Source organism: Brumimicrobium aurantiacum (genome assembly GCF_003402975.1).
GTDB lineage: Bacteria > Bacteroidota > Bacteroidia > Flavobacteriales_D > Crocinitomicaceae > Brumimicrobium > Brumimicrobium aurantiacum.
Genome location: NZ_QURB01000007.1, coordinates 57672 through 115342 on the forward strand (window position 1 = coordinate 57672; position 57671 = coordinate 115342).

The 57671-nt window shown below is 33.9% G+C and carries 50 protein-coding genes and 2 tRNA genes (1 of these 52 only partly in view); 24 read left to right on the forward strand and 28 right to left on the reverse strand.

Annotation, left to right across the window (positions count from 1 at the left end; all coding sequences use genetic code 11):
• The 4 genes in view from DXU93_RS11220 to DXU93_RS11235 are tightly spaced (at most 17 nt apart) and all read right to left on the reverse strand, a layout consistent with a single transcriptional unit that may run on beyond the window.
• On the reverse strand, positions 1–350 hold the 5' portion of the coding sequence (locus tag DXU93_RS11220) for a hypothetical protein (protein ID WP_123776116.1). 319 nt of this gene lie to the left of the window's left edge; only the first 350 of its 669 coding nucleotides appear in the window; the start codon lies at positions 348–350; its stop codon lies beyond the left edge, outside the window.
• Positions 351–367: 17 nt separating this feature from the next.
• The gene (locus tag DXU93_RS11225; protein ID WP_116881387.1) at positions 368–2485 is read right to left on the reverse strand and encodes a type IA DNA topoisomerase; all 2118 of its coding nucleotides are present in this window, start codon (positions 2483–2485) and stop codon (positions 368–370) included.
• Positions 2486–2488: 3 nt separating this feature from the next.
• On the reverse strand, positions 2489–2992 hold the full coding sequence (locus DXU93_RS11230) for a dihydrofolate reductase (protein WP_116881388.1): 504 nt from the start codon (positions 2990–2992) through the stop codon (positions 2489–2491).
• An 11-nt stretch (positions 2993–3003) separates the two neighbouring features.
• On the reverse strand, positions 3004–3798 hold the full coding sequence (locus DXU93_RS11235; protein WP_116881389.1) for a thymidylate synthase: 795 nt from the start codon (positions 3796–3798) through the stop codon (positions 3004–3006).
• A 223-nt stretch (positions 3799–4021) separates the two neighbouring features.
• Between DXU93_RS11235 and DXU93_RS11240 the strand changes: the two genes are divergently transcribed.
• The 4 genes from DXU93_RS11240 to DXU93_RS11255 all read left to right on the forward strand — a co-directional run bounded on the left by DXU93_RS11240 (position 4022) and on the right by DXU93_RS11255 (position 7131).
• On the forward strand, positions 4022–4402 hold the full coding sequence (locus DXU93_RS11240; RefSeq protein WP_116881390.1) for a hypothetical protein: 381 nt from the start codon (positions 4022–4024) through the stop codon (positions 4400–4402).
• 261 nt (positions 4403–4663) lie between these two features.
• Positions 4664–5302 (forward strand): DUF4290 domain-containing protein, encoded by a 639-nt coding sequence (locus DXU93_RS11245; protein ID WP_123776117.1) that lies wholly within the window; start codon positions 4664–4666, stop codon positions 5300–5302.
• A 6-nt stretch (positions 5303–5308) separates the two neighbouring features.
• On the forward strand, positions 5309–6613 hold the full coding sequence (murA, locus tag DXU93_RS11250) for a UDP-N-acetylglucosamine 1-carboxyvinyltransferase (RefSeq protein ID WP_116881392.1): 1305 nt from the start codon (positions 5309–5311) through the stop codon (positions 6611–6613).
• Between the two features lie 23 nt (positions 6614–6636).
• Positions 6637–7131 (forward strand): peroxiredoxin family protein, encoded by a 495-nt coding sequence (locus DXU93_RS11255; RefSeq protein ID WP_116881393.1) that lies wholly within the window; start codon positions 6637–6639, stop codon positions 7129–7131.
• A gap of 102 nt (positions 7132–7233) precedes the next feature.
• Here the strand turns inward: DXU93_RS11255 and DXU93_RS11260 are convergent, their stop codons facing one another.
• Both DXU93_RS11260 and DXU93_RS11265 read right to left on the reverse strand, forming a co-directional pair.
• Positions 7234–8085, reverse strand: coding sequence for a CDP-alcohol phosphatidyltransferase family protein (locus tag DXU93_RS11260; RefSeq protein WP_116881394.1), 852 nt, complete (start codon positions 8083–8085; stop codon positions 7234–7236).
• Between the two features lie 132 nt (positions 8086–8217).
• Positions 8218–8898, reverse strand: coding sequence for a hypothetical protein (locus DXU93_RS11265; RefSeq protein ID WP_116881395.1), 681 nt, complete (start codon positions 8896–8898; stop codon positions 8218–8220).
• 250 nt (positions 8899–9148) lie between these two features.
• Here DXU93_RS11265 and DXU93_RS11270 point away from each other — a divergent pair, with 250 nt between their 5' ends.
• Both DXU93_RS11270 and porU2 read left to right on the forward strand, forming a co-directional pair.
• Positions 9149–10234, forward strand: coding sequence for a putative type IX sorting system protein PorV2 (locus tag DXU93_RS11270; protein ID WP_116881396.1), 1086 nt, complete (start codon positions 9149–9151; stop codon positions 10232–10234).
• A 25-nt stretch (positions 10235–10259) separates the two neighbouring features.
• Complete coding sequence (gene porU2 / locus DXU93_RS11275; RefSeq protein WP_116881397.1) at positions 10260–15401, forward strand: putative type IX secretion system sortase PorU2; 5142 nt, start codon at positions 10260–10262, stop codon at positions 15399–15401.
• Between the two features lie 39 nt (positions 15402–15440).
• Here porU2 and dnaE read toward each other — a convergent pair whose 3' ends face one another.
• Both dnaE and DXU93_RS11285 read right to left on the reverse strand, forming a co-directional pair.
• Positions 15441–19805, reverse strand: a complete 4365-nt coding sequence (dnaE, locus tag DXU93_RS11280) for a DNA polymerase III subunit alpha (protein ID WP_116881398.1) — start codon at positions 19803–19805, stop codon at positions 15441–15443.
• A 187-nt stretch (positions 19806–19992) separates the two neighbouring features.
• Complete coding sequence (locus DXU93_RS11285) at positions 19993–20691, reverse strand: hypothetical protein (RefSeq protein WP_123776118.1); 699 nt, start codon at positions 20689–20691, stop codon at positions 19993–19995.
• A 160-nt stretch (positions 20692–20851) separates the two neighbouring features.
• Between DXU93_RS11285 and DXU93_RS11290 the strand changes: the two genes are divergently transcribed.
• On the forward strand, positions 20852–21427 hold the full coding sequence (locus tag DXU93_RS11290; protein ID WP_116881400.1) for an anthranilate synthase component II: 576 nt from the start codon (positions 20852–20854) through the stop codon (positions 21425–21427).
• Between the two features lie 10 nt (positions 21428–21437).
• Here DXU93_RS11290 and DXU93_RS11295 read toward each other — a convergent pair whose 3' ends face one another.
• A complete protein-coding gene (locus tag DXU93_RS11295; RefSeq protein ID WP_165851395.1) occupies positions 21438–22604 on the reverse strand; it encodes a T9SS type A sorting domain-containing protein in 1167 nt (388 codons plus the stop codon).
• 191 nt (positions 22605–22795) lie between these two features.
• On the opposite strand from DXU93_RS11295, the gene DXU93_RS11300 reads away from it, so the two are divergent.
• The 5 genes from DXU93_RS11300 (at position 22796) to DXU93_RS11320 (ending at position 28353) form a co-directional block, all read left to right on the forward strand.
• Positions 22796–25348 (forward strand): hybrid sensor histidine kinase/response regulator, encoded by a 2553-nt coding sequence (locus tag DXU93_RS11300; protein ID WP_116881402.1) that lies wholly within the window; start codon positions 22796–22798, stop codon positions 25346–25348.
• Positions 25349–25537: 189 nt separating this feature from the next.
• On the forward strand, positions 25538–25861 hold the full coding sequence (locus DXU93_RS11305) for a hypothetical protein (RefSeq protein ID WP_123776119.1): 324 nt from the start codon (positions 25538–25540) through the stop codon (positions 25859–25861).
• A gap of 43 nt (positions 25862–25904) precedes the next feature.
• Positions 25905–26228, forward strand: coding sequence for a PepSY-like domain-containing protein (locus tag DXU93_RS11310; protein ID WP_116881404.1), 324 nt, complete (start codon positions 25905–25907; stop codon positions 26226–26228).
• 168 nt (positions 26229–26396) lie between these two features.
• Complete coding sequence (locus DXU93_RS11315) at positions 26397–27776, forward strand: sigma-54-dependent transcriptional regulator (RefSeq protein WP_116881405.1); 1380 nt, start codon at positions 26397–26399, stop codon at positions 27774–27776.
• Between the two features lie 112 nt (positions 27777–27888).
• A complete protein-coding gene (locus DXU93_RS11320; RefSeq protein WP_116881406.1) occupies positions 27889–28353 on the forward strand; it encodes a hypothetical protein in 465 nt (154 codons plus the stop codon).
• 461 nt (positions 28354–28814) lie between these two features.
• Here the strand turns inward: DXU93_RS11320 and DXU93_RS11330 are convergent.
• The 11 genes from DXU93_RS11330 to DXU93_RS11380 form a co-directional block, all read right to left on the reverse strand.
• Positions 28815–28888, reverse strand: a tRNA-Arg gene (locus tag DXU93_RS11330).
• A 146-nt stretch (positions 28889–29034) separates the two neighbouring features.
• Positions 29035–29304, reverse strand: coding sequence for an ATP-dependent Clp protease adaptor ClpS (locus DXU93_RS11335; protein ID WP_205679263.1), 270 nt, complete (start codon positions 29302–29304; stop codon positions 29035–29037).
• Positions 29305–29365: 61 nt separating this feature from the next.
• Positions 29366–30175, reverse strand: coding sequence for an EamA/RhaT family transporter (locus DXU93_RS11340; RefSeq protein ID WP_116881409.1), 810 nt, complete (start codon positions 30173–30175; stop codon positions 29366–29368).
• Between the two features lie 53 nt (positions 30176–30228).
• Positions 30229–31281 carry a bifunctional diaminohydroxyphosphoribosylaminopyrimidine deaminase/5-amino-6-(5-phosphoribosylamino)uracil reductase RibD gene (gene ribD, locus DXU93_RS11345; protein WP_116881410.1) on the reverse strand — a complete coding sequence of 351 codons (1053 nt, stop codon included), beginning with the start codon at positions 31279–31281 and terminating at the stop codon, positions 30229–30231.
• 105 nt (positions 31282–31386) lie between these two features.
• Complete coding sequence (locus DXU93_RS15285; protein ID WP_116881411.1) at positions 31387–33090, reverse strand: M23 family metallopeptidase; 1704 nt, start codon at positions 33088–33090, stop codon at positions 31387–31389.
• A 292-nt stretch (positions 33091–33382) separates the two neighbouring features.
• Positions 33383–33466, reverse strand: a tRNA-Leu gene (locus tag DXU93_RS11355).
• Between the two features lie 125 nt (positions 33467–33591).
• The gene (rplT, locus tag DXU93_RS11360) at positions 33592–33939 is read right to left on the reverse strand and encodes a 50S ribosomal protein L20 (protein WP_116881412.1); all 348 of its coding nucleotides are present in this window, start codon (positions 33937–33939) and stop codon (positions 33592–33594) included.
• A 98-nt stretch (positions 33940–34037) separates the two neighbouring features.
• The gene (gene rpmI, locus DXU93_RS11365) at positions 34038–34235 is read right to left on the reverse strand and encodes a 50S ribosomal protein L35 (RefSeq protein ID WP_116881413.1); all 198 of its coding nucleotides are present in this window, start codon (positions 34233–34235) and stop codon (positions 34038–34040) included.
• A 36-nt stretch (positions 34236–34271) separates the two neighbouring features.
• A complete protein-coding gene (gene infC / locus DXU93_RS11370; protein WP_116881414.1) occupies positions 34272–34814 on the reverse strand; it encodes a translation initiation factor IF-3 in 543 nt (180 codons plus the stop codon).
• Positions 34815–34845: 31 nt separating this feature from the next.
• Positions 34846–36786, reverse strand: a complete 1941-nt coding sequence (gene thrS / locus DXU93_RS11375) for a threonine--tRNA ligase (RefSeq protein ID WP_116881415.1) — start codon at positions 36784–36786, stop codon at positions 34846–34848.
• A 358-nt stretch (positions 36787–37144) separates the two neighbouring features.
• Positions 37145–38146, reverse strand: a complete 1002-nt coding sequence (locus tag DXU93_RS11380) for an LLM class flavin-dependent oxidoreductase (RefSeq protein WP_116881416.1) — start codon at positions 38144–38146, stop codon at positions 37145–37147.
• 433 nt (positions 38147–38579) lie between these two features.
• Here DXU93_RS11380 and DXU93_RS15345 point away from each other — a divergent pair, with 433 nt between their 5' ends.
• Positions 38580–38819 (forward strand): T9SS type A sorting domain-containing protein, encoded by a 240-nt coding sequence (locus DXU93_RS15345; protein WP_394336297.1) that lies wholly within the window; start codon positions 38580–38582, stop codon positions 38817–38819.
• Between the two features lie 12 nt (positions 38820–38831).
• The gene (locus tag DXU93_RS11390; protein WP_116881417.1) at positions 38832–39854 is read left to right on the forward strand and encodes a TolB family protein; all 1023 of its coding nucleotides are present in this window, start codon (positions 38832–38834) and stop codon (positions 39852–39854) included.
• A gap of 368 nt (positions 39855–40222) precedes the next feature.
• On the opposite strand, the gene DXU93_RS11395 is transcribed toward DXU93_RS11390, so the two are convergent.
• Both DXU93_RS11395 and DXU93_RS11400 read right to left on the reverse strand, forming a co-directional pair.
• Positions 40223–40597: a DUF3127 domain-containing protein gene (locus tag DXU93_RS11395; protein WP_116881418.1), complete on the reverse strand. Its 375-nt coding sequence runs from the start codon at positions 40595–40597 to the stop codon at positions 40223–40225.
• Positions 40598–40614: 17 nt separating this feature from the next.
• The gene (locus DXU93_RS11400; RefSeq protein WP_116881419.1) at positions 40615–41511 is read right to left on the reverse strand and encodes a flavin reductase family protein; all 897 of its coding nucleotides are present in this window, start codon (positions 41509–41511) and stop codon (positions 40615–40617) included.
• A 180-nt stretch (positions 41512–41691) separates the two neighbouring features.
• Here DXU93_RS11400 and DXU93_RS11405 point away from each other — a divergent pair, with 180 nt between their 5' ends.
• Together DXU93_RS11405 and DXU93_RS11410 are read left to right on the forward strand one after the other, a co-directional pair.
• Entirely contained in the window at positions 41692–43026 is a 1335-nt protein-coding gene (locus tag DXU93_RS11405) for a DUF389 domain-containing protein (RefSeq protein WP_116881420.1), read from the forward strand.
• 28 nt (positions 43027–43054) lie between these two features.
• The gene (locus tag DXU93_RS11410; RefSeq protein WP_116881421.1) at positions 43055–43984 is read left to right on the forward strand and encodes an RluA family pseudouridine synthase; all 930 of its coding nucleotides are present in this window, start codon (positions 43055–43057) and stop codon (positions 43982–43984) included.
• Here DXU93_RS11410 and DXU93_RS11415 read toward each other — a convergent pair.
• The 4 genes from DXU93_RS11415 to DXU93_RS11430 are packed head-to-tail and all read right to left on the reverse strand — an operon-like array spanning position 43981 to position 45929.
• Positions 43981–44619 (reverse strand): hypothetical protein, encoded by a 639-nt coding sequence (locus DXU93_RS11415; RefSeq protein ID WP_116881422.1) that lies wholly within the window; start codon positions 44617–44619, stop codon positions 43981–43983. The two genes, DXU93_RS11410 and DXU93_RS11415, sit on opposite strands and share 4 nt — an antisense overlap.
• 59 nt (positions 44620–44678) lie before the next feature.
• The gene (locus DXU93_RS11420; protein ID WP_116881423.1) at positions 44679–45071 is read right to left on the reverse strand and encodes a T9SS type A sorting domain-containing protein; all 393 of its coding nucleotides are present in this window, start codon (positions 45069–45071) and stop codon (positions 44679–44681) included.
• Between the two features lies 1 nt (position 45072).
• A complete protein-coding gene (locus DXU93_RS11425) occupies positions 45073–45339 on the reverse strand; it encodes a DUF493 family protein (protein ID WP_116881424.1) in 267 nt (88 codons plus the stop codon).
• 2 nt (positions 45340–45341) lie between these two features.
• Positions 45342–45929, reverse strand: a complete 588-nt coding sequence (locus DXU93_RS11430; RefSeq protein ID WP_116881425.1) for a hypothetical protein — start codon at positions 45927–45929, stop codon at positions 45342–45344.
• Between the two features lie 218 nt (positions 45930–46147).
• Here DXU93_RS11430 and DXU93_RS11435 point away from each other — a divergent pair, with 218 nt between their 5' ends.
• The 5 genes from DXU93_RS11435 (at position 46148) to DXU93_RS11455 (ending at position 51259) form a co-directional block, all read left to right on the forward strand.
• On the forward strand, positions 46148–48547 hold the full coding sequence (locus DXU93_RS11435) for a M1 family aminopeptidase (RefSeq protein WP_116881426.1): 2400 nt from the start codon (positions 46148–46150) through the stop codon (positions 48545–48547).
• Positions 48548–48958 (forward strand): Holliday junction resolvase RuvX, encoded by a 411-nt coding sequence (gene ruvX, locus DXU93_RS11440; protein WP_116881427.1) that lies wholly within the window; start codon positions 48548–48550, stop codon positions 48956–48958.
• 470 nt (positions 48959–49428) lie between these two features.
• Complete coding sequence (upp, locus tag DXU93_RS11445) at positions 49429–50076, forward strand: uracil phosphoribosyltransferase (protein WP_116881428.1); 648 nt, start codon at positions 49429–49431, stop codon at positions 50074–50076.
• Between the two features lie 14 nt (positions 50077–50090).
• Complete coding sequence (locus DXU93_RS11450; RefSeq protein ID WP_116881429.1) at positions 50091–50558, forward strand: hypothetical protein; 468 nt, start codon at positions 50091–50093, stop codon at positions 50556–50558.
• A complete protein-coding gene (locus DXU93_RS11455; RefSeq protein WP_116881430.1) occupies positions 50555–51259 on the forward strand; it encodes a YjjG family noncanonical pyrimidine nucleotidase in 705 nt (234 codons plus the stop codon). Before DXU93_RS11450 ends, DXU93_RS11455 begins: the two co-directional genes overlap by 4 nt.
• Positions 51260–51265: 6 nt before the next feature.
• On the opposite strand, the gene rlmB is transcribed toward DXU93_RS11455, so the two are convergent.
• Entirely contained in the window at positions 51266–52021 is a 756-nt protein-coding gene (gene rlmB, locus DXU93_RS11460) for a 23S rRNA (guanosine(2251)-2'-O)-methyltransferase RlmB (RefSeq protein WP_116881431.1), read from the reverse strand.
• 199 nt (positions 52022–52220) lie between these two features.
• On the opposite strand from rlmB, the gene DXU93_RS11465 reads away from it, so the two are divergent.
• The 3 genes from DXU93_RS11465 to menD are packed head-to-tail and all read left to right on the forward strand — an operon-like array spanning position 52221 to position 56634.
• The gene (locus DXU93_RS11465; RefSeq protein ID WP_116881432.1) at positions 52221–53993 is read left to right on the forward strand and encodes an ABC transporter ATP-binding protein; all 1773 of its coding nucleotides are present in this window, start codon (positions 52221–52223) and stop codon (positions 53991–53993) included.
• Between the two features lies 1 nt (position 53994).
• Complete coding sequence (locus DXU93_RS11470) at positions 53995–54849, forward strand: type 2 periplasmic-binding domain-containing protein (RefSeq protein WP_123776120.1); 855 nt, start codon at positions 53995–53997, stop codon at positions 54847–54849.
• 51 nt (positions 54850–54900) lie between these two features.
• A complete protein-coding gene (gene menD / locus DXU93_RS11475) occupies positions 54901–56634 on the forward strand; it encodes a 2-succinyl-5-enolpyruvyl-6-hydroxy-3-cyclohexene-1-carboxylic-acid synthase (RefSeq protein ID WP_116881434.1) in 1734 nt (577 codons plus the stop codon).
• A 79-nt stretch (positions 56635–56713) separates the two neighbouring features.
• Here menD and DXU93_RS11480 read toward each other — a convergent pair whose 3' ends face one another.
• Positions 56714–57571: a rhomboid family intramembrane serine protease gene (locus DXU93_RS11480; protein WP_116881435.1), complete on the reverse strand. Its 858-nt coding sequence runs from the start codon at positions 57569–57571 to the stop codon at positions 56714–56716.
• Positions 57572–57671: the final 100 nt, after the last annotated feature.

Sequence of the window (57671 nt, forward strand, 5' to 3'; positions counted from 1 at the left end):
ACCATGGTAAGTCCTTGTTCAAATGTTTTTGCATTTTCACCTGTAAGAAAAACCTCTCTATACTGATGACTAAAATCGCCTTCATAGATTGGGTTTGCAGCAAATGCAGCTCCACATCCACCAAACAATATGAGCATGCTAACTAATCTTCTTATTGTCAATGAAACTCCGGTCAAATATTGACGATAAACATTGAATAATAGTAAGCATACTGCAAAAAACTCCAACATATATGGAAGAATTTTTGAAAAGGTAAATGATAATCCAAGGTTTAATCCCATTGAATTAATCGTATTATGAAAAATTATCAATACCGCTAAGGATATTATTGAAAGCAATACTCTGATCATGATTTATGTTTTATAATTTAATTACTATTTAATGTGACGTTGAAATCAGAAGTTAATTCGAGTTTACCATCAATTTTCTCCTCACTTCCCAACTTTTTGAATCCTTTTATTTTAGTTGTTTTACCTTTAGTTATAAGGTCGCTGAGTTGTTTGTTACTCAGTTTTTTACCCATAAACTCAAAAGGAATAACAAATTTACATCCTTCTTTATAATGCGCACATCCATACGCTTTTTTTCCTTCTAAGAAACCCTCTTTTTTACAACTTGGGCAAGTCAATTCAGTGATGTTGACTTTTACAGTTTTAGCTCTTTTCTTTTTAGGTTTTTTTTCTTTTTCTTTCTCTTCGTCACCTAAGATACGTATAGCTTTTTGCTCTGTATTGAATAATACTTCATTGGTTAAATTCACTACGAGTTCTATAAGTTCTTTTTTAAATTGAGCAGGTTGATATTCCCCTTTTTCAATGAGTCTTAATTTACGTTCCCAGTCCCCAGTTAATTCAGGAGATTTAAGGGTTTCATTGTCTATGACCTGGATTAAATCAACACCTGTGTGTGTAGCTACAATCGATTTTCCGGAACGATCAATATATCGGCGTCTAAATAATGTCTCAATTATATTGGCACGTGTAGATGGTCGACCAATTCCATTGTCTTTCATTAACTCACGTGCTTCTTCGTCCTCAACATGTTTACCAGCAGTTTCCATTGCTCGCAATAAAGTCGCTTCGGTATATGGTTTTGGAGGTGAAGTTTGTTTTTGGTCTAAACGGGCTTCATGTGGACCTTTTTCTCCTTTTTCAAAAACAGGCATTAAGTTCTCATCCTTGTTTTTTGATTTTGATTTGTCCTTTTGATAAACCACACGCCAACCTGGAGATAAAATTTGTTTCCCTGTGGCTTTAAACTCTAGCTTTAAAACCTCTCCTAAAACTGTTGTATTACTGACTTTACAGTCTGGGTAAAAGACCGCAATGAATCGTTTTGTAATCGTATCGTAAACTTTCTGCTCTTCAGGAGTGACACCACTTAATTTTACTCCTGTAGGAATAATTGCATGGTGATCAGTTACTTTTTTGTTGTTAAAAACTTGCTTGCTTTTGGGAAGTTTCGTGTTTAACAAAGGTGATGTAAGCTCCTTATAGTATTCCAAGTTTTTCAAGATGCCCGGAATTTTTGGATAGACATCATCAGGGAGATATGTAGTGTCAACACGCGGGTAAGTCACTAACTTCTTCTCATATAAACTTTGAATTAACTTTAATGTTTTATCTGCAGAATAGCCTTGCTTTTTATTCGTTTCTACCTGTAATGCTGTTAAGTCAAAAAGTCTTGGTGGTTTTTCTTTTCCTTCTTTTTGCTCAAATGAAGTGATTTCGAAAGGTTCATCCTTTATTTTACTTAAAGCATATTCAGCTTTTTCCTTCTTTTTTATTTTCCCTAATACACTATTGAATTCTGTATCCCGATAAACGGTTCTCAATTCCCAATAATCCTGTGGTTTAAAGTTTTCAATCTCCAATTGTCTATTGACAATCATTGCTAAGGTAGGAGTTTGAACACGTCCAATGGAAAGGACTTGGCGTTGAAGTGCAAATTTTTTAGTGAATAAACGCGTTGCATTGATTCCTAATAACCAATCACCAATTGCTCTAGCACTCCCGGCAGCATATAGATTGTTGAATTTTTCACCATCTTTTAAGTTTTCAAAACCTTCTTTAATGGCTTCTTCGGTGAGTGAACTAATCCATAAACGTTTGATAGGTGCTTTAGATCCTGATTTAAGAAATACCCATCGCTGGATTACTTCCCCTTCTTGGCCGGCATCACCACAGTTTATTATTTCTGTTGCATTAATGAGTAAACGTTTGACGATTTGAAATTGACGTTGAATTCCTTCATCATCAATTACTTTTACACCGAATTTTGAGGGCACCATTGGAAGGTGTCTTAAATTCCAATATTTCCACTCTTCTACATAGTCTCTTGGTTCCTTTAAAGTACAAAGGTGACCAAATGTCCATGTAACTTGATATCCATTGCCTTCATAATATCCGTCTTTTCTCTGGTTTGCTCCCAAAGAATTAGCAATATCTTTAGCCACACTTGGCTTCTCGGCGATGCAAACTTTCATTGTTTAGCGGGTATATTTTTTTACAGTGAATGAATAAGGGTTTTTTTCATCTTTTTCGAAGTCCAAAATATCCTCTTCTTCCCAATTTTCCCAATTAACAAAAGGGAAATACGTATCTGCTTCAAATGTACTTTTTACGTATGTTATGTACATTTCATCAATAAGGTTCGCTTCTAATGCTAGTTTGTATATTTCAGCTCCACCGATGATGAAACACTTCTTATTAGAGTTGGAATAATAGTGCTCTTCAATTTCGTCTAAACTAGAAACTACTATTGCTCCATTGGCAACATAGTCTTTGTTTCTAGAAAGTACAATGTTTTTTCTATTGGGTAAAGGTCTAAATTTTTCAGGAATAGATTCCCAATTCTTTCTTCCCATTACTACTGTGTGACCTTGAGTCGTTTCTTTGAAAAACTTCATATCTCTAGGTAATCTCCACAATAAATCATTGTCTTTACCGATTTCTCGGTGTTCTCCCATTGCAACTATTAAAGTACATTTCATCGGTCCTTAATTTAAACAGCTACTTTAGCCTTAATGTGTGGGTGAGGATCATATCCTTCTAATGTAAAGTCCTCAAACTTGAAATCGAAAATATCTTTTATTTCCGGATTAATTTTCATTGTTGGAAGTGGTCTAATCACTCTTGAAAGTTGCAATTTTGCTTGTTCAAAATGATTTGAGTATAAGTGAGCATCTCCAAAAGTATGAATAAATTCACCTGCTTCAAGTCCACAAACTTGCGCCAACATCATTGTAAATAAGGCGTAACTTGCAATATTAAAAGGAACACCTAAAAAAGTGTCTGCAGATCTTTGGTAAAGCTGACAGCTTAATTTACCATCAGCAACATAAAATTGAAAGAGGCAGTGACAAGGAGGAAGCGCCATTTTTTCAACATCAGCAACATTCCAAGCACTTACAATATGCCTTCTCGAATTTGGATTGTTTTTTAATTGGTTAACCAAGTTTTTAATTTGATCAATTGTTCCGCCATTTCCATCTGGCCAAGAGCGCCATTGATGTCCATAAACTGGACCTAAATCTCCATTTTCATCAGCCCATTCGTCCCAAATTGAAACTTTGTTTTCTTTTAAATACTTTATGTTTGTATCTCCAGCGATGAACCATAATAATTCATGAATGATAGATCTTAAATGAAGTTTTTTAGTTGTAATTACAGGGAAGCCTTCAGATAAATCAAAGCGCATTTGATGTCCAAAAACTGATCTCGTTCCGGTTCCTGTTCTGTCTCCACGGTCACTACCGTTGTCTAAAATATGTTTTAAAAGATGATGATATTGCTCCATGAGATGTATTATTAAAAAGGTAAAAATAATTTATTTTTTGATTGAATTCAACGATGTGGATGACAATGTTGCTTGGTAAAATAATTGGGGTGTCTAACATCCTAGTTGAAAAGCTAAAGAGCGGAAAAAAAAATGACTTATATTTTTTTTAGTTTAAAAGTACAAGTTCTAAATCTCAGGTTCATTTTATTTTCTTAACTTTCGAATGTATAAATCGTCAAGAATGAAAAATATCATTATCACTGGAGCTTTATTGTTGATATTAGTTTCATGCGGAACCTCTGGTAATTTATTTCCAAAGAAGTATCTTGGAGAGTATCAAGGTGTTCAAGAGTCATATGAGCTAAGTATGAATGGAGAGCCTGTAACTGTGCCAGAAACCCAATATGAATTATTGTTGGATTACCATACTTTATGGATGACTACCCCGCGTCAAAAGATTGAAGCTAGCTATGAATTAAAAGCTGAAACAGATATGTATTATGCGTTGTTGGTGGAAATAGAGTCGGGAGTAATTGAGGAATGGCAGCTTTGGAAAAAAGGTGAAAAACTCATTCGTAAAAGCATTGCACCGCAGCCAGACGTTATTTTTGTTGCTGAATAAATTGAAGATTTGAAAGTAGTTGAAAAACATTTTCAAAAAATTTGAAACATGTAGAGATTTCATCAATTGGTTTTGAATAAGAATTATTATTTTTACAGCTAAAACAAATATATTATGTCTAAGAGAAATTATTTTGACGATTCAACAGTAGCATTAGGAACACTTTATACAGTATTTTTGATAGGTGTTATTATGACGATTGTCTTTTTTGGATAGTCACCATATAATTAATGGTTAATCCATCACAAAAACAAACTTATTTTGGAAGAATATTCAATGAACGCCCTTTCGTACAATACCGAACGGGCGCAATTACACATCCCTGAATACGGAAGGAATGTTCAAAACATGATCAATTATGCAAAGCAGATTGAGGACCGTGATGAACGCAATTTGGCTGCAAGAGCTATAATTGACGTTATGGGACAATTGAATCCGCATTTGCGAGACGTGGAAGATTACACGCATAAATTATGGACGCATTTGTACATCATGAGTAATTTTGAAATAGATGTTGACTCTCCATACGATATTCCAGAACCTGAAACTTTACGTGAACGTCCTCAATCTATGAATTATCCACGTAATACGAGTCGTTATGGTCACTTTGGTCACTATGCTGAGAAAATGATTAAAGAAGCAGCTACGATTAAGGATGAAGAGGAGAAGACCTATATGACGGAATTGCTAGCCAACTTGTTGAAGAAGAACTATTTGGTATTCCATACAAAAAATGTCGAAAATAGTGCGATTACTTCTCATTTGAGAGAGCTGTCGAAAGGGGAATTACAACTAGATGATGTGAATCAACTGAAATCAACCAATACGATTTTAAAATCTGTTGGAGTAGTACCAAAGAAAACATTTAAGAAACACAAATCTAAGAAACGAAGAAAATAAAAGAATATGGCATCATTCGAGATACACGGAGGTAAAAAGTTAAAAGGAGAAGTTGTTCCTCAAGGAGCTAAAAACGAGGCATTACAGATTTTGTGTGGTGTATTGTTAACGCCCGAAAAGGTTACAATATCCAACCTTCCCGATATAATTGATGTCAATAAATTAATTAGTTTGCTCCAAGCAATGGGAGTGAAGATTGAAAAAGTTGAAAAAGGAACTTATATTTTCCAAGCAAAAGATTTAGATTTAGATTATCTGAAATCAGAAGATTTTAAAGATCGCGCAAGTGGTTTAAGAGGATCTGTAATGATAATTGGACCTTTGTTGGCCCGTTTTGGAAAAGCTTTTATGCCGAAACCAGGTGGTGACAAAATTGGACGTAGAAGATTAGATACGCATTTTGATGGTTTAATTAAATTAGGTGCTAATTTCAACTTTGATTCAAAAGAACATTTTTATACTGTAGAGGCTTCTAAGTTAGAAGGACTTTACATTCACATGGATGAGGCTTCTGTAACGGGTACAGCAAACATTGTGATGGCCGCAGCTTTGGCGAAAGGTAAAACAACAATTTATAACGCTGCTTGTGAACCCTATTTACAGCAATTGTGTAAAATGCTGAACAATATGGGAGCAAAAATCACAGGGGTAGGAAGTAACTTATTGCACATCGAAGGTGTAAAAGAACTGAAAGGATGTTATCATCGAGTTTTACCTGATATGATTGAAATAGGTAGTTTTATTGGTTTGGCAGCGATGACACAATCAGAAATTACAATTAAAGATGTAGGGTTTGAACATTTAGGTATAATTCCAACAATTTTTAAAAGATTAGGAATTAAGCTTGAACTAAGAGGTGACGATATTTTTGTTCCAGCACAAGAATCTTACGAAATCGATACCTTTATTGATGGATCTATCTTAACTGTTTCTGATGCACCTTGGCCTGGATTTACACCAGATTTATTGAGTATTATTCTTGTTGTGGCTACACAAGCCAAAGGAAGTGTGCTTGTTCATCAACGTATGTTTGAATCACGTTTGTTCTTTGTTGATAAATTGATTGATATGGGAGCGCAAATTATTCTTTGTGATCCACACCGCGCGACAGTAATTGGAATGGATAGAAAAACCAATCTGCGTGGAATTCAAATGACTTCTCCAGATATACGTGCAGGTGTTTCATTGTTAATTGCCGCTCTTTCTGCTGAAGGGAAAAGTGTTATTCATAATATTGAACAAATTGATAGAGGTTATCAAGATATAGATATTCGTTTGAATAATCTAGGTGCTGATATTCGTAGAATTTAATAGAAAACAAAATAATCATCCACATGAAAACCTTTGCTTTACTCTTTTTAGGCTTTTTACCATTTGCAATTTTCGCCCAACCTAAAGATGGAATGCGTGCCATCGGATTTACTTTGTTGAATCCCGATGAAGAAATGGTTTCTTTATCAGATTATGAAGGTAAAGTTGTTTTGATTGATTTTTGGGCTTCTTGGTGTAAGCCTTGTAGAAAAGAAAACCCGAATATTGTTGAAGCATACGAAAAGTATAGGAAATCTAATTTTATCAATGGTAAAGGCTTTGTAATTTTAAGTGTTTCTTTAGATAGAGATAAAGAAGCTTGGGTCAAAGCAATCGAGAAAGATAATTTGAAATGGGATGGTCATGTTTGGGATAAATCTAAAGATGTTACTAGAAAGTATAATGTCCGCTCAATTCCTCATTCTTTTCTTATCGATGGAAACGGTAAAATCGTAGCCCAAGGTGATGATTTACGTGGTATCGGTTTACATGTTGAAATAGAAAAACTGATTAAGTAGTATTACTTAATTTTCTTATCAAGAATCATCTTGATATCTCTAAATAAGATTTTTCTAAATAAATTACTAATCCTCTGATTTCTTATCCTGACTTTTCTCTTTTTATTTATTCGTTTGATTATTGATAATAGAGAGTATCAAATATGTGAGGATAATAACGGGAATTGACCAAACCCATAGAGTTATAATTAAGATTAGTGCAATTCCAAGAAATATAAATCTGATTTCGTTTCCTTTCCATTTGAAGCTTTTAAACTTTAAAGCAAATAAAGGAAGTTCTGAAACCAATAAGACAGAAAATACAATAACCAATGTCAATAATACTTGATCTTTAATAAGTGTCATTGAAAAAGCTGTTTCCCAATTATCCTTGCCAAATCCACTCCATAAGAATAATGCAAAAGAAGCAAAGAATAGACTGTTTGCTGGAGTGGGAAGTCCGATAAATCCTGTGGCTTGTCTTTCGTCTAAATTAAATTTTGCTAATCTGAACATACTCATAAATGGTATGAATAAAGCAAAAAAGGGCATTACTTTATACCATCCATAAAAATGAGTAGGGAGAAGTGGTGAATTATTTCCAACTAAATCATTAAAGAAAACGGAAATCCATAGTTGAACACTGAAGCCCATTGTGCCTTCCAACCAAAGTTCATTAAGATTTCCTCCGTTGGCAAGAATAATGTCCCAAGCCCCAGAAAGGATAAGCAATACGAAAACGATTAATCCTGGAGCAACTCCAAATGTAACCAAATCAGCCAAAGAATCTAGTTGTTTACCTAATTCACTCGGTTGTTTTAATAATCGAGCAACGAAGCCGTCTAAGAAATCACATAAAGCACCAGCAATTATTGCTAGTACTGCAAGGTCCAATCTTCCTGAAAATGTAAAAATGATACTGGAAACACCAAATATAAGATTGAAACCAGTGATGATATTTGCTATTGTAAACATGACAACAAAGAAACAAATAAAGTTTTAATGATATCTGACTTTCGCAGAAATAAAATGTTTTTGACTAAATAGAAAAGCCTAAAGAGAAGCTCTCTTTAGGCTTTAGTTTTTATTATAAACACTTAACCAGGATTAAAGGAAACGTGCATTTATTCCAAATGATAAAGCAGGTCCGCCTATTCCAGTTTCGAAACTAAACCCAAAAATATCATTTAAGTAATAACGAGTTCCGAAGCAAAAACGTCCTGCATAAGGAAACGGTGTTTCCATGATTGGAAAATCACCATAATAGTCATTATAGTAATCATCTGTTTTTTCTCCATCTACTCTTACTTCTTTATCGATGTAGTTTATTCCAATTCCACCTGAAATGTATAAATCCCAACTAGGATCATTAACATTAAAATGAATGTAAACTTTAGGAATAAAACGGAATTTATTTTCGGTAACCACAGTCTCACTGTTCTGCATTACTGATGTACCTGTTTCAGGGTCATAATAGTAGTCAGACTGTATTGTTCTTTCAAACGGACTGTAAATAGCATCAAAACCAATACCTATTGTTCTTGAAACCCTAATTTCTCCAGAAAGTCCATAATGAAACGATCCTCTGGTTTCTTGATTGTTATAATTATTAGCATCATAGGACCATTTTTTCATGTTTGGACCACCAATAGATGCTTGCAACAATATTTTTCCGGTTATTAATTCCGAAGAGTTCTCTGTGCCTTCATCTTCTTGTGCATTTGCTTTTATAGGTGCTGTCAAAAGCAAAAGAGCAACAATTATTGAAAAAGTATTAATTAGTTTCATTTATTATAACTTTAATTTAAGTACGAATCTATGTGTTTTTTTTTAGTTTATAAAATCTATTAAAAAATAAATGAGAAAATTAATCCATCTAAGTTTATAACTCTCAGTTAAATAAATTGAGTGATTTTAAATTTTATATGTCATTTCATGCGTTTAAAATTAAAAACTAAGGGAGTGAATACGTGATTTTGTTAATAAAAGTTATTAAGTTACACAATATTTTATGCAATTTTGCGCTATTGAATTGACTATGAAAAATACTTTTTGGCTTTTATTGATTTTTGTGGCATTCCAATTTTCCATTTTTGGACAAGAAGAAACAGTTGCACCTAAATATTCAAATGAATTCCTTCAAATTGGTGTAGGTGCCCGATCATTAGGAATGGGGAACGCACTTGTGGCAGGAGTTGACGATGTAACTTCGGTTTATTGGAACCCCGCTGGGTTGACAAAAGTTAAGACCAAATTTGATGTTGGATTAATGCACTCAGAGTATTTTGCTGGAATTGCAAAGTATGATTATGTTGGATTAGCACATAAAATTGATGATAAAAGTGCAGTTGGTTTTGCAGCTATTCGTTTTGGAGTTGATGATATTCCAAATACCACTCAATTGATTAATAACGAAGGTAATATAGATTATGATAGAATAACATTTTTTACCGCGGCAGATTATGGATTTCTGTTTTCATATGGAAGAGAATTAGGTGTTGAGGGATTAAGTGCAGGTGGAACTATAAAAGTTGTACATCGTAGAGCTGGTGATTTTGCACGTAGTTGGGGTTTTGGAATTGATGCTGGTTTACAATACAACGTCAATGATAAATGGTTCTTCGGGGCAATGGCAAGAGATGTTACTTCTACATTTAATGCTTGGATATTTAACCTTGATTCAGATATGCAGGAAGTGTTTCTAGAAACAGGGAATGAGATTCCAGAGAACGGACTAGAGTTAACTTTACCAAGATTAATATTGGCTGCTAAAAGAACTTTTGATATTGGTTGGCAGAATATATCGATTTCGCCTGAAATCAATGCTGCATTTACAACAGATGGTCAACGAAATACTTTAGTCAAATCTGGTGTTTTGAGTATTGATCCAATGATGGGACTTGAAATTGGGTGGAATAATATGGTGGCCATTAGGACCGGAGTAAATAACTTTCAGTATGTTAAAGATTTTGATGATACTGAAACATTGGTTTTTCAACCTAATATCGGTTTAGGTGTTACCTTTAAAGGAATTACCCTAGATTATGCATTTACAAATATAGGAAATCAATCCGAAGCCTTGTTTTCTCACGTAATTTCTCTTAAATTCGGTTTCGATAAGTAATTGATTAACTTTGTTTTATTTTCTAATGCACAAACTTATAGCCTATATTTTTGTTTTTGTAAGTCTCTCTTCCTTATTGGCTCAGCCTTTTGGAAATGAATGGATTAATTATAATCAACAATATTATAAGTTTGGAGTAGCTGAAAACGGTGTTTATCGTTTAAACTACCAGGCACTGGTAAATGCAGGTGTTCCTGTTAATACCGTAGCCGCGAATAAATTTCAAATTTTTGGAAAGGAGAAAGAAATCGCCCTGAGTATTCACGATAATGGAGATAACCTTATAAACGTAGGTGATTACATTGAGTTTTATGCTGAAGGAAATGATGGATGGTTAGATTCTACTTTATATGATAATCCAACAGATATAGGGAATCCTGCTTATTCACTTTATAGCGATACACTTTATTATTTTTTAACCTGGACAACTGGAAATGCTAAACGTTTTATCGAAGAAACAGATGCTAATTTTTCTGTTTATTCACCGGCAAACTATGTTTTAGACAAATCAATTGTAAGCTATGACGCTTTTTATTATGGTGGATATTCAGCTTATTCCTCTTATAGTTCTTTTTATTCCCCAGGTGAAGGATGGGGTGGACCAAATTACAATGGTGCTTCAAACTATAGTTTGACAATTCCGATAGAAACTTCGGATGTTTACGCTGGGGGAGGTGCTCCAAACGCTTTATTTCATGCCAAATCTAATGCTAATTCGAACGCTTCTTATACTGGGTCAGGAAATCATCATTTAAGATGGGAGATAGGAGCTTCTAATGATTTGGTTTATGATGAGGTTTTTAATGGTTATCGACAAACAGTGGTCAACCAAGAAGTTTCTACTTCAATACTCTCGAATGGAACAACCAATGTATATTTTAAGATTATCGGTGACCAAGGGGCGGCAACAGATTATCAATCGGTGAGTTATTTGTCATTGAAATATCCTAGACAAATCACCAGTTCATCCTCATCATTTGAATGGGAAATCGTGAATAATGCTACTCAAGCAAAGGTTAGATTAGACATTAGTGCAAACAATATCACTAATCCTGTGGCTTATGTTATGGATAACATAATTTCTAGAAGAGTTCCCTTAGTAAATAATGGAGGTGTTTGGCAAACTTTAATTCCAAACTCAATTAATGGAGGGAATCAAAAATTAGTGATTACTTCAGAGACGGATATCAAACAAATCAATATACTTTCACCTGTTAATTCGAATGGTTTTTTTACGAATTATAGTCAGATTAATCCGGAAGAGGCCTATATAATTTTATACAATAAACAGTTGCAAGCTTCAGTGAACGAATACGCTTCATATCGTTCTTCAGCAGCTGGAGGGAGTTATAATGTTGTTTTGTGTGAAGTCAATGATGCCTGGATGCAATACGGTGGAGGAATTCCAAAACACATTCAAGGAAGTAGAAGAGCATTGAATCATATTTACAATTTAGCTACGGTAAAACCTGTTGCATTATTTATTGCGGGAAAAGGAATTACAGAAGCTAGTGAGCCCAATTCAGGTTCAAGTGGTGTGCCAAGAAAAAATGCCAACTCGAATAACTTAAATTTAGTACCAAGTTATGGTTCTCCGTCTAGTGATCAATGTATAACCGCTGGTTGGAATAATTCTTCTAGTATAGAACCAATGATTCCGACAGGAAGGATAGCCGCCAAAAATAATGATGAACTCGATTTATATTTGGAGAAAGTTAAAATATATGAGACTGCACAAAATCAAAATTCGGTTTATAATAAAAGCGAAAAAGAATGGCAAAAACAAATCATTCATTTTGGAGGAGGTTCTACAGCTTCAGAGCAAAGTTTATTGCAATCCTACTTGAATTCAATGAAAACAACCATTGAGGGGCCAGATTATGGAGGGAATGTGATTTCTTATTTTAAAGAAACTTCAAACCCATTTAATCCCGTTCAAAATACAGAGGTGAATGCTTTATTGGAAAATGGAGTTTCGATGATGACCTTTTTCGGTCATGCCTCCGCCGATGGATTTGATCAAAATATTGATGACCCAGAAAATTGGAACAACACAGGGAAATATCCTATGGTAATCGGAAATGGATGTTATACGGGTAATATTTTTACCACTTCGAACAATTCAACTTCGGAACATTTTGTATTTGTAGAGAATTTAGGGGCGATAGGTTTTTTATCTTCTACAAAACTAGGATATGCTTCTTATTTGAACTTGTATTCTAACGAATTATATGCACAAATGAGTCCACAGAATTATGGCGCTAATATAGGAGAACAAGTTAAGTTAACCATTGGAAATCTTGAAAATAATAATCCAAGTTTTTTAACAGAAGTAACTACAATGCAAATGACCCTGCATGCTGATCCTGCTATAAAGTTGAATTGGCATGCTAAACCAGAAATTGATCTTACAATCCAAGATGTTTACTTTACGCCTTCAGTGGTCGATTTATCAACAGACTCCATTGCGATTAATATCGTTTTAACGAACCTTGGAAGAAGTATTGTCGACACCTTTGGGTTGGATATCACACGTAGTTTTCCTAATTCAAGTGTAGATTCAATCTATAAATTGTCTATTCCAAATCTGGATTATAGAGATACGATTGTTTTCAATATGCCTTTGCAAGCGGATATTGGTTCGGGAATTAACCAGTTTAGTGTGTCAGCAGATATTCCTTCATTTATTCCAGAGCAATATGATGAATCGTCCAATAATGCTGTTGTTATTGATTATTTTGTAAATATCGATGGAATAATGCCCGTTTTACCATATGATTATGCAGTAGTTCCAAATGATTCTGTTGTGTTGAAAGCATCGACAATAAATCCTCTTGCTAGTTTTAATAGTTATCGTTTTGAGGTAGATACTACTGATTTATTCAATAGTCCTTTTAGAAAATATGCTTTAAAACATGGCTTAGGAGGAGTGAAAGAGGTGTTCCCTAATGAATGGAAAAATGTAAATTCAAATGCTAATGATGCCTTAGTTTTAGAAGATAGTATTGTCTACTTCTGGCGTGTTTCAATTGATTCTACAGTTATGAATTGGACAGAACATTCCTTTCAGTACATTGAAGGTAAATCTGGTTGGGGACAAGATCATTTCTTCCAATTTAAAAATGGAGATTTCAACGGAGTATCTTATGAAAGAAACGATTTCAAAAGAGAATTTTCACCTCAATATATTGAGTTATTTGCAAATGTTCACGATAACTCAAGTTCAACCTACACTTATAATTCTACTTTATGGGGTGTAAATGGGCAAAATGCAGAGTATGGATTGTGTTTTACCACACCTTCAATTCATGTTGGGGTGATAGATCCAGCGACACAAGCACCTTGGGGGACTTTTTATAATGGTACAAACACTGATCATCAATATGGTAATGTTAACAATAATGGTGGTTGTAGAAATAGGGTGGAGAATTATTTTATATTTAGACAAAATTCAACTTCACAGCTTCAAGCACTAGAGAATATGATTACTAATGAAATTCCTGACGGACATTTCGTAGCTGTGTACACCACCATGAGAGCTCTGTATAGTCAATGGCAGAGTTTACACCCAAGTCTTTTTACTACATTTCAAAATATTGGTGCAACTGGAATGAATGCAGGTGCGCCAGAAAGAGCATTTATCTTGTTATTTGAAAAAGGTGATCCTAGTACGGCAGTTGTGGTACATGCGCAAAATTCGGGTGAATATATTTCCCTAGCACAAACTTTTGCGGGTTCTGTTGGTAGTGGAATTGAATCGTCAACCTTAATAGGTCCGGCCGCAGAATGGGAAACTGTATACTGGAAACAAGATGCAGAAGAAACGGCTACAAATGATACTACTCGATTAGTCATTAGAGCATTTGATCATAATAAGCAATTTCAAACGGAGTTAGATACAGTTTTTAATGCCAATGATTCAATTTTAAACTTTAATACAATTTTTCCAGCCAATGATTACCCTTATTTGCAATTGCAAGCGCAATATAAAGATGAAATAACCTTAACTCCAGCGCAAGTTGATCGATGGCATGTGTTGTATCAACCATTACCTGAGGCAGCTTTAGATGGTTCGAATGGCTATGTGTTTTTACCTAATCAAGATTCCTTACAAGAAGGAATTGATATGGCTTTTGCCATTGATGTGAAAAATATTAGTGCTTTTTCAATGGACTCTTTGTTGATCAACTATTGGGTGACAGATGAAAATCAAGTCAAACATGAGATTGATTATAATCGTCAAGATTCCCTTCGTGTGGGAGATATTTTAAGAGATACTGTAAGGTTCTCAACACAAGGTTTGGCAGGGAACAATACACTTTGGATGGAAGTTAATCCATATAATAAAGGTTTAAATAATGAGATTAAAGATCAACCAGAGTTGGCGCATTTCAATAATTTATTGCAAATACCATTTACCTTGAAGGGTGATGATATTAATCCTATTTTGGATGTGACATTCGATGGCGAACATATTTTGAATGGAGACATTGTGAATCCTAAATCGGAAATTGTAATCAGTTTAAAAGATGAAAATCCATTTTTAATTATGGATGAAGATGCTGATACGACTAATTTTGGAATCTTTTTAACAAATCCAAAAGGAGAACAAAAACGTATTCCTTTTATGGATGGAGAAGGAAATCAAGTTTTAAATTGGATTCCTGCAGATGGAGGTGATTTACGTTTTCAAATTATTTACAATGCTGAATTCGAAGAAAGTGGAACTTATGAATTGATGGTTCAAGGTTCAGACAATTCTGGAAATTTATCTGGTGATTCAGAATACCGCATATCATTTGAAGTTATTTTAGAATCTACGATTACACACATGATGAATTATCCAAATCCTTTCTCAACGAGTACACGATTTGTCTTTACTTTAACAGGAACTGAAGTGCCAGAGGAAATAATCATTCAAATTATGACTGTAACTGGTAGAATTGTAAGAGAAATAACAGAGGAGGAGCTAGGTTACATTCGAATCGGAAGAAATATCTCTGAGTATGCCTGGGATGGAAGAGATGAATTTGGAGATCCTTTAGCTAATGGTGTTTATCTTTACAGATTAAAGGCCAAGATAAATGGTGAAGATATTAAACATCGTGCTTCAGGTGCCGATCAGCATTTTACAAAAGATTGGGGGAAAATGTATTTAATGAGGTAATTCACCTACGACCAAATACACTTTCCCATTATGGTTTCCTTAAATTAACTTATAATCAATATTTTTTGATTGCAATGTCTTTAATACTTGATCGTTGATGTCAACTTTTAATGCACGTGATGGCATTTCAACCTCTAGTTTATTTACCGTATCATATACTTTAAACTTCACTTGAAATTTACCTTCATTTTCTTTAAAAATACTGTCAATATCTTCAATGAAAGTGTGGTTCACTTCGCTTAAAGGAACAGATAATTCTAAGGCACTTGCTTTTTGATCTCTTAAACTAGAAAGGAAATCAATCTTCTGAATCTTAAATTCAAATTCATTTTGATTCCATCTCTTTGACATTACTTTACCAGTCATAAAAATAAAGGAACCTTCTACCATATAGTCTCTAAACTTTCCATAATCCTCTCTAAACAAGAACAGTTTAGTTGAATCATTGTAGTCTTCAATCAAAATGGTTCCGAATGGATCTCCTTTTCTGGTATGGCGATGTTCAACTTCAGTAATAATAGCTGCAACCGTAAACTCGAGGTTTTTATACTCTTCAAGATTGTTAATAAATTCAACACTTCCATTACAGAAAGAGTCTATGTCTATTTTATAATCATCAAGTGGATGACCAGAAATATAAATACCAACAACTTCTTTTTCCTTGTTTAATTTTTGTAGAGAAGACCATTCCTGAACTTGTGGGATTTTTGGCGCTGGTGTTTCAACTCCTGTACCTTCACCGAACAAACTTACTTGATTTGAATTTGCACTTTCCTGGTGATTACTTCCAAATTTAATTGCATTTGCTAAGAATGTACGATTGTTTTCTTCAACAAAATATTGTGCTCTATGTATGTTTGAAAATGAATCCAAAGCTCCTGATAAAGCTAAACCTTCAAAAGCTTTTTTATTACATTTCCTAAGGTTTACGCGTTTAGTGATGTCAAAAATATCCTTAAACATACCGTTTTCCTTACGCTCTTCTACAATTGCATCAACAGGACCTGCACCAACACCTTTTATTGCTCCTAAACCAAAGCGAATTGCGCCTTCTTTATTTACCGTAAACTTAAAGTTAGATTCATTTACATCTGGACCAAGAACCTCAAGTCCCATTCGTTTACATTCTTCCATAAAGAATGTAACCTGCTTGATGTCATTCATGTTGTTACTTAGTACAGACGCCATATATTCAGCAGGATAATTTGCTTTCAAATATGCGGTTTGATAAGCAATCCAAGCATAACAAGTCGAGTGAGATTTGTTAAAGGCATAAGATGCAAAGGCTTCCCAGTCATGCCAGATCTTTTCTAACTTGGCTTTGTTATGTCCTCTTTCAGCACCTTGGTTAAGGAACTTTGGCTTTAATTGTTCAAGAAGGTCAAACTTTTTCTTACCCATTGCTTTACGCAATGTATCGGCTTCACCTTTCGTAAATCCACCAAGTTTTTGTGATAAAAGCATTACCTGCTCTTGGTAGACTGTAATTCCATAGGTTTCTTCAAGGTATTCTTTGGAAGCTTCAATATCATAGATGATTTCTTGCTCTCCATTTTTACGCTTAATAAAATCTGGAATATATTCAAGTGGTCCCGGACGATACAAGGCATTCATCGCAATTAAGTCGGCAAATGCTGTAGGTTTCAATTCCCTCATGTATTTCTGCATCCCAGGAGATTCATATTGGAAAACTCCAATTGTTTCACCACGCTGGAAAAGCTCGTAGGTTGGACCATCATCCAAAGGGAAATCATCTGGTACTAAGTCAATACCATGTATTTCTTTAACAAAAGCCACTGCATCCTTAATTAAGGTCAATGTTTTTAGTCCAAGAAAGTCCATTTTCAATAGTCCGGCTTCCTCAACTACAGAGTTATCGTACTGTGTACAATACATGTCTGAGTCTTTCGCTAAGGCAACAGGAACATATTCTGTAATATCACTTGGAGTGATAATTACCCCACAGGCGTGAATACCTGTATTTCTAACATTTCCTTCTAGTCTTCTTGCATTACTCAATACTTTGGCTGGTAAATCATTTCCTTGTGAAATCTCAATCAATTGATTGGCCATGGTGATGCTTTCCTGATTACCTTTTAATTTTTCAGATAAATCAGCAGCATCTAACCCAAATAATTTGGCAAGTGAAATATCAGGAATTAACTTCGCCAATCGATCTGCCTCAAAAAGTGGTAGGTTCAATACACGAGAAGTATCTCTCACTGAAGATTTCGCTGCCATTGTACCATAGGTAATGATTTGAGCAACTTGATTAGCTCCATATTTGTCGATTACCCACTGTATAATTCTACCACGACCTTCGTCATCAAAGTCAATATCAATATCGGGCATCGATACACGATCTGGATTTAAGAAACGCTCGAAAAGTAGATCATAAGCAATAGGATCAACATTTGTAATTCCGTTACAATATGCTACTGCAGACCCAGCAGCGGAACCCCTCCCAGGACCAACAATAACCCCCATTTCTCTTGCCGCATGACAGAAATCTTGAACAATAAGAAAGTAACCTGGATAACCTGTTTTAGCAATAATTTCTAACTCGAAATCTAATCGTTCACGTATTTCATCGGTAATTTCGGGATATCGTTCCTTAGCCCCTTCGTATGTTAAATGACGTAAATAGTTGTTTTCTCCTCGCTTTCCACCATCTTCCAAATCCTTTGGATCTGTAAACTTTTCTGGAATGTCGAAAGCAGGTAATAATATATCACTCGCTAAGGTGTATGGCTCACATTTATTTGCAATTTCAATCGTGTTTTCAATCGCTTGTGGAAGATCCGCAAACAATTCTTTCATCTCATCAGGAGATTTGAAATAGTAATTATCGTTTGGTAAACCATATCTAAATCCTCGTCCACGACCTTTTGGTGTCTCCACCATTTCACCGTCTTTAATACATAATAGAATATCATGTACAGAGGCATCATCCTTATTTATATAATATGTATTGTTTGAAGCTACAATTTTAATATCATGGGTTTTCGAAAATCGCAATAACACTTCATTTACACGACGCTCATCTTCTTGGTCGTGACGCATAATTTCAAGATAAAAGTCATCGCCAAATTGTTCTTTCCACCAAATTGTTGCCTCTTCAGCTTGTTTTTCACCGACATTAAGAATTTTCGATGGAATTTCTCCATACATATTACCAGACAATACAATAATATCTTCCTTGTATTTTTCTACAACTTTTTTATCGATTCGTGGAACATAGTATTTACCTTCCGTAAAAGCAATGGAAGACATTTTTGCTAAATTGTGGTATCCTTTTTTGTTTTTAGCTAATAAAACAACTTGATACCCATTATCTTTGACCGTTTTATTGGTGTGATCTTCACAAATGTTGAATTCACAACCAATAATTGGGGTGATTTCCTTTTTATGATAAGGTTTTCCTTCCTTTTCAGCTTGTTCTCTTTCTTTTCGAATGTTACTGTTATGAGCACCTAAATACTTTTCAAAATGAAAGGCAGCCATCATATTCCCTGTATCTGTTAAAGCAACCGCTGGCATATTGAATTCAGCCGCTTTATTAATCAAGTCTTTAATGTTACTTGTAGACTGAAGTACAGAAAATTGGGAGTGATTGTGAAGGTGTACGAATGACGTTTCGGCTAATTTTTCAAGTCCTTCATTTATTGCTTCTTGAGAAACTTTCTCTTGAGTCTCATGTTGAGCTTTTAAAGCCTCACTTTTTTGCTTTAAATTGTCATGAGTAAGTCCAACAGGTTGAATAACATCATCATTGACCTCTAAAAAGTCTTCGAAATAACTTTCTTCAGTTTGTAATTCTTCGGCAGTAAAAATTCTTCTTCTAACCAATTCGAAAAATGAACGGGCAGTTGCTTCAACATCGGCAGTAGCGTTATGAGCTTCACCAAAAGGAACATTGAATAAATGCTCGTGTAACTCCGTTAAGGTAGGCAGTTTAAATTTACCACCTCTTCCACCGGGAATTCTACACAGTTGTGCCGTTGTTTCTGTACATGTATCCAAAATTGACATGTCGTGCATTGGCGTTTCCATGTTTAAACGCACAAATTCAGATCCCATGACGTTGATGTCAAACCCAACATTTTGTCCAACAATAAATTGAGCTCGGTTTAAATCTTGATTAAATTCCTCAAGCATTTCCTGTAAAGGAACACCTTCTGTTTCAGCTAAAAGAGTTGAAATACCATGAATACGCTCCGAATCATAAGGTATATCAAAACCATCGGGACGAATCAAATAGTCTTTGGCTTCAATTAACTGACCTTTGTCGTCGTGTAATTGCCAAGCAATTTGAATACACCTTGGCCAGTTATCTGTGTCAGTGTATGGAAGGTTCCAATTCTTTGGTAGACCTGTTGTTTCAGTATCAAAAACTATATACATGGAGTGGAATTTTTACACTTCAAAGTTACAAATAAGATGGGGTTTTCCCTTTCGTTTTTCATTTTGAAAAATGAATAGTTTTAAACATATTGTAAAAGCACTGGTAATCATCTCTAAATGGATAACAAACTGCTAGAATGGGATATGGGTTTAATATAATTAGTCTATGTTGTTGGTTTGTATTCTTTTAGAAATTAAGGAATGCAATAAAGACCAATAACCAAAAAGAAAAAATAACACCACTGACAATTACAGCCCAAATACCATAACCTAAACCTTTATATTTTTCGGGGTACTTATTTACCTTTATGATACCAATTATACCCAGAATTAATCCAATAATTGAAACTGCAACTGAGGTGATTAATAATCCGGCAAGATTCACACTGCCTAAAATTAATAGTGGATAGAAAATTACTATTTGCCCCATTGACAATAAAAATCCTATCAGTGCAGCCTTATTAACTTTTCTCTTCTGCAAGAGGTCTTCATTTTTGTCATTGATTTGAATATTGGGTTTCGGTGCTTTTATTTTAAAATCTTCCTTGATACGTGCGGAGTTCTTTACCTCTAAAATAATAGGTTTATTTGTTTTAATCTTAGTGGAGATTCTCCCATTGATACTTTGTGTTGTTAAAACAGTTTTTTCCTCAATGTAGGTATTTTTTGATGTTAATTTATGTTTGATATCAGTTGAAACCTTTGATTGTATTTTATTTACCTTTGAAATACTATCATCTCTTTTTTTGATCGATGTATTCGAATGATATCCATTAAATGTCATGTTGGTTGAACGACATGCAGTAAATAAAATAACAGCCATCAATGGTGCAAGAATATTTTTAAATATCCTTCTAGATTTTAACTTATCGTGGTATAAGTTCATTTATTATAATTAAGTAAATCAAGTATTTTAGTCTAAAATAGCATTTTTTTTATGATAATTAGGGGAGATTCAGTGATACTGGAATTAGATATTATTTTATCACTACATGTGAATAGATGTTTTCAAAAGTAGATTAGTTTTGTCTAAAATTAATTTTAAAATGAATAAGATACTTGTTCTAGATAATTATGATTCTTTTACCTATAATTTGGTTCATTATATAGAATCAAGTGGTAAATATGATGTTGATGTCTTCAGAAATGATGAAATATCACTTCAGGAAGTAGATCAATATGAAACGATTATCTTGTCTCCTGGTCCTGGATTGCCTGAAAACGCTGGGATTTTAAAATTAGTGATTGAAAAGTATGCAGCTACGAAAAATATTCTTGGTGTTTGTTTGGGAATGCAAGCCATCGGTGAGGTGTTTGGTGGTGAATTGATAAATTTAAACCAAGTTTATCATGGGGTAGCTACAAAAGTTAATGTTTTGAAAGCTGATGATTTATTGTTTCAAAATATTCCATCAAAATTTCAAATAGGTCGCTATCACAGTTGGGTTATCAAGAATGAAAATTTTCCTAAGGATTTGGAAATTACTTCTGTAGATGAAAATAAACAGATTATGTCTTTAAAACATCGATCGTTAAATTTGTATGGAGTTCAGTTTCACCCAGAATCTATTTTATCTGAATTCGGAAAAGAAATGATCAATAATTTCTTAAAAATCATTTAATAGATAAAATTTAAGATCTAATTATAAGCTTTTCCTTAATGCCATTTCCATAAATAAAATACATTCCAGGTTGAAGATTTAATTGGTTTTTTCCTGAATCTAACGTTTGGATAAGTTTTCCTTGAGAAGAAAATAATTTGAATTTAGTATTTTCATTTTTTGACTCTATGAAGAGTGTAGTTCCAGTTTTAAGAGGATTTGGATAAAAATTAACGCCTGAATTCCGCTCAATACTTCGAATTTCCGAATAACTATTTTTCCCATCAAAATCTGTTTGTTTTAATCGATAATATGAAATTCCGTTTAATGGATGAACATCTGTAAACTGGTAGGTAATTTCTGAATTACTATTTCCTGCTCCATCACGTTTATGAATAAGCTCCCAATTTTTGCCATTTTGACTACGTTCAATTTCGAAATAGTCATTATTGGTTTCAGTTTTGGTACTCCATTCAATAATAGTGTTTTCATTTATATCACTATACTTCGCAGTAAAACTTATAAGCTCTATAGGTAAAGTCGAAGTAGAGATTTCCTTAAGAATATATTCATCATAAAAAGGTTTATTTCTACCTGTTCCATCCATATTCCTTCCTATTATTATATCAGAAGCTCCTGTCCAATTCATTACTTGACCTGAAGTTCCTTGGTAACTCCACTGCTCAACACCATCCACAAATAGTTGTGCTTTGCCAATATTATGATCGTAGATAAAGCGGTAGTTTCTAAAAACATCGTCATCAGGAATGTTATAAACATTTCCAGAGTTTACAATAATGTATCCAGAACTTGAGGAAGGGTCAGTTAATCGAAAAGTTACATTCAATTGGTTTGCCGATAAAAATGAAAACCCTCCTCTTGTAAAGAATGTACCGACAGATTCATCCCTTTGATATTCAACCGATAAGACCATTCCATCAATGTCGAAAATTGCATTGTTATCGATAATCATTTCAAGGTTGGCTTTCGGATTACCCGCATTTAGTCCCGAAGTTGAATTGTGACCATTGGGACTAATTGTTGCACTGGCAGAAATACTTGATGCATTAGGTCCAACGTCAGATATTATTGGGTCTAGAGTATCATTGTCCCATGAGAATTTAGAAATGATGGTGGAATTTTGAGCACTTAAAAACATGCTAAAAAACAAGAGTTTTGTTAAAAATAATACTTTCATTATCATGTTCATCATTTTCAATTTCAGGTCAAAATTAAACTTTGAAATTTAACTGAAGTTGGTAATAGAGATTTTAACATTTATCCTCTATTTATGTTTACCATTAAAAGCTAAAAAAGTAGAAAAAGTTCATTTTGGTTGTGAGATTTAAATTTTAAGTGTTTTATTTATCATTCACTATAAACTATTTTATGTTTGGTCTGAAAGGGAAAACGCTCTTATATTTTGTGATTACCACAGTCTTACTCTCAGCAATTGGTACATATTTTATTGTGAGTTTTCATGGACTGATTGAGAAAGTTGAAGAACGTTTTGAACCACAAAAACAAACCAGTTTACTTAAAAGTCTAACTGTAGATGTCAATAACCTTAATAATCAGTATTTAAACGATAGTCTTCAATTGACCAGTCAATATATCGACTCTATTATTAAGAGGGTTGAGGTAAATATTGAGAATATAAAACTAGAAAGTAGGAAAATTAATTTTGAAGAAAGTAATAACTTGGATACCATTCCAAAGATGTTATATGCTTTAAAAGAACGTAATTTTAAGCTAAAAGAGTTACGTGAAAATGGAGAGAATAATTTCATCTATTCTCTAGAAAACGTAATTCAAGATGAGATTAAGGATAAATTATTGACGGAAAAAGACTCAATTGTCGTCACTCATCAAATTACTTCCTATATCAAGGAGAACAAAATCATCACTAAAAAAATTGAAAGGACACCTGAAGTAGATGAACGGAATTTTTTTCAAAAACTTTTTAAACCTAAAGAATTAGATTCTACTACAAGTGCCGAAGAGATTATTCAGAAAGGACCCGTAGAAATTGATACTACTACTCAAAAATTAATAGATACGCTCAATCAAGGAGATAGTTTAAAATCACCTGTCGATTTAGTGAGCTTATTTGATGAAATTCAAAATAGAAGATTGAGATATGTCAATAATGTTCAGTCTGTAGAAAAGGATATTTACGAGTTGAATTATAGAATCAATAAGAAAATTGAAAATATTATCAATGCATTTATTTTACAGCAATATGTTACTTATGAGCGATATTTAGCTGAATTAAATGAGGACACGCAAAAGCAATCTAATATTCTGTTTTTCGCGATAATTGGATTTACTCTTTTCTCTATCATACTGGTTTATCGATTTTTTAAGGATATAAATCGTGGACTAGATTATCAAAATACTCTAAAGAAAAAAGAGGAGGAGGCCATTCGTGCGACAGAAGAAAAACAAAGGTTCTTAAATATGATGAGCCATGAATTACGAACACCATTGACTTCTATTGTTGGATATGCAGATTTACTCGAGAATCAAGATGAGAATAGTCGTGCAATTAAATCTTCTGCAAATTATTTGTTTCAAATGACCAATGAAATTTTAGATATTGCTAAAATTGATTTGGGTGTGATTGAAGTGAACGAAACGCCAATTGATTTGACGAATCTGCTTCAAGAAGTTAAAGATAATTTCATTCCACAACTCAAAAGTAAAGGGTTAAACTTTGAATTTGATATTCCACAAAGATCATTTTTTATTCAAACAGATGGACAACGCATCCAACAGATTTTATATAATCTATTGCACAATGCGATTAAGTTTACAAATGAAGGAGAAGTAAAATTGAAATTGGAAATCAAGGAGTTTGACCATCATATTCATATCGTTTTTAGGGTGATAGATACTGGAATAGGAATGGATGAAGAGGAGCAAAGTCATGTGTTTAAAGACTTCCATCAAGCGGGTACGCACAAAAGTAAACTGAAAGGCACTGGTTTAGGTCTAGGAATTGTCGAAAAACTGGTGCATATACTGAATGGAGATATTCAGTTAAATAGCGAGAAGAATAAAGGAACTTCATTTGTTTTAGCCTTTGATTTTAAAAAATTGGGATCTGATGAAATTGAAAGTTTAAAAGAATCTAAAGAAGAGGATGTGAGTTTTAATGCACATTTCGAAGGGAAAAATATTTTAATTGTAGATGATGATCTTTTAATTACAGCACTTTTTGAAAAGATACTTCGGCCAACTAAGGCGAATCTCACTGTTTTTAATAATCCGGAAATTGCCTTGGAAAAAGCCTTATGCACAGATTACGATTTGATTATTATAGATTATAAAATGCCTGAAATGACAGGTTTCGAGTTTTTGAAACAGTTGAAAAGCAATAAAACTAAACTTCCTATTGTTTTAGTGGCAACGGCAAATACGATGTTGAAAGACGAAGAGCGTTCAAAGCTGAATAGCTTTGATGCAATTATTTTTAAACCTTTAAGAAGAATACCTTTTCTTCAGTTAATTGCTAAACATTTTGAGCTTGATCAAGATGGAAATTCAGAGTTTCAAGTTTCGCCATCTAAAACAGATTCCTTTGATGACGCTGAAGAAACACAGTTAAACTTTGATGTGATTAAAAATTTTGTTGGAGACGAGAAGGATGAATTAATTTCAATTTTAGAAGTTATCGTTGAAGAAAATGAACAATCGTTAACTGAATTTAAAATGGCTATAGATTCCTCCGATTTTGAAAGCATCACATTTGTAATTCACCAATTATCTTCTCGTTTTGGTCAAACAGATCAGTCATTGATTGTAGACACTCGTGCACTTGAGCATCAACTTAAAAATGATGCGTCAAAAGTGAATATGCGAGAAGTTGAAGAACTCTATGAATTTTGGAAAAAGGCACAAGAACAAATCAGAAAAGAGATGAGCCTACTAAAAGGTTAAAGCTTGAAATTTAGAGTTTAATCTCTGAATTATGTTGTAGTTGTTGTGTAGTTTGTTTAAACAAAGTGTAGGAAAATCCAACAGTTTTAATTTGTGTGTTATTTGTTATTGTTTTGTAAATCAGTGTTTTGTGCTTTTTGGAATGGTCTTCGTATAGTTCTAGTCAAATTAACAAGTAAAAAATATCACATGAAATTGACTAAAACTATATTAACAGGACTATTTGCAACAGCAATGATAACTACTGCTTATTCTGGTGTTCTAAATGAAAGTTCATTTACAATCGATTATAAGACAATCAGCCAAGAGCAAACAAAAGAAGAAATTGCATTAACATCACTTCCGTCAGCTATTACAGATGAATTGAAGACTGATGCTTATGCTGGATGGAAAGCCAAGAAAGCGTATGTTGTTAAAACAAAGGAAGGAAAACATTACGAAGTTCTGGTTTCAAATGGTGAAGAGAAAATGTCGCTTTTCTTTAACGAAGACGGTAGAGCCATTGAAAAATAAGGAAAATTAGTAATAAGTTATTCTCATAAATAAGGACAAAATCATGAAATTATCAAGAATTATATTAACAGGAGTATTTGCAACAGCTATGATGGGTAGTTCATTTGCAACAACAAGTATTGAAGATTCAACACAGGTAGAATCGAAGTTAATTGAAGAAGAACAAGCGAAAGAAGAGATTGATTTATCTGCTCTTCCGGAAGCTATTGTTAAAGAGTTGAAGAAGAAACCGTATGTCGAATGGAAGGCTCAAAAGGCATACGAAATTAAAACAAAAGAAGCAGCCTACTACGAAGTGCTAGTCTCAAAAGGTGGAGAAGAAATGTCTCTATTCTTTAATGAGGACGGAACAGTGATTGAGAAGTAATAGTGTTAATATCTCAATTCAGAGTCAGGGTGAAAGCCCTGACTTTTTTGTTTTGATCCTGAAAATAAATATCATACAAACAGAAAGTTGAATTCACAAAATTTCTAAAATCGACAGTAATTTCTATGGTCTTTCCTATATTTGATTGATATCACATTAACAATTCCTATGAAAACAATTTTAGTCGTCGATGATGACCTTACCTTCTTAAAGATCCTCGAGAGATATCTAATCAAGAAAGGCTATGAAGTAGTATGTAAGTCAAATGTAGTTGATGCGATCAGCTTGATTCGTGAAAAATCATTTGATTTGTTATTATTGGATTATAAGTTAAGTGATGGTACTGGATTGGACATTATTTCAGAAACCAAATCTCATAAACAAGCTCCTTCATTTATTATTATGACTCGTTTTGATGATGTAAGATTAGCTGTTAAGTCTATGAAAGATGGAGCATTTGATTATATCACAAAGCCAATTAATCAAGAAGAATTGTTGGCTGTAATTGAACATGTTTTTGAAAAACAGAATGCTGGAGCTAAAACTTCAAAAAACAAGGAGGAAGAAGTAAGGAATGCTAATGCCTCAAAAATTACTTTAAATGAAGGTCAAGACTTCTTAATTGGAAAAAATCAACTTTCTAAAAATGTTACAGAGCAAATAGGATTGGTTGCACCAACAGAAATGTCAGTGATTATTGAAGGTGAAAGCGGAACAGGAAAGGAGCATATAGCGCAACGAATCCACCAACTAAGTAGTCGTAAAGACGCACCATTTGTAGCCATCGATTGTGGAACCTTGTCAAAGGAATTAGCAGGTAGTGAATTGTTTGGTCATTTAAAAGGAGCTTTTACAGGAGCTTTATCAGATAAAAAAGGGAAGTTCGAGGCAGCACATTCAGGAACAATATTTTTGGATGAAATTGGTAACTTGTCTTATGAAGTTCAGGTTAAATTATTAAGAGTGTTACAAGAACGTGTTGTTCAAGCAATCGGAAGTAACCAAGTTACACCAATTGATGTGAGGGTAATTGCTGCGACCAATGAAGATTTGAGGCTTAACTCTTCTAATAAAACCTTCCGAGAGGATTTGTATTTTAGATTAAACGAGTTTAAAATTGAAGTTCCAGCTTTACGAGATAGGGGGGAAGATCTTTTACTTTTTACAGATTACTTCATTGAAAAATCAAATGTAGAACTTAATAAGCACGTTAAATCTTTCTCAGATGAAATTATTTCTGTTTTTAAGGCATATGATTGGCCTGGAAATGTTCGTGAATTAAAGAATGTTGTTAAGCGAATTGTTTTGCTTTCTAAATCAGAAGTTCCTGGTTTAGAGTGTTTACCTGCTGAACTAACGCAAATGAATCTTCAAAATCAACAATCTCAAGAAGGAACAAATTTAAAAATGATTCAAGAGAATAAAGAAAAGCAGTTGATAATAGAGACTTTGATAAAAACGAAATACAACAAATCTCAAGCGGCAAACCTACTCAATATTGATCGGAGTACACTGTATGCTAAAATCAAAAAATATGGAATTTCCTAAAAGTGAGCTTTAATGGTTTAACAGGTTTTATGATTTTATACGTTGGAAACCATGTAACTATTTTTATCTTTAACAAATAGTTAACACTTATGAATTAAAAATAATAAATATTATGAAATTATCGAAAGTAGCATTTACCGGATTATTAGCAGTAGCATTAATGAGTACTTCTTGTGACTCTAAATCTGATGATTCAAAAGACATGGATCACAATGGAGAGTCTACTCACATGCATGATGGAGATAGACATGAGCATTCAAAAGATGGACATAAGCATCCTCATGGAGAAGGAGACCATGGAAAACACCGTCATAAAGATGGTAAAAGAATGGATGAGGATACTTCTAATATTCCACATGAAACTAGTCCAGTAGTTGAAAGAGAAGAGGTGAAATTGGCTTTATTACCGCCAGCTGTAACTGAAAAATTAGGAAGCCAAGAATATATTGATTGGAAAGTAGAAAGGGCTTTTAAATTAGAGCAGGATGGAGTAACAACTTACGAAATAGCTGTAAAGAAAGACGGAGAAAATGCAACATTACATTTCAATGAAAAAGGAATCAGACTAGATAGATAGTCTCCTTTAATAAAGATAAATTCTGTATCGAGAATATTAAGAGAAAGTCCTACTGTTTCAGTGGGGCTTTTTTTATCGTTGAGCTTTCCATTCTTAGTGACCCCGTCAAGAGTCCAGATCTTTTAGTATTCCAAATTCCGAATGAAAACCACACATTCTCGTTCCTCAATTGTTGTTTTTTATGTTCTTCATTTCTTCACTTGAAAATGAATTTTCAGATTCCGAAATTAAGCTCATAAAAAAAAGCCCAACGATAATCGTTGAGCTTTTCATTCTTAGTGACCCCGTCAAGAGTCCAGATCTTTTAGTATTCCAAATTCCGAATGAAAACCACACATTCTCGTTCCTCAATTGTTGTTTTTTATGTTCTTCATTTCTTTACTTGAAAATGAATTTTCAGATTCCGAAATTAAGCTCATAAAAAAAAGCCCAACGATAATCGTTGAGCTTTTCATTCTTAGTGACCCCGTCAAGATTCAAACTTGAAACCTCTACAGCCGTAATGTAGTGCTCTATTCAGTTGAGCTACGGAGCCAGTATGTTTTGTTTTGCTATTCGTTCATAGCGAGTGCAAAATTAATGCTTTATTTACGATTTGCAAGTGTTTTTTGAAAAAAAATGCAATTAAATTTATGTCAATTTTTAATATCCTTGTAAATCAGTATTTAAGGATTGAAAAAATTATTGAACTTCTGCAGAAATTCCTCTATCGAGTAATCCAGTACACATACTCGCTAATTTTTCGAATTCCCCAGATTTCACATCACATTTACCTTTATAATGTATTAACATTGTACATTGTTCTGCTTGTACAGTGTCATGCTTGCAGATTTTCACCAAAGATTCAATGACATGATCAAATGTATTTACGTCATCATTATAGACGACCAAACTGTGTTCGGCGACTTGTTGCTCGGCAACTTCTTCTATTTCTAAAGTTTCAGTACTCATATTAATATTCTGATTGTTTATATCTACAAAAATACGCTATTCTGATTCTTCTACCAATTTTTTATAATGTCAAAAGAAGAATTGCTATAATCGAAATTAAACCACCTATGAATTTCAGTAGAGTAGCGGATTCTCTAAACATTAATATTCCTACAATAAAAGAAGCAATGACCACTCCTGTATTATTAACAGCATAAGTTACAGAATCTGATAACTCAGAAAATCGTATTGCCATCATTAAGAAATAAATAGAAAAGAAATTTGGAATACCCAATAAAAATCCTCCTAAAATAGCTTGTCTTTGGAATTGTATTTTTCCTTGTGAAAGTCGAATCAATAAAATGGAAATTCCAATACAAGCAGCAACTCCAAAACTAAATGCCGAAAAAATAGCCACCGATAATTCTCCTAATGCTACTTTTTCAACATAATTTACAACAGTATCAAGTAAACCACTACCAACAAAAAGGATGAGTAAAAAGGCAACTTGTCTATTTCCAGATTTTACAGTCTTATTTTTCTTCTGATAGGTGATCATAAAAACACCAATTAAGGCTGCGATAATTCCTATTATTTTGGTTAAATAAATAGCCTCATTGTATAGAAATATGGCTGTAAATACGGGAATGGCTAAACTCATTTTTACCATAACTGAAGTAATTCCAATTCCATTCTCTTGAGCACTTTTTCCCATCATAAAGAATAAACTGATAAATAATGAACCCACCAAAAACGCAAATGGTATCCAAGAACCTGTAGCCAAATCCGCTTGTTTCCATTCATCATTGAAGAGTAAAAAACCAACACCACATGCTGTAATGTAATTGAAAACGATTCCTTGAAAAACATTGATGTTATATCGTTCAAACATCCTGAAAATTATCAGAATTAATGTTGAGCTTATTATACTCAGGCTTAAATAAATCATTTTTTAGAATAATGAAGTAAAGTGTCAACTCCGATCTTTTCGTTGGATTTTAGTATTTTGCTGCTTAAAGTTGGTGCAGGGATTCCAGAATCAAAAGTAGAACTCCCTATGAGTTGAAAAGCTTCATCCCATAATTCATCAGTAATAAAATGCTGAAGTGTTTGTGCTCCTCCTTCAATAAAAACGGATAAGAAATTTTTGTTGTAAATGACTTCCAGGACAGCGCTTGAATCTATTTTTTCAAGTGTAATGACTTCGACATGTTCAGGTAAATCTTGGATTCCCGTTTTAAGGGATATGATCGTTGTAGCTTCACCGTTTTTGAAAACTTTAGCATCAACATTCACCTTGCCATGAGGATCAATAATAAATCGATGAGGTGAAGGTGCAGATATCTTCCTCACGTTAAGTTGTGGATTGTCGTTGTTTATTGTTTTCCAACCTACCATAATAGCTTGTTCTAGGCTTCTCCATTGGTGCACATAAACTTTCATTTTTGGCTGTGTAATCCAATTGATTCCTTCTTCTCGTTCCTCAGGAAGTCTGTCCATAAACCCATCTCGAGTTTCCGCCCATTTTAAAATGACATAAGGCCTTTTTTCTTCGTGATAAGTGAAGAAACGTCGGTTTAAATGTCTTGCTTCTTGTTCTAAAACACCAACCTCAACCTCAATTCCTGCATCCTTTATTTTTTGAATTCCTTTTCCAGAAACAGCAGAAAAAGAGTCTTGACATGCGATTACGACACGTTTAAAATTATTTTGGGTAATTAGATCTGCACAAGGAGGTGTTTTCCCAAAATGAGCACAAGGTTCTAGAGTTACGTATATCGTTGATGAAGCACATAGTTGGGTGTCTTTTACCGAATTAATTGCGTTCACCTCAGCATGAGCTTCTCCACAAAGTTTGTGGTATCCCTCGCCAATAATTTTTCCATCATGCACAATTACTGCTCCAACCATTGGATTGGGTGCTGCATTCACACCAGCTAATTTGGCCAGTTGAAGCGCCCGACGCATAAACTTCTGATCTATTTCCTTTTGTGTCATATGAGCGAAATTAATGATAATTTCCTAATGAATCCATTTATTGTAATCGATACCAAGATCATCAAAGTAAGGTAGACCTTTACAGCAGTCTTTTTCACTATATTTTTAAAAAGTTAAGGTGTATTCTTCTGTTTTAACATTTCCACAAGCATCAATAGCTCGTATTATAACCTCCTTTTTGCCTTTAAAATCTTTCGGTGGGTTGAAGAAGTATTTGCTTCTTTTCGGTTCATACTCTAATAGATGCCATTCTTTATTAATATAAATGTCATAATCCATTAAACCAGATTCGTCTTCTTTGATATTCCAATAAATTTGTCCATCGACTTGACTATTATCTCTAAAGTTTCTTGCAATAATCGTTGGTGCAATGGTATCAACTGCTACTGAAAATTCACCAAATGATTTGATCCTAGAAGTAATCCAACCATCTTTTACAGTTCCTCCTTCAGCATACTTTGTTCCGTACCTAGAAATTCTCTGGATGTATTGTTTATCTGGAGCAACACCTTTTAATATTGGCAACATTAGTTTGAAAGTCTCTTGTAATGGAACCAGGTCAGAACCAAATTTGAGGAGATTATTACTCGAACTTAACTTTAATGGTGTTGGTTCGTAAAGTAAACCTGGTGGGAAAAGTATATAATGTGTTTTCTTATAACTTAGAAATGCACTATCAGGATAAAGTAACTTTTGATTAGGGAATAACTGATGCGCTTCTATCATTTTCCCGTCAGAAATATCTAATTGAAATTTGAGTTGACTTTCGTTACCGTATGCATCTTTAGCAATATATTCGATTGGATAGCTTTTTCCAGGTTCAACGTTTAAGATTCCGTTGTTTTTCATTTCTCTATAAATCGGCAAAGGATTATGAGTGGTTTTAAAAGTTTTCTGGAAATGCTTTCTTCTGTTATGGTATTCTTCGTAATCTTTGTGTGTATTGATATGACGATTAGAGTAAAAAGAAATATGTTCCATATTTTGACTAAACATAGTGTCCTTTTCTGACTTAAAAAAAGCTTCATGAATTCCACATTTGTTATTTGCTCCATCTAATCTGTCAATTACATCCACCGAAAAACCAACTCCTCCTTCTTTAGAGGTATAGGAAGCATCCAGACTAACTTTACCACCTGAAATAGAATAATTTCCATTGCTTCCATACACATTATATAGTTTAGATTTGTTTGGAACACGGTAGCCTTCTTCTGTTAATGCATAAACTTTTAATCCACGTATAGTTGGGGCTTGTGTATCTGCAATATCAAAACCAAAAAGTAAAGGGTTTAAGGCATTTTCACTTTTGGTTTCACGAATTTCAAAGTGTAAGTGAGGAGCTGTACTTCCTCCAGTATTTCCTGATTTAGCAATGATTTGACCTTTTTTTACACGTAGAGAATCCTTTGCAGGATAATAATCAATTTCAAAACCTTCATTGTCTTCCTGTTGCATATAGGCCAATGTTGCTAATTCACCTACGAAAGCTTCACAATGCGCATAAACTGAAGTTAAACCATCATAGTGGTCAATGTATACCACATGGCCATAACCCCATGGAGAAACTTTGATTCTAGAAACATAACCATCGGCAATACTCAAAATGTTATATCCTGTTTTACGGTATGTTTTTACGTCAATTCCAGTATGAAAATGGTTGCTTCTTAACTCTCCAAAATTTGCTGCAAGTACCATCGGAATGTCCATTGGTGGATGCAAGTCAAATTTCGAATAATCGATTTCTTGGGCCGTAATTATTACTCCTATTGCAAGGAGGAATGAAAGAATAATAAATTTGATTGTTTTCATATCTGCAAAAATAACAATTAAGTGATTTCGCAAGTGTTAACTGACACTAAAGGGTAGAAATTATAGAGCAATCTGGATATGTAATCTACTTTTTGATTTTTTTCAATCATAACCGTACACAAATCATACAAAATAAAGCGTAAAAAAAAACGTAATCAATTCATAAGTAGTCGATTACGGTTGTAGGTAGTGCCCAGAGAGGGGGCCGATAGCTTTCGGAACGACCCCGTTCATAATACGATTTACATAAAAGCAAAACAGTCACAACATTTCTATTGTGACTGTTAAAAAGTGCCCAGAGAGGGAGTCGAACCCTCACGTCCTAATGGACACATGGCCCTCAACCATGCCTGTCTACCAATTTCAGCACCTGGGCATTATATTGTAGGTGCGCAAAGATACAAAATTGATTCTATTTTGAACTCATTAAGTGAGTTTATTCAATAAAAAAACCGAGTCAATCATAAGATTAACTCGGTTTCCTAGTGAGTGATTAATAATTTATTTTTTTACAGCCTCTACAACTGATTTGAATGCATCAGGGTGGTTCATTGCTAAATCTGCAAGAACTTTTCTGTTTAATTCAAGTTCACTTTTGTTGTATAATCCCATAAATTGAGAATAGCTCATTCCGTGTTGTCTAACACCTGCGTTGATACGCATAATCCACAATGAACGGAATTTTCTTTTCTTTTGTTTACGATCTCTATAAGCGTAAACTAATCCTTTTTCAACAGCATTTTTCGCTACTGTCCAAACGTTTTTTCTTCTACCGAAGTAACCTTTAGCAAGTTTCATTACTTTCTTTCTTCTTGCTCGGGCTGCTACGTGATTTACTGATCTTGGCATATTATAATGTTTTTTGGTGCAAAGTGCTTCATTATTTCAGAAAACTTAGTTACTCATCACCGGGTTTAAATACTAACCTCTGTCACCATGACAGAATTTTACTTCATACAAAGTTGTAACTTGATGTTTTTCTGGTCTGCTTTTGTAACATATCCAGTTTTTGTCAAATTACGCTTTTGCTTTTTTGTTTTCTTTGTAAGGATGTGACTTTTGAAAGCGTGCTTTCTCTTCAACTTCCCTGTACCAGTTACTTGGAATCTCTTCTTCGCACTAGATTTTGTTTTCATTTTTGGCATATTCTCACTTTTTATTTACTCACTAGTATGTTGTGATTAGTCCTTCTTAGGGTTAATCATAATTGTCATTCTTTTACCTTCTAACTTAGGCATTAACTCCAAAGTTCCATATTCAGAAAGCTCTTGTGCAAAACGCAATAACAAAATTTCACCTCTGTCCTTAAATACAATGGTTCTCCCTCTAAAGAATACAAAAGCTTTTACTTTCGCTCCTTCTTGTAAGAATTTCTTTGCGTGATCTAACTTGAAGTTGAAATCATGCTCCTCTGTATTTGGTCCAAAACGAATTTCCTTAATTGTTACCTTAGACTGTTTTGCTTTAAGCTCTTTTTCCCTCTTCTTCTGATTGTAAAGGAACTTTTTATAGTCCATGATTTTACAAACTGGAGGCTTGGCTTTTGGAGAAATCTCAACTAAATCTAAGTCTTGTTCATCCGCTAATTTAAGCGCGTCCTTAGTATCCATAATTTGAGGCTCCTGGCCATCACCAACCAGACGAATCTGTGGAACGCGAATACGATCATTGATTCTGTTCGGGTCTTCTTGCCTTGGTTTAAAGTTTCTTCTTGGTCTTCTCATTTATTTCTTTTATAAGTTAAGTTATAAATTTCTAGTTACTTAACTCTTCTTCAATTAATTTATTTATAATTTTTGTAAAGTCATCAATGGACATCGACCCTAAATCTCCTTCGCCACGTTGACGAACTGAAATAGTGTTTGTTTCCATCTCTTTTTCACCTATGATAAGCATAAATGGTATTTTACCCATCTCTGCTTCACGAATTTTCTTACCTACTTTTTCGTTTCTATCATCTATGAATCCGCGAATATCGGAATTATTTAAAACTTTAGAAACTTTTTGTGCGTATTCATTGTAATTTTCACTAATCGGAAGAATCGCATATTGCTCAGAAGACAACCATAATGGGAAGTCTCCGGCACAGTGCTCAAGTAATACAGCAACAAATCTTTCCATCGATCCAAATGGCGCTCTGTGAATCATCACTGGTCGGTGTTTTTGATTGTCTGCTCCGATGTATTCTAACTCAAATCGCTCTGGTAAGTTGTAATCTACCTGAATTGTACCCAACTGCCATTCTCTTCCTAAAGCATCCTCCACCATGAAGTCTAATTTAGGACCGTAAAATGCAGCTTCACCATATTCAATTACCGTTTTTAGTCCTTTTTCAGCAACAGCCTCTTGGATTGCACTTTCTGCTTTTTCCCAGTTCTCACTACTACCAATGTATTTTGTATCGTCCTCTGGATCTCTCAACGAAATTTGAGCAGTAAAATTCTTGAAGTCCAATGTTTTGAAGATGTAAAGAACAATGTCAATTACATTTTGAAACTCCTCTTTTACTTGTTCAGGTGTACAGAAGATATGTGCATCATCTTGTGTAAATCCACGTACACGTGTTAATCCATGTAACTCACCACTTTGCTCGTAACGGTAAACTGTTCCAAACTCTGCGTATCGAATTGGTAATTCACGGTATGAATGTGGTTTTGCTTTATAAACTTCACAGTGATGTGGACAATTCATAGGTTTTAGTAAAAACTCCTCATTTTCATCTGGGGTATGAATAGGTTGAAATGAATCTGCTCCATATTTTGCATAATGTCCAGATGTTTCATACAACTTCTTATGCCCAATGTGTGGCGTAATTACTTGTTGATAACCAGAGTCCTTTTGTACTTTCTTTAAGAAGTCTTCCAAACGTTGACGTAATTCAGCTCCTTTTGGCAACCAAAGTGGTAAACCTTGCCCAACAGCTTGTGAAAAAGTAAATAATTCTAATTCCTTTCCTAATTTTCTATGGTCACGCTGACGTGCCAATTCTAATTTTTCAAGATATTCATTTAACTCTGAATTTTTTGGGAATGTGATTCCGTAAATTCTCGTTAATTGTTTATTATTTTCATCACCACGCCAGTATGCTCCAGCAATTGATGTTAATTTAATCGACTTGATAAATCCTGTATGTGGGATGTGTGGCCCTCTACATAAATCAGTAAATTCACCTTGTGTATAGAAAGTTATTCCTCCATCTTCAAGGTCCTCCAATAATTCTAACTTATAAGGATCTTGTTTTTCCTTAAAGTAAGCGATGGCATCTTCTTTTGATATTTCTTGACGAATATACTGACTCTTTTGTTTGGCCAATTGTTTCATCTTTTGCTCAACTTTCTCTAAATCTTTTTCAGTAAAATGATAATCTAAAAAGTCGATGTCGTAATAAAATCCGTTTTTTATCGGTGGACCAATGGCTAATTTTACTCCAGGGTATAAGATCTCTAAAGCTTCAGCCATAAGGTGGGCTGAAGAATGCCACATTGTTGTTTTACCGTCTTTATCTTTCCAGGTGAGTAACTTTAGAGTACTATCGGTTTCAATCGGACGCATTGCGTCGATTACTTCGTTGTTTACTTCTGCAGCAAGTACATTTCTTGCTAATCCTTCACTGATGCTTTTCGCAATGTCTAATGAAGTTGTTCCTTTTTCAACTTCCTTGACTGTTCCGTCTGGAAGCGTAACTTTAATACTCATAGTTCTATGCTCTACCTTTTTTTAGTTATGCAAAAATACGAGAATCATTTGAATTTTAAGGGAGATAAATCTAAAATATCCTTTGGTTTGTTAAAAAGAATTTCGAATCGGGAAGTTACAAAATTGGAATCGTTTCTGGTGTTTTTCAACAAGCTCAAACACCATTGCGTAATTTAATTGGATTCCGTTATTTTGGGCAGGCTCAATCACCGAAGAATAATCGGTTGAATTTTGGTGCTTTCGATAAGCTCAATCATTGAAGAAGGTCCTTGTTGACAAAGACTGTCGAATGCAACAATCGTCCGATAGCATTATTCTAAATCCATTCGTAATTTCTTTAATTCTAACTTCGTAATTTTTATTTTTCCATTTCCTCCATTATCTCCGAAAATATCCTTAATGATTCTAATCTATCTTCTTGATGATATAAATAAGAGGTTGTAATGATTTCATCTACTCCTGTGTCATTGATGAATTTTGCTGTCTTTTCTTTTACTTCCTCTTTGTTTCCAATAAATGTATAATTCAACATGTTTTGTAAAGCTGGGTGTTGACTTAACTCTCTAATACCATCATTCATATCAACTGGTGGTTGCATGTAATCTAATTCACGTGTCAAAACACCCAACATCATGCGATACATACTTGTCGATCTTCTTTCTGCTTCTTTTGAATTTTCTGCGGCAATTACATTTACCCCAGCAATCGTATAGGGTTTGTCGAGGTATTTTGAAGGTTTAAATTGATTGTGATAAATAGACAAGGCTTGATGCAATTGAGCAGGAGCAAAGTGACTTGCAAAAACATAAGGTAAACCTTGTGCCGCAGCTAATTTAGCACTGTCTGTACTCGATCCTAAAATAAAAATTGGAACATCGACTCCTTCTGCAGCAGTTGCTCTAACTTGTTTTGTTGGAGATGTGTTTTCAAAATAACCTTGAATTTCACGAACTTCATTTGGGAATTGATGTACTGATTGCATTCTGTCACTACGAATCGCTTGAGCTGTTATTTGATCTGTTCCAGGAGCACGTCCCAATCCTAAATCTATTCTATTTGGATATAAGTTTCCAAGTGTTCCCAATTGTTCCGCTACAATCAAAGGAGAGTGATTTGGTAACATTATTCCACCAGAACCAACCCTGATTTTCTTCGTTTGAGATGCAATATATCCCATCAATACAACAGTTGCAGAACTCGCAATACTCACCATGTTGTGGTGTTCTGCAAGCCAAAATCTATGGTAACCCATTTCTTCTGCTTTTTGAGCAACTTCAACACTGTTTTTAAATACAGTAGCATGTGAGGTGTTTTCATTAACCATTGCGAGCTCGAGGATAGAGTATTTAATATTTTTCATTGTTTTTTTGTTATGTGTGTATATTACAATTTTTGAAACACTTTGTTGAGGGAAATATGATTTTTAACGAATATTTGAGGATTCTGGTGAGGTTTTAAAATAATCATCTCTTACCGGTTTTAAATTTGTTAAATTAGGATTTTAACAAAAATATCAGTAAAACACTCAAGATATATATGTAAGGTGTTGATATGTAAATCGTTAATAGTTTGTAGATGTCAAGATCTTTTTTTGATTCCTCTTTTTTTAGTTGGCAATCTAGTGTATCTCAATGAAAGAATGTGATTATCATTAATTGTTTAATAAAACCCTTATGACTAATATGTTAAAAAATAATTTATTCTAATTTCTTATATTTTTTTTATAATTTTATAAAACTAACATTAAAATCTAATTTTATGAAATCATTAACTAGCTCATTACTTCTTCTGGCATTTGTTATCCAAATCCAGCGAGTAATGCACATATTTTAGTCGTTAATGGGTTTGAGCAAAAAAAGCTCATTGTTGAACTATTTGATCTCCAAGGGCGAAGATTAGAGACGATTTACAATGGAGTTGCGGATAAAAAACAAACATTTGAAATAAACGTATCACACCTCAATTCCGGAATGTATTTTTATTCAGTTAAATCAGAAGGAATTCACAAAAGTATTCGATTTATAAAACAATAAAAACAGATAATTATGAAAACATTAATTAAAATATCACCCTTATTTTTTATTCTTTTTTTGGCTGTCATTGTATTCAGCTGCAAAAAAGACAAAGTTTCTCCCATAGAGGATTTACTTACTGTTGGAAATTGTGGAGATTACTGTCCTGAGATGTACAATCAGCGTACAACAGCTTATGCTGATTCTTTTCACAAAGTGAATCCTGTGACCTATTGCATGGTTACACCAGAGTTTTATATGCTCGAAGAATATTACTATAATGAACCTATTCTAAATCCCAACAATCCTTTTGAATTTGCTTTCATTCGAGATACGGATGAATTGGGCTGGAATGCTGAATTGTGTGTATATAACTTCTGTAGTAATGAAACAAAAGTACTTACGGATTTAGTTGGCTATGGCATTGACTGGAGCGTGAAGGACTGGATCATTTTTACAGGAAAAGATTTTCAGTTATATAAAATAAAATCCAATGGTGATAGTCTTATACAATTGACTAACACAGGCAATCACAACAATTATGCACGTTGGAGTCCTAAAGGCACTAGATACTTATACCTTGATGCTTCTTCTAATTTCAAAATATGTGATGAGAACGGAGAATTTATTGAGTATACGGGTTTTAGTATGGCTTCATGGGTGTGGTTAAATGAGAGTGAAATAATTTATGCTAATCAAGGAAATACCGAATTACGTAAATATAATCTTGAAACAGAAGCTATATCTACAATTGCTGTAGAAACTGGTATCGCTCCTTCTGGAGATCGTATTACAATAGATGAAAATCAGAATATTTATACAACTTCTGATGCGGGAATGCTTCGGATTAATCAGTCAGGTAATGTTGAGCTTTTAGATACAAATTATGCTACTTATTCCTGTGGGTATATTCAAAAATTAACAGATCAGAAAATATTATTACAAAGATTTATTGGAGACACCACCTATTATCCCTGTACGGTATATGAAGGAACGTATATGTCTATTTTAGATTTAAATGATAATTCGGAAGAGTATGTTGTTATACCAGAGTAAAAATTTAGTAACTATGAAAACAATAATTAAAATATCACCCCACGACCTCTAAGCCTCTCCTGTATAGAAAATATAACCTTGTTATAAAGAGAGAATATGAAAAGTTCTAGACTACAAATTAGCAGTGCACACTTGCCAACCTAGTACGCAGTTGGTAAAAGACCTTCAAGAAAAATCCCTTCATGAAAATTCACGAAGGGATTTTTAAATTATTATTACTAATACCGAATCTCTATTGCTTTGAGAGCTAATTTTTTTAAAATAGAAGGCACTAGAACAAGGCGGAGTTAATTTTTAAATTCAGGGCGTTGACAATTGTCAATAACCGATTTTAAAATTTACTCCAACGCTGTTATTGAGTCTTCTAATTAAAAAGGTAGATCGTCATCTCCTTCGTCTACTAATGTCTCCGCACTATCAGAACTAGCAGGAGCAATATCCGCTGGAGTAGGAGCTCCACCACCTTGGTTTTTCTCTAATCTCCATACATCAAGTGAGTTGAAATATTTTACTTCACCTTGTGGGTTTGTCCATTCACGACCACGAATATTGAAAGTAACGTTAACAACATCATTTACGTTAATTCCTTCCAATAAGTCTGTACGATCTTGTGTCAATTGAAATAAAATATCTTGTGGGTAATTCCCTGATTGGTCTGTAACTACAAATTCTCTTTTTTTGAATTTCTCAGTGATTTGTTCTGTATCCTTTTTCACTTTTACAATTCCTGAAATGCTAAACATAATATTGTTGTTTTATTTTATTGATTATTAAATGCTAATAGTGTCATCCAAGCTTGCTCAACTTCATTTTTACTTAAATGTTCCTTGGCAAGTTTATGGAGTTCTAATTCTAATTTTGCTGGCTCGTCTTCTAAAGTTACAAAAAGTTCTGATAATTCAATAAGTTTATACTCATTGACATCCGTTTCATTTGGTAACTCAACAATACTGCCGAGTTTACCTAAGTCATTTCCTGTTAAAATAGAACTTGTCTTTATATCTTCTGGTATATTGTCAAACCCTACACCAATTGTGGTAACAGGTTTTTTTACTTCAAACATTGATGATTCGTTGGCACGGCAATACCAATTACCACCCATTCTAGAAACTAAATCAATCTTGTGTTGATCAATCATCTTGTCGTCATCTAGAACAGCCTCGTTGATATGGATTTTTACAACTTCGCAAATGACTAGGTTTCCAGCGCCTCCTTCGGTTCCAAGTTCATTTACTTCAAGAACTTTACATTCAAATTGAACTGGTGATTCTTTTACTCGGAAAGGTTTTACTTTTTCTGATTCAATAGGAGTAAGGCCACTTTTAACGAATTCGTCAATGTCATCTCCATAAGGTGAAGAAGCCAAGCTCATTTGCTCAACGATTTCAAAGTTAACAATGTTGATTACACATTCCGCAACCTTTTTAACGTTCTCATAAGTGTCCTTTGTTGTATTCGTTCTTCCACTACGTGCTGGTGAAAAAATCAAAATTGGAGGATTCGCACTAAAAACATTGAAAAAACTAAATGGGGCTAAATTCGGTACGCCGTTTTCGTCAATTGTTGACGCAAATGCAATCGGACGTGGGCCTACAGCGCCAAGTAAATAGCGGTGCAATTGCGGTACGGGTAATTCTTTTGGTTCTAATGTTAACATATTCAAATCTTTTTTTGCAAGCCTACAAAGGTAACGCTATTCTCATTCAATAAAAATGAAAGTGTGAATTTGTTGAAAAGTTATTTGACTTTTAAAAGTAAGCCTTTCATCAATTTATTTTTAGTAATTAATGCAACATATTAAAGCTTACAGTATATTTGAGCCAAATTTTATAGCAAAATGACACCCGCTCAAGCGTTTAGAAAAATCACCGAATACTTTAGTCTTGATTCAGAAGTTGAATCGCATGACTTTATTCATAATGAAATCCTAAAAGGTTTAAGATTTAAAGGAACGAATCTTTGGATTTTGGTTTTTGCCATTGTAGTGGCATCAGTTGGTTTGAATGTGAACTCTACTGCTGTAATAATTGGGGCCATGTTAATTTCTCCTTTAATGGGGCCAATTAATGTGATGGGATATAGTGTTGCAACCTATGACTTTGATTTGTTTCGATTGGCACTAAAAAATCTAGCTTTTGCAGTTGGAGCAAGTTTGGCAGCTTCTTCTATTTATTTTGCCTTGAGTCCGTTGTCAACGGCTCATTCTGAATTATTGGCCAGAACTAGTCCAACAATTTACGATGTTTTGATTGCCTTTTTTGGAGGTGTTGCTGGAATTATTGCCATTACAAGTAAAAATAAAGGAAATGTGATTCCAGGTGTGGCTATAGCAACTGCTTTAATGCCTCCTTTGTGTACGGCAGGTTATGGAATTGCAACAGGACAATTTGAATTCTTTTTTGGTGCGATGTATTTGTTTACAATTAACACCGTTTTTATAGCTATTGCTTCGATTATCGTAACTCAATTATTGAAACTACCTATCCGTACAATTGTTGATGATAAGCAAAAGAAAAAGGTGAACAGATGGATCACAGTAGTGATTGCTGCTGTTATATTACCAAGTATCTATTTCGGTTATGGATTGGTTCAGAACGAGAAATTCTATGAAAAAGCAACGAGTTATATATCAAATGTCAGTTTATACGAAGGGAATTACTTGTTAAATAGTGAAATCAATCAAAATAAGCGTGAAATTATTTTGGTTTATGGTGGAACAGAGCTCAGTGATTTGCAAAAACGAAATATCAGAGAGAAGATGCATAATTTTGACATTAAAAATGCAAATATTATCATTAAACAAGGTTTGTCATTTTCAAATTATTCTGATAAAAATGAGGAGACATTACGCTTGCGTGAAGAACTTTCTCACATGTTAAGTGAAGTGAAAAGGAGGGATGTTCAATTGGACAGTATTGCCAAAAATCAACAAATGGGAAGAGTATTATTGAATGAAATTCGTACGATTTACCCCCAATTGGAAACGTGTACCTATGCAAATTCGTTTAAGTACCAAGATTCATCCGAAACTGCAATGGAGTCAGCCTTGGTTTTATTTACTGTGGACACAACAAACTTTAAGGCAGAAGATGAGCAACGAGTTAAAGACTGGATGAAATCAAGGGTAAATTTGAATAGTGTAAAAGTCTTTTTTGAAGCCTCAAATTTGTAAATTGGCTGTTAATTTTTAATTTGAAGTTATGAAAACAACCGATTTTAATCATAGGGTTCAAATTGAAAAACTTATAGTTGAAGATCATCCTACAAAAGTTAGGATTTACGATTATTTGGTTGGCAAACTAACAACAATTTCTTCTCGGAAAGGAATTAAAAAAGCATTATCAAGAAATCAAGTTTATTTAAATGGTGATTTAGCAAAATCTGGAGACTTTGTTCGTCAAGGTGATGCAATAGTAATTTGTGAAAATGAAATTGTCCAACATAAAGATTTTGATATTGAATTGAATGTGGTTTATGAAGATGATGAGTTAGCTGTCGTGGAGAAACCTTCTGGAATACCTGTTTCTGGAAATACATTCAAAACTTTACAAAATGCTTTGCCGCAACATTTGAAGTTGAGTCAAGCCTTTGATTATTTGCCGGCTCCACTTCCTGTTCACCGTTTAGATCTTTTGACTCATGGATTAGTGGTTGTTGCAAAAACTCACAGTACTCGGATCAACTTAGGTAAACAATTTGAAAAACGAGAAGTTTCAAAAAAATACCATGCTATCGTTCAGGGTCGATTGCAGGGTAAGGGGAGTTTGAATACTTCAATTGAAGGTAAACAAGCAAAAACTTATTTCCATTCGTTGGGTGTTTATCCTTCTGTGAAAAATAAGTGGATTTCACTAATTGAGCTTTCTCCTGTGTCTGGACGTAAGCATCAATTAAGGATTCATTTGTCACGCTTAGGTTTTCCAATTATTGGAGATCAACGATATGGTGAAAAAGGGAATACTTTAAAGCATAAAGGTTTGTTTTTAGCAGCTGTAGGAATTCAATTCCAGCATCCCAAATCGGGAGAAATAATTGATTTAAATATTCCAGCACCCAATAAATTCCAGCGCTTTTTGGAGCGGGAAGAAAAATGGGTTCAACGTATTCTAGAAAGAAAAAAGGAAGTCTAGTTTTTACCGAAATAGTAAGAATATCCAAATCCTATTGTGAAGTAACTGGTGTTGTTCTTTAATTGATCGTTACTGATTCCACTAAAGCTTTCAACGCTTACATCTTCTGGAGTGAATTTGAAGTCATGAACCGCAAATCCTAAGGCTAATCTAAATGATGTTTTCTCGTTAGCCATGAGTGATAAACCTAATGTTGGTTCTACAAAAACACCTTCACTTGTTCTTGGACCACCATTGGCTTCATCATTGGTGTTTGTAGCAAAGACATTACTTGCATAACCTACACGAACGCCGTAATCTACTCCGAAGTTACCATAAAATTTTTCTTGACCAATTTTAGCAAAAGCCCCTGCAATATGAACACCGCCTGTCATATCAATGTTGTTTTTGAATTCATTTACATTGAAAAAACTATACCTCAGTCCAGCTCCTATTGTTAAGGTGTTATCAAACGTATGTTGGTAGGAAGGTGTGATAACCACTAATCCTTGCATTAATTGACGAAAGGCGTAATTACTTGCATTATTCGGTAATCCAATTTCAACTTTAAAAGAATTCTTTGGTGAGAAATCAATTTGTGCATTAGCTACAATTGCAATATTGAGTACCGTGAATAGTAAGATTAGTTTTTTCATATTTTTTACAATTTAGAACCTTATTAACGTAAAAATAGATCTTACATTATATAATGTCCTTAGTTTCTAATTTCAATTCTTTTTTTGGTCTTTTGATTTTCAGACTTAGCCTGATAAAAGTAAAAACCATTTTCAAATTGCGTGGTATCAAACTGAATTATATTTCCTCCTTTCTTGTATTCCTTCTTTTCTAAAACCTTTTCGAATGAATTGTCAATCGGGAAAATAGATACTTCAACTTCTTTTGGTGAATTCATTTCCATAAAAATCGGAACGGTTCCACTCGCTGGATCTTTTTCTATCGGGTGAAGGATTAAATATAATTCTTTTTCGATGCGTCCCTTTTTCAAGCGTTTCATTACCAAACGGTAAATGATTAAAACGATGAGCACAAATAATGTTATCCATGCAATATTTACAATCGTTTGTTGGATGTCAATTACTAATAACATACTATAAGATTATTACGCCTTTAATTTTGGCCGCTTCTTCATAAATTTCAATCACTTTATCAGCACTTGTCATTACTTCCTTAATGCTGAGACTCGTATATTTACCTTTGCTTGAAGGTCTTATATTGATGTCAGATACTTCATTGAACATTTCAGTAATCAGCGCAATTTTATGATTATCACTCGGTGCAATAAACTTAAATAAATATAGTCTAGGCCATGATTGTTGCTCTAGTTGTTCTCTTAATTTGTCAAATTGTCCTTCCATAGTTATATTTTCGATAGCAAAGTTAATCTTTTTACTTCTTTTTGAACGATTTCTGGTAAGATATTGTAATTGGTTTTTAGATCCTTTGTGAGTGGTGATTGTATGATTTCATGCCCCTCCTTTAGAGCTTTTAGAAACTCCATTGGATCAGGTTCTTTCCCTTGTAAAATCTCAATATCATTTTCTGCTGTTGAAGGTAAACTCCAGTATTGTGCAAATTTATTTTCTACTTTTAACCATTCTTCAATGACCTCTGATAAATCCAAAAAAGTCTGGGCTTGCAATAGTTCTGACTTAAAATCATTTCTCAATTTGTGAAACTGATGGAAAGCTTCAATGTATTGATCTGAAAAATTGTAAACACCTTCTAAACTATGATCAATTTTAGAAAGTGGACGATTTTGCTCTGTTAAGACCAAGTATGCTTCATATTGCTTGTCTAATTTCTTAATCTTGGCGTTCCAAACTTTTGCAAGTGGTGGTCGCGTTAGAAAAAATTGCTTTTGCTCAAATAATCGATGCTCCCATAAATCTTCCAGGTCTTCATGTGGTTCATGTGGGAAAAAAAGATGTGCTTGCTCTTCAGTCATGGAAACAAAATTAGTGACTTATCCCGATTTATTATTCATTATTCAATAATTATTGAAGGTATTTATGTGTTCACAAGCACAGTTCATCAATCTTATCTTTTAAAATCTATAAATTCGAATATTTTAATTTCATGAATATTTTGGGTTACTTTCATTTTTCAATGATTAAAGCTTAATTTCGTGAACGATTCTCATAAGTTTTTATTTAAATCTCTAATATGATGAAGTTTAGCTCTTTTTTTTGTGCATTAGGAATCACTGTTGCAGCAGTTTTTAACCTTAATGGTCAAACCAATGGACAAATTGATAATATGAGAAGCGATACAATTGATGTATTAAATTATCAAATGAATGTCGATTTATTGCAAATGTCAAACAGTATTTTTAAAGCTTCTTGTAAAGTAAGTTTTGAAAGTAAAATGGATAATGTAGATGGGATTTCTTTGGACCTACTAGAGTTAACGATTGACTCTATTCGCTCTGGTTCAAATACCTTAAACTACCATTATAATGACACCTTAATTCGTGTAGATTTACCAAATGTCCTCAACGCTGGAGACCAAGAAGAGGTAACAGTATATTATCATGGAACTCCTCAATTAGACCCTTCTGGTTTTGGTGGTTTTTATTTCACAGGAAATTTCGCCTATAATTTAGGTGTCGCTTTTGATGGTGAACCACATAATTACGGTCGTACGTGGCACCCTTGTTTTGATAACTTTGTGGAAAGGGCGACTTATGATATTGAAATTACAACACCTCAAAATATTACAGCTTATAGCAACGGTTATATTGAAAGTGAAAGTATTGGAACCAACAATGAAAATATCCGAAGATGGAAGATGGATGAAGGTATTCCGACTTATCTAGCCTGTATTGGAGCAGCTCCTTATACGCACGTTGATCAAACTTTCACAAGTAGCTTAACCAATGCTCAAACACCGGTGATGCTGATCGCAAAACCTCAAGATACCACTAGTTTAAAAAATTCTTTTGTCAATTTATTTGGAGCAATGGATGCCTACGAATCGAATTATGGTCCCTACGAATGGAATAAAATCGCATTTGCTTTGGTACCATTTAATGGTGGTGCCATGGAACATTCAACCTGTGTTATGTATCCAGATTTTGCTGTTGATGGAAGTCTAAATTATGAGACTTTAATGGCTCATGAATTGTCTCATCATTGGTGGGGGAATTTAGTCACATGTCGAACTGCTGAAGATATGTGGATCAATGAAGGGTTAGCATCATATAGTGAATCAATTTTCCTTGAACATGTTTATGATTACGATAGGTATATTGAAGAATTAAAAAGTGTTCATAGAGATGTTATTCAATCAGCGCATTTCCGAGATGGAGGCTTTTTATCAATTTCGGGTGTGCCGCATAATGCAACTTATGGAATGCATACCTACAGTAAAGGAGCGACTTTAATGCATAATTTACGAACGCATATGGGAGATGCAGATTTCTTTTCAGGATTAAAAGCCATTCAAACGGATTATGCCTTTGGAAATATCAATGCTGAAGAATTTAGAGATAAACTAACTGCTTCTACTGGCTATGATGCTACTTCTTTTTTTGATAACTATGTTTTTAATCCTGGATTTAATGCTTTTGAAATTAATGGTGTGGTATATGACACCCACAATACAAATATAGATGCGCGTGTTTCAATACAACAAAAATTGTTTGAGGCTCCTGATTACTTTGATAATGTTCCTGTTGAAATTACATTTGTAGATGACAATTGGAATACTTACACGGTAACGGAACTTGTATCTGGTGCTCAACAATATGTTGACGTAAATTCACTTCCTTTTGCTCCTGTTATGGTTTATTTAAATAAGAACAGTAAACTATTGAATGCTGTTACTGGACAAGATTATACCATTACAGAACCGACTACCGAACAAGGAAATTACTCGTATTTCTATTTAAGAGTACTAGAAGAAAATGATTCTTCATTTGTGAGGGTAGAACATTATCGTGTTGCTGCAGATGACCTCAATCAATTGGATGGTGATCACGAATATGTGCTTTCTCCAGATCGATATTGGAAAGTTGACGGGATTTTTTCAGAGAGTTTTGAAGCTGAAGGGCGAATTTTTTATGATGCTAGAAATACTGCTGGTGGAAATTTAGATGTAGGGTTAATGCAAGATCATGGTGGAGTAGCTTTCCATGAAGATAGTCTTGTACTTTTGTTTAGACCAAGTCAAGGAGCATTATGGTCAGAGTATGATGATTATGAGTTGTATACACAAGGAAACCTAACAGATGGCTATGGTAGAATTGAAATTACAAATATTAGAAAAGGTGAATATGCATTTGGGTTTCGTAAAAGTGCATTAAATACAAGTAGTGAAAAGCTTCCAAATGATTTTAAAATATATCCAAATCCTGTTAAGCATAACATTCAAATCGAATGGGAAGATGCTGGGAATTCTACAGTAGTTGAAATCACTGATAGCAACGGAAAGTCAATATCGAAACACAAAATGAAAAACAAAGCATTGACGATTTCAGTTGATGATTTATCAAAAGGAGTGTATTTTATTGCAGTATATGATAAAAAGCAATTGCTTGGAAAACAGAAAATGATTAAAGAATAAATGAAAAGAATTTTAGGCATTGATTTCGGGATGAAACGTACCGGAATTGCAATCACAGACGAAAATAATATTATAGCATCAGGTTTAACAACTGTTCCAACAAAGGAGGTGATGCAGTTTTTAATTAAAACTGTGAAAGAGAAAAACGTAGGAACTTTGGTGTTGGGAGAACCCAAAAGATTGAATATGGAAGATTCTCATAGTTCGCAAAACGTGCGCTTATTTAAAGAAGCTTTAGAAAAGCAATTTCTTGGACTCGAAATAGTGATGATGGACGAACGTTTTACTTCAAAGATGGCGATGCAATCCTTGATTGACGGAGGAGTATCAAAGAAAAAAAGAAGACAGAAAGAGCTCATCGATGAGGTAAGTGCAACGATTATTTTACAATCTTATATGTCGTCTATTTGATGTATTTTTGATAGATGAAGGAGGTTGGACACGCATGTTGTTCCGTTGTTTGACTCTTTGAATCAATGAAAAAATCATTTTGGGTACTTTACCAGTGTTCTATATGCGTTATTTTAATTTGAAAAAGATTTCTCCGACAAAGTCGTTCGAAATGACCTCTTTAAAGGGGAAGTAAAAGAAAAAAGGTGGAGAGAATTAGCGTCATCTCAAAATCGGAACGATGAGAGATCTACTTTCTAATTAACAATTATAATAAAGTTGAATAATATAATTAAACTTCATGTTATTTCTAATATTGTGATAAAACAAACCCAATTTATGTAAATGAATCAAAAATAAAAGGTCTGCACTTTCTTCCGTTGTTTGAATCATTTAGTTTGTATATCATTCCCCCCTTGAATTGATAAAAAAATCATATAAAACATGTACATTTTAGAATAAGCTTTTATTTTAGAGATAAATTTGAAACTATGATAACTGACTTTTCAAAAACAAACTCCATTTTCAATCAATTTTTATCAGAAATTCGTGATGCGAAAATTCAAAAGGACAGAATGCGATTTCGAAGAAATTTAGAGCGTGTTGCAGAAATAATGGCCTATGAAATTTCTAAAACATTAAAATATTCAGAGAAGGAAATTACAACGCCTTTGGGAGAAGCAATGATGAATACAATTGATGATGAAATTGTTTTGGCGACAATTTTACGTGCTGGAATTCCAATGCATCAAGGATTACTTAACTATTTTGATAAAGCTGACTCTGCATTTGTTAGTGCTTTTAGAAATCATACTTCTGATGAAGAATTTGATATCGAAGTTGAGTATTGTGCATCACCAACATTAGATGGAAAAATACTTGTAATCAGTGATCCGATGTTGGCCACTGGAAACTCATTGGCGAGTGTTTATAAAGTACTACAGAAATATGGTAATCCGAAACAAGTTCATTTGGTATTTGGAATTGCAACAGAACAAGGGTTAAACTTATTAGAGAAAAAATTACCTAAATCTACAAAAATATGGGTTGGAGCCATTGATGATGAAATGACTGCACAATCATATATTGTTCCGGGCCTAGGTGATGCTGGAGATTTGGCGTTTGGTGAAAAAGTTTAGTTACTTTTGCATTTATGTGGAAGTATATTGGTTTAGCCATTTTTAGCACCTGGAAGTTTATGTTTGCTCCCCTTACCGGACCTGCAGCAGGTTTGTCCTTTATGGAAACATTTTTTTCTTGTCTTGCTGGTGGATTTCTATCGGCTGCAATATTCTATTTTGGAAGTAGTTACTTTATGCAACTTACAGTTAGAAGACACGCCAATAAAGTTAAAAGAGCCGCAGAAAAAGGAAAGAAAATTCCGGTGAGAAGAAAATTCACGAAAACCAATCGTAGAATTATCTTTATCAAGCAAAAAATTGGTATGTACGCAGCTTTATGGGCGTTTCCATTGTTTTTGTCAATACCGGTTGGAACAGTTATTACTGCTAAATTTTACAAACACCATCGAAAAACATTCCCTTTAATTCTCTTTTTTCTAATGGCTGACTGCTTTTTGATTTCTAGTATAGCCTTTTACTTTACTGATTTTATCTCATGAATATTATCAAAGATGTATTTTTCGATCTAGACAGGACCCTATGGGATTTTGAGCGTAATTCTGAAAACGCTTTGAGGGTTATTTATGATGAAGCAAAAATTGGAAATCATGCTGCATCATTTGAGCATTTTTTAGAGACTTATAAAGTGATTAATGCGCGCTATTGGAAAAATTACTCAGAAGGAAAAATTGATAAATTAAGTTTGAGAAATGGACGATTTACTGATACTTTGAAAGAGTTTAAAATTGTCAACGAAAAATTAGGAGGTCAATTGAACAATCGTTATCTTGAAATATCTCCATTTCAAACACAACTTTTCCCTTCAACCAAGGAGGTCCTCACGGAATTAAAGAATAACAATTACCGTTTGCATATCATAACCAATGGATTTAAAGAGGTACAGTTTATCAAACTAAAAAATAGTGGAATCATTGAGTTTTTCGAGGATATATTGTGCAGTGAAGAAGTAGGAAAGTCAAAACCCCATCCTTTGGTTTTTGAATGTGCTTTAAAAAGAACAAAAGCAAAAGCAAAACATTCAATAATGATAGGAGATGATTTTACAGCGGATGTAATTGGAGCAGAAAACGTTGGGATTAGAGGTGTTTTATTCGATCCAGAAAGAAAACACAAATCGAAAATGAATGTAGATAGGGTAGAACATCTTGAAGAAATTCCACCCTTAATCTTAGGTATTTAAAACGCTTTAGCTTAAAATCATTTGTCTCATTTTCTCATATAAAACAACACCAGCAGAAACACCAACATTGTAAGACGAAATTGTTCCTAAAAGTGGAATTTTTGCACGTTGGTGAGCTAATTTCAATAATTCTTGAGAGATTCCATCTTCCTCAGACCCCATAATAATGGCAGTTGGTCCAGACAAAGTTACATCGAAAACAAAATCATGTGTCTTTTCTGTACATGCTACGATTCTTAATCCTGATTCCTTCATGTATGCAACAGATCCTTCTAGATCTCTTGTTTTACAAACTGGAATTTTATGTAATGCCCCAGATGATGTTTTAATCGAATCACTAGTAATTAAAGCAGAGTTTTTGTCTGGAATTACAATGGCATGTACTCCTGAACATTCAGCAGTTCTAGCAATAGCTCCAAAATTTCTTACATCGGTAATTCTATCCAATACCAAGATGTTTGGAATATCTCCTCTTTCAAAAACATCTGTTAAAACATCCGTTAAATCATGATAAATTACTGGAGAAATAAATGCAATAACTCCTTGGTGATTCTTGTTTGTTAAACGGTTTAATTTTTCTCCTGGAACAAATTGTAATGTGTACTTTTTGTTGGCCAAAGCTTCTTTCAACTCTTTGAATAAAGCTTTATCCATTCCACGTTGAATCATTATTTTATTGATTTCTTTTCGGGCATCTATGGCTTCGATTACAGCACGTACTCCAAAAATTAAATCTTCTATTTCACCTTTTCTATTTGACATAACTTCTTAATTGAACTGCAAAGTTAACGCTTGTTTTTTAAATTGTTGCTTCTCGACGAATAGAATAAATTCTTTTTAGCATTTTACTTTCATCGTTTTTGAAGAACAATTTTGAAAATGTTAGGATTTTTATGCTTTAATAGGATAAATTATCCTGCATTTTACGTGGAAATCTCATCCTTCAAGCTATTTTTGCAATATGAGCGAATCAAAAAAAACAATATTCGATTTTTATATTTTAAAACGATTATTCGAATACGTTAGGCCTTACAGGAAATACTTAATTCTTGCGTTCATTTTTACCATCGGATTGGCTATATTATCTCCTCTTCGTCCGAGTATTATTGGTAATATGGTAGATGAATACATTGAGAAAGATCAGAATCCTGATGCGCTTTGGCTTTGGACCATGGTTATTATTGGAATGTTGGTGCTCGAAGCCGTTTTTCAATTCTTCACTACATTTTTTGCCAATTTACTTGCACAATCACTCATTAAAGACATTCGTATAAAGCTCTACAGACACATGATGTCTTTCAAAATGAAATATTTTGATCAAACACCAATTGGTTCTGTGGTTACTCGTGTAATTTCTGATTTGGAAGCCATTTCGGAAATATTCTCTCAAGGACTCATCAACATGTTTAAGGATGTGATTATTTTGGTAACGATAATTGTTTGGATGTTTGTTACAGATTCCTTACTTACCCTTTATGTGTTGCTGCCTATCCCTTTATTATTGATCGCCACCCGAATTTTTGCTAAGGCAATGAAAAAAGCCTATCAAAAAGAAAGTGTTGAGGTAAACCGCTTAAATACTTTTGTGCAAGAGCGATTAACTGGAATGTCTATTCTTCAACTATTCAATAGAGAAAAAGTAGAAAAGGAACGTTTTTCAGCAATTAATGAACGTCACAAACAAGCTCATATTGATACCATATGGGCCAATTCAATTTTCTTTCCTGTTGTTGAATTTTTGAGTTCTTTATCCATCGCATTCCTTATTGTTTTTAGCGCGTGGTCTTTATCGAATGAAGTGAGTATAACAGAAGAAGCCACGGGAGTGATTGTTAAATTTACTTTATGGGTAAACATGCTTTACCGACCAATTCGACAGTTGGCAGATAAATTTAATGTTCTTCAAAGAGGAGTTGTTAGGGCTGAACGTGTATTTAAAACTTTAGATACGGACGAAGTAATTCAAGATGAAGGAGATGTTAAGGAGGTTGACTTTCAACAGAATATACAATTCAAGAATGTTTGGTTTGCCTACCAAGATGAAGATTGGGTGTTGAAAGACATTAATTTAGACATCAAACCAAATCAAACTGTTGCTTTTGTAGGTGCTACAGGAGCAGGGAAATCTTCAATCGTTAATTTACTTTCACGATTTTATGAATATCAAAAAGGAACAATTCAGATTGGAGAGTCAGATATCAGATCAGTAGATTTGAATTATTTGCGACAAAATATATCAATTGTTTTACAGGATGTTTTCTTGTTCTCCAATACGATTTTAAATAACATTACGCTTGGAGATGAAAATATTACCAAGGAACAAGTAGTTGAAGCAGCAAAAGCTGTTGGTGCGCATGATTTTATCATGAAGTTACCCAATAATTACGATTACGAAATAGGAGAAAGAGGAGGAGTTCTTTCGACAGGTCAACAGCAATTATTGGCCTTCATTCGTGCGTATGTTTTTAATCCTCATATATTAATTTTAGATGAAGCAACTTCTAGTGTTGATAATGAAAGTGAGGAGATGATTCAGAAAGCAACTGAAAAATTAACCGTAGGAAGAACTTCAATTGTGATTGCTCACCGTTTATCGACCATTCAAAGTGCAGATAAAATTGTTGTGTTGGACCAAGGTCGAGTAATGGAGGCGGGTAATCATCAAGAGTTATTGTCAAAAGACGGATTTTATAAGAATTTATACGAAAAACAATTTTTAGGAGATGAAGAATAAAATGAAATTAAAAATTGGAGGTGTACCAGAACACTTTAACTTACCTTGGAAACTTGCCATTTCAGAAGGAGATTTACGTGACAAAGATATTATGTTACACTGGGAAGATATGGGAGGTGGAACAGGTCAAATGATCAAAGGTTTACAAAATAAATCCATAGATGTAGCTGTTTTGTTAACCGAAGGAATTTCAAGAGCTATTTTACAAGGCTTAGATGCTAAAATTCTACAGGTTTATGTAAAATCGCCTTTACATTGGGGTATTCATGTTCCTTTTGATGATAAATCAATTCAAGAAACGGATGAACTAGAAGGAAAAACATTTGCCATTTCAAGAGAAGGTTCAGGTTCTCATTTAATGTCCTATGTATTGGCTGATCAAAAAGATTGGAACATTGATAAATTGAAATTCAATAGTGTTGGTGATATTTATGGTGGTCTTTGGGCCTTAAAACATAATGAAGCACAAGCTTTTTTATGGGAAAAATATACAACACGTCCTTATACTGAGCAAAGAAAATGTCGCTATATCGATGAGGTGGTTACGCCTTGGCCTTGTTTTGTTGTTGCTGTTCGTACCGAAATTGCAGAACAATATGAAGAAGAATTACAATTAATGCTAGATGTAGTCAATAAAAGGGCTAAATCAGTGAAAGAAAATGAATTTACTCCTGAAATATTATCTTGGAGATACGGATTGAAAATCAACGATGTTACCAAATGGTTGAGTGAAACTGAATGGAACTATGAAGGTGCGAAATTCGATGAAGATTTTGAAAAGGTAATTCAATATTTACTCAAGTTAAAATTAATCACGGAGCAAGAGGCCGAAAATTATATGGAGAAGTTGTTTTAGACTGTAAAGTATAATCACCAATAATTATGAAAGGTATAAAATAAAAGAGTAATGGGAAAAGTAAGTGAAAAAGCAGGGGTACAACAATTGGTGGAGTCCTTTTATCAGCATGGAGTGAGATATATTGTTTTTTCTCCTGGATCGAGGAATGCTCCATTGGTGGTGAGTTTTGCAAATGATGAACGTTTCAAATGTATCGTTATTCCAGATGAAAGAAGTGCGGCTTTTTATGCTTTAGGAATGGCAGAGCAATCAAAATCTCCTGTGCCTGTCATGTGTACTTCCGGTTCAGCCCTGCTCAATTATTATCCTGCGGTTAGTGAAGCATTTTATAGAAATATTCCTTTGATGGTGGTTTCCGCAGATCGACCAAGTGAATGGACGGATCATGGTGATGGTCAAACGATTCGACAAGAAAATGTTTTCCAAAATCATATTTGTGCTTCCACAAGCTTGTATGAAACACCAAATTCTCAAGATCAAAGTTGGTTCAATAAAAGAACGATTGATGAGGTAATTAGCATTGCAAAATCAGATAATGGAGGACCTGTTCATTTTAATATTCCATTCACAGAACCTTTGTATAATACCATTGAGAAAGCAGTTTCAGAGAAAAATTCTCAAGCTTTAACTTCAGTTATGAATTTAAACCCTCAATTGTCAAGTGCACAAAAAGAGGAATTAAAGGAAGTTTGGAATAATGCTCCACGAAAATTGATTCTTTGTGGTCAGATGCCTAAAAATGGTTATTTGAATGAACAATTGAAAAATATCGCAACAGATAAAAGTGTTGCTGTGGTAGTTGAAAATACAAGTAATCTACAAGATAGAAGCTTTATTCACTGTATAGATCGTACCATTTCAAGTTTTATAGAAGATGATCCTGAGTTGTATCAACCAGATTTATTGATTACGATAGGTGGAGCTGTTATTTCGAAAAAGATTAAGGCTTACTTACGTAAATTTAAGGCCAAAACGCATTGGAAAATAGGTCAAGAGTTTCCTTTCATGGATACTTATCAGTCTTTGACGAAATCGATTCCAATGCAAGCCAATACATTTTTCGATTTTTTATTAGAAGATGGATTTACCCGTGATTTATCAAGATATGGTGAACAATGGAAACAATTGGATTACTTGACACAAGGAAATCACATGATGCACTTGGAGACCATTCCTTATTCTGATTTGTCTGTGTTTAACTTGATTTTGGATGCTGTTCCAGATGGTAGTCACTTACATTTATCCAATAGTTCTGTGATTCGCTATGCCCAACTTTTCGACCCGATTAAAAGTATCAATTATTACTGTAATCGCGGAACAAGTGGAATAGACGGTTCGACGAGTACAGCCATCGGCCATGCAATTGCAGATGAAAACAAATTGCATACTTTCATAACTGGGGACATTAGTTTTTTCTATGATAGTAATGCTTTTTGGAATCATCATGTACCTTCAAACTTCCGTGTCTTTATGATCAATAATGGAGGAGGAGGAATCTTCAATATTATTCCTGGTCCACAAACGACGGCACAAGGAGATGAGTTTTTTGTGGCTAAACATGATTTTTCAGCAAAATCAATTTGTGAGGCTTTTAATGTAAATTATTACACTGCCAGTACAATGGAAGAGATTGATCAACAGCTTGATAAATTCTACGAAATTCAAAATAATGATCGCCCAGCAGTAATGGAAATTCACACTGATGGAAATGAAAGTGGACAAGTTTTAAGAGATTATCTTGAGAAAACCAAAGTGAAAAACATTCCAGTTTTAGAAATGTAATTTTGACTGTAGTTTTTTTAAAATATTCGTAAAGTCGCAAGTTCGTGTGTCTTTACGGATATTAAAATGAACCTTTTCCTCACTCTTTCTTCTTCGGTACAAAATGGTAGGTAATCTGGTGACCTTTTGTGGACGAACTGTTCGTTGAATCTGTAGATTTGTTTTCTGACTTATCTTCTTTTAGAGAAGGGTTTTCATTTCTTTGACCTTCTAAAATATCAATCCTACGTTGTAATTCTTCTTGCTTTTTGATTTGTTGTTCTTCCCAAATTCTTCGTCTTTCTTTCCATTCTCCTTCTAAATCTGGTGGTTCAATACCCATTTCTTTTTCAATTTCATAGGCATATTTTGGAGGAACTGGACCTTTTTTACGAAAAGCGTAAGCAAGTAATGCGCCGACTAAAAGTCCAGATAAGTGACCTTCCCATGAAATTCCTTCTTCCATTGGAAAAATCCCCCAAATCATTGATCCGTAAACAAAAGCCACAAATAAGGAAATTGCTTGCAGTGGTAGGTATTTCTTAAAGAAACCACTCATAAATAAAAAACCAAATAATCCATAGATTACTCCAGACATTCCTATGTGATAGGAAAGGGTGTTTTGAGCGATGTACCAAAGTAAGAATCCACCACCAATCCAAATAAATAGGACTACATATAAGGCTATTTCTCTATAGAAATAAATCAATGCACTGAGTAAAACAAATGTAGGAATGGAATTATTGATGATATGAGAAAAATCACGTTGTCCATGAATAAAAGGCATAAGGAAAATTCCTTTTATTCCTTCAAGCGTTTGTGGTTTTACTCCGAACCTATATAAATCCAAATGAAAAAAACGATCAATTAGAAAAACCGACCACATGATCACCAATAATAGTAAAGGGTAAATAATTGCTTCTAGTGTTCTTCCGCGTTCTAATTGTGTCATTTTCATAATGATTGTTTGTCAAATTTCATTCCTTATTATTATGTCGGTCAAAGTGTCACGCTTTCACTTTAATTCCGCTCAGTTTTACTATATTCGCATTGTTATT

What these genes read in the sequence shown, in the direction of transcription:
- DXU93_RS11225 (WP_116881387.1), bottom strand. Translation starts at nt 2,485, where the DNA reads ATGAAAGTTTGCATCGCCGAGAAGCCAAGTGTGGCTAAAGATATTGCT.
- DXU93_RS11230 (WP_116881388.1), bottom strand. Translation starts at nt 2,992, where the DNA reads ATGAAATGTACTTTAATAGTTGCAATGGGAGAACACCGAGAAATCGGT.
- DXU93_RS11235 (WP_116881389.1), bottom strand. Translation starts at nt 3,798, where the DNA reads ATGGAGCAATATCATCATCTTTTAAAACATATTTTAGACAACGGTAGT.
- DXU93_RS11240 (WP_116881390.1), top strand. Translation starts at nt 4,022, where the DNA reads ATGAAAAATATCATTATCACTGGAGCTTTATTGTTGATATTAGTTTCA.
- murA (WP_116881392.1), top strand. Translation starts at nt 5,309, where the DNA reads ATGGCATCATTCGAGATACACGGAGGTAAAAAGTTAAAAGGAGAAGTT.
- DXU93_RS11255 (WP_116881393.1), top strand. Translation starts at nt 6,637, where the DNA reads ATGAAAACCTTTGCTTTACTCTTTTTAGGCTTTTTACCATTTGCAATT.
- DXU93_RS11260 (WP_116881394.1), bottom strand. Translation starts at nt 8,085, where the DNA reads ATGTTTACAATAGCAAATATCATCACTGGTTTCAATCTTATATTTGGT.
- DXU93_RS11265 (WP_116881395.1), bottom strand. Translation starts at nt 8,898, where the DNA reads ATGAAACTAATTAATACTTTTTCAATAATTGTTGCTCTTTTGCTTTTG.
- DXU93_RS11270 (WP_116881396.1), top strand. Translation starts at nt 9,149, where the DNA reads ATGAAAAATACTTTTTGGCTTTTATTGATTTTTGTGGCATTCCAATTT.
- porU2 (WP_116881397.1), top strand. Translation starts at nt 10,260, where the DNA reads ATGCACAAACTTATAGCCTATATTTTTGTTTTTGTAAGTCTCTCTTCC.
- dnaE (WP_116881398.1), bottom strand. Translation starts at nt 19,805, where the DNA reads ATGTATATAGTTTTTGATACTGAAACAACAGGTCTACCAAAGAATTGG.
- DXU93_RS11285 (WP_123776118.1), bottom strand. Translation starts at nt 20,691, where the DNA reads ATGAACTTATACCACGATAAGTTAAAATCTAGAAGGATATTTAAAAAT.
- DXU93_RS11290 (WP_116881400.1), top strand. Translation starts at nt 20,852, where the DNA reads ATGAATAAGATACTTGTTCTAGATAATTATGATTCTTTTACCTATAAT.
- DXU93_RS11295 (WP_165851395.1), bottom strand. Translation starts at nt 22,604, where the DNA reads ATGAAAGTATTATTTTTAACAAAACTCTTGTTTTTTAGCATGTTTTTA.
- DXU93_RS11300 (WP_116881402.1), top strand. Translation starts at nt 22,796, where the DNA reads ATGTTTGGTCTGAAAGGGAAAACGCTCTTATATTTTGTGATTACCACA.
- DXU93_RS11305 (WP_123776119.1), top strand. Translation starts at nt 25,538, where the DNA reads ATGAAATTGACTAAAACTATATTAACAGGACTATTTGCAACAGCAATG.
- DXU93_RS11310 (WP_116881404.1), top strand. Translation starts at nt 25,905, where the DNA reads ATGAAATTATCAAGAATTATATTAACAGGAGTATTTGCAACAGCTATG.
- DXU93_RS11315 (WP_116881405.1), top strand. Translation starts at nt 26,397, where the DNA reads ATGAAAACAATTTTAGTCGTCGATGATGACCTTACCTTCTTAAAGATC.
- DXU93_RS11320 (WP_116881406.1), top strand. Translation starts at nt 27,889, where the DNA reads ATGAAATTATCGAAAGTAGCATTTACCGGATTATTAGCAGTAGCATTA.
- DXU93_RS11335 (WP_205679263.1), bottom strand. Translation starts at nt 29,304, where the DNA reads ATGAGTACTGAAACTTTAGAAATAGAAGAAGTTGCCGAGCAACAAGTC.
- DXU93_RS11340 (WP_116881409.1), bottom strand. Translation starts at nt 30,175, where the DNA reads ATGTTTGAACGATATAACATCAATGTTTTTCAAGGAATCGTTTTCAAT.
- ribD (WP_116881410.1), bottom strand. Translation starts at nt 31,281, where the DNA reads ATGACACAAAAGGAAATAGATCAGAAGTTTATGCGTCGGGCGCTTCAA.
- DXU93_RS15285 (WP_116881411.1), bottom strand. Translation starts at nt 33,090, where the DNA reads ATGAAAACAATCAAATTTATTATTCTTTCATTCCTCCTTGCAATAGGA.
- rplT (WP_116881412.1), bottom strand. Translation starts at nt 33,939, where the DNA reads ATGCCAAGATCAGTAAATCACGTAGCAGCCCGAGCAAGAAGAAAGAAA.
- rpmI (WP_116881413.1), bottom strand. Translation starts at nt 34,235, where the DNA reads ATGCCAAAAATGAAAACAAAATCTAGTGCGAAGAAGAGATTCCAAGTA.
- infC (WP_116881414.1), bottom strand. Translation starts at nt 34,814, where the DNA reads ATGAGAAGACCAAGAAGAAACTTTAAACCAAGGCAAGAAGACCCGAAC.
- thrS (WP_116881415.1), bottom strand. Translation starts at nt 36,786, where the DNA reads ATGAGTATTAAAGTTACGCTTCCAGACGGAACAGTCAAGGAAGTTGAA.
- DXU93_RS11380 (WP_116881416.1), bottom strand. Translation starts at nt 38,146, where the DNA reads ATGAAAAATATTAAATACTCTATCCTCGAGCTCGCAATGGTTAATGAA.
- DXU93_RS11390 (WP_116881417.1), top strand. Translation starts at nt 38,832, where the DNA reads ATGAAAACATTAATTAAAATATCACCCTTATTTTTTATTCTTTTTTTG.
- DXU93_RS11395 (WP_116881418.1), bottom strand. Translation starts at nt 40,597, where the DNA reads ATGTTTAGCATTTCAGGAATTGTAAAAGTGAAAAAGGATACAGAACAA.
- DXU93_RS11400 (WP_116881419.1), bottom strand. Translation starts at nt 41,511, where the DNA reads ATGTTAACATTAGAACCAAAAGAATTACCCGTACCGCAATTGCACCGC.
- DXU93_RS11405 (WP_116881420.1), top strand. Translation starts at nt 41,692, where the DNA reads ATGACACCCGCTCAAGCGTTTAGAAAAATCACCGAATACTTTAGTCTT.
- DXU93_RS11410 (WP_116881421.1), top strand. Translation starts at nt 43,055, where the DNA reads ATGAAAACAACCGATTTTAATCATAGGGTTCAAATTGAAAAACTTATA.
- DXU93_RS11415 (WP_116881422.1), bottom strand. Translation starts at nt 44,619, where the DNA reads ATGAAAAAACTAATCTTACTATTCACGGTACTCAATATTGCAATTGTA.
- DXU93_RS11420 (WP_116881423.1), bottom strand. Translation starts at nt 45,071, where the DNA reads ATGTTATTAGTAATTGACATCCAACAAACGATTGTAAATATTGCATGG.
- DXU93_RS11425 (WP_116881424.1), bottom strand. Translation starts at nt 45,339, where the DNA reads ATGGAAGGACAATTTGACAAATTAAGAGAACAACTAGAGCAACAATCA.
- DXU93_RS11430 (WP_116881425.1), bottom strand. Translation starts at nt 45,929, where the DNA reads ATGACTGAAGAGCAAGCACATCTTTTTTTCCCACATGAACCACATGAA.
- DXU93_RS11435 (WP_116881426.1), top strand. Translation starts at nt 46,148, where the DNA reads ATGATGAAGTTTAGCTCTTTTTTTTGTGCATTAGGAATCACTGTTGCA.
- ruvX (WP_116881427.1), top strand. Translation starts at nt 48,548, where the DNA reads ATGAAAAGAATTTTAGGCATTGATTTCGGGATGAAACGTACCGGAATT.
- upp (WP_116881428.1), top strand. Translation starts at nt 49,429, where the DNA reads ATGATAACTGACTTTTCAAAAACAAACTCCATTTTCAATCAATTTTTA.
- DXU93_RS11450 (WP_116881429.1), top strand. Translation starts at nt 50,091, where the DNA reads ATGTGGAAGTATATTGGTTTAGCCATTTTTAGCACCTGGAAGTTTATG.
- DXU93_RS11455 (WP_116881430.1), top strand. Translation starts at nt 50,555, where the DNA reads ATGAATATTATCAAAGATGTATTTTTCGATCTAGACAGGACCCTATGG.
- rlmB (WP_116881431.1), bottom strand. Translation starts at nt 52,021, where the DNA reads ATGTCAAATAGAAAAGGTGAAATAGAAGATTTAATTTTTGGAGTACGT.
- DXU93_RS11465 (WP_116881432.1), top strand. Translation starts at nt 52,221, where the DNA reads ATGAGCGAATCAAAAAAAACAATATTCGATTTTTATATTTTAAAACGA.
- DXU93_RS11470 (WP_123776120.1), top strand. Translation starts at nt 53,995, where the DNA reads ATGAAATTAAAAATTGGAGGTGTACCAGAACACTTTAACTTACCTTGG.
- menD (WP_116881434.1), top strand. Translation starts at nt 54,901, where the DNA reads ATGGGAAAAGTAAGTGAAAAAGCAGGGGTACAACAATTGGTGGAGTCC.
- DXU93_RS11480 (WP_116881435.1), bottom strand. Translation starts at nt 57,571, where the DNA reads ATGAAAATGACACAATTAGAACGCGGAAGAACACTAGAAGCAATTATT.